The 57,671-nt window shown below is 56.7% G+C and carries 40 protein-coding genes and 1 tRNA gene; 19 read left to right on the forward strand and 22 right to left on the reverse strand.

Annotated features, from left to right (window positions below; genetic code table 11):
- Positions 1 to 678 precede the first annotated feature (678 nt).
- The 7 genes from ACTM82_RS05320 (at position 679) to ACTM82_RS05350 (ending at position 9,121) form a co-directional block, all read left to right on the forward strand.
- A complete protein-coding gene (locus ACTM82_RS05320) occupies positions 679 to 1,557 on the forward strand; it encodes a patatin-like phospholipase family protein (RefSeq protein WP_154517988.1) in 879 nt (292 codons plus the stop codon).
- Between the two features lie 157 nt (positions 1,558 to 1,714).
- Entirely contained in the window at positions 1,715 to 2,158 is a 444-nt protein-coding gene (gene rplM / locus ACTM82_RS05325; protein ID WP_370450665.1) for a 50S ribosomal protein L13, read from the forward strand.
- Between the two features lie 2 nt (positions 2,159 to 2,160).
- Entirely contained in the window at positions 2,161 to 2,556 is a 396-nt protein-coding gene (rpsI, locus tag ACTM82_RS05330; RefSeq protein ID WP_022094634.1) for a 30S ribosomal protein S9, read from the forward strand.
- Between the two features lie 122 nt (positions 2,557 to 2,678).
- The gene (gene glmM / locus ACTM82_RS05335; protein ID WP_441055166.1) at positions 2,679 to 4,016 is read left to right on the forward strand and encodes a phosphoglucosamine mutase; all 1,338 of its coding nucleotides are present in this window, start codon (positions 2,679 to 2,681) and stop codon (positions 4,014 to 4,016) included.
- Positions 4,017 to 4,116: 100 nt separating this feature from the next.
- The gene (locus ACTM82_RS05340) at positions 4,117 to 4,584 is read left to right on the forward strand and encodes a PTS sugar transporter subunit IIA (RefSeq protein WP_427719420.1); all 468 of its coding nucleotides are present in this window, start codon (positions 4,117 to 4,119) and stop codon (positions 4,582 to 4,584) included.
- 272 nt (positions 4,585 to 4,856) lie between these two features.
- Positions 4,857 to 5,585: a glucosamine-6-phosphate deaminase gene (gene nagB, locus ACTM82_RS05345; RefSeq protein WP_441016422.1), complete on the forward strand. Its 729-nt coding sequence runs from the start codon at positions 4,857 to 4,859 to the stop codon at positions 5,583 to 5,585.
- Between the two features lie 617 nt (positions 5,586 to 6,202).
- Positions 6,203 to 9,121, forward strand: coding sequence for an AfsR/SARP family transcriptional regulator (locus tag ACTM82_RS05350; RefSeq protein ID WP_441088519.1), 2,919 nt, complete (start codon positions 6,203 to 6,205; stop codon positions 9,119 to 9,121).
- 61 nt (positions 9,122 to 9,182) lie between these two features.
- On the opposite strand, the gene ACTM82_RS05355 is transcribed toward ACTM82_RS05350, so the two are convergent.
- From ACTM82_RS05355 to ACTM82_RS05380, 6 genes are all read right to left on the reverse strand, one after another.
- Entirely contained in the window at positions 9,183 to 9,482 is a 300-nt protein-coding gene (locus ACTM82_RS05355) for a YhbY family RNA-binding protein (protein ID WP_427795027.1), read from the reverse strand.
- A 157-nt stretch (positions 9,483 to 9,639) separates the two neighbouring features.
- On the reverse strand, positions 9,640 to 10,323 hold the full coding sequence (locus tag ACTM82_RS05360) for a hypothetical protein (RefSeq protein ID WP_441055168.1): 684 nt from the start codon (positions 10,321 to 10,323) through the stop codon (positions 9,640 to 9,642).
- Positions 10,324 to 10,844: 521 nt separating this feature from the next.
- A complete protein-coding gene (locus tag ACTM82_RS05365) occupies positions 10,845 to 12,209 on the reverse strand; it encodes a PFL family protein (RefSeq protein WP_427719427.1) in 1,365 nt (454 codons plus the stop codon).
- Between the two features lie 108 nt (positions 12,210 to 12,317).
- Complete coding sequence (locus ACTM82_RS05370; protein ID WP_441055162.1) at positions 12,318 to 14,867, reverse strand: homocysteine S-methyltransferase family protein; 2,550 nt, start codon at positions 14,865 to 14,867, stop codon at positions 12,318 to 12,320.
- A 9-nt stretch (positions 14,868 to 14,876) separates the two neighbouring features.
- Positions 14,877 to 15,665, reverse strand: coding sequence for a hypothetical protein (locus ACTM82_RS05375; RefSeq protein WP_441055160.1), 789 nt, complete (start codon positions 15,663 to 15,665; stop codon positions 14,877 to 14,879).
- Entirely contained in the window at positions 15,665 to 16,537 is an 873-nt protein-coding gene (locus ACTM82_RS05380; protein WP_441055158.1) for a methylenetetrahydrofolate reductase, read from the reverse strand. The genes ACTM82_RS05375 and ACTM82_RS05380 overlap by 1 nt, the downstream gene beginning before the upstream one ends.
- A gap of 495 nt (positions 16,538 to 17,032) precedes the next feature.
- On the opposite strand from ACTM82_RS05380, the gene ACTM82_RS05385 reads away from it, so the two are divergent.
- Positions 17,033 to 19,120: a glutamine synthetase III family protein gene (locus tag ACTM82_RS05385; protein WP_154517961.1), complete on the forward strand. Its 2,088-nt coding sequence runs from the start codon at positions 17,033 to 17,035 to the stop codon at positions 19,118 to 19,120.
- Positions 19,121 to 19,690: 570 nt separating this feature from the next.
- On the opposite strand, the gene ACTM82_RS05390 is transcribed toward ACTM82_RS05385, so the two are convergent.
- From ACTM82_RS05390 to ACTM82_RS05405, 4 genes are all read right to left on the reverse strand, one after another.
- A tRNA-Glu gene (locus ACTM82_RS05390) sits at positions 19,691 to 19,767 on the reverse strand.
- A gap of 299 nt (positions 19,768 to 20,066) precedes the next feature.
- Positions 20,067 to 22,244, reverse strand: a complete 2,178-nt coding sequence (locus ACTM82_RS05395; RefSeq protein ID WP_441055156.1) for a MurT ligase domain-containing protein — start codon at positions 22,242 to 22,244, stop codon at positions 20,067 to 20,069.
- Positions 22,245 to 22,289: 45 nt separating this feature from the next.
- Positions 22,290 to 23,333 carry a hypothetical protein gene (locus ACTM82_RS05400; protein WP_441055154.1) on the reverse strand — a complete coding sequence of 348 codons (1,044 nt, stop codon included), beginning with the start codon at positions 23,331 to 23,333 and terminating at the stop codon, positions 22,290 to 22,292.
- Positions 23,333 to 24,409: a hypothetical protein gene (locus ACTM82_RS05405; RefSeq protein WP_154517956.1), complete on the reverse strand. Its 1,077-nt coding sequence runs from the start codon at positions 24,407 to 24,409 to the stop codon at positions 23,333 to 23,335. The genes ACTM82_RS05400 and ACTM82_RS05405 overlap by 1 nt, the downstream gene beginning before the upstream one ends.
- Before the next feature lie 500 nt (positions 24,410 to 24,909).
- On the opposite strand from ACTM82_RS05405, the gene ACTM82_RS05410 reads away from it, so the two are divergent.
- The 5 genes from ACTM82_RS05410 to ACTM82_RS05430 all read left to right on the forward strand — a co-directional run bounded on the left by ACTM82_RS05410 (position 24,910) and on the right by ACTM82_RS05430 (position 30,335).
- Entirely contained in the window at positions 24,910 to 26,124 is a 1,215-nt protein-coding gene (locus ACTM82_RS05410; RefSeq protein WP_117794788.1) for an iron-containing alcohol dehydrogenase, read from the forward strand.
- A 152-nt stretch (positions 26,125 to 26,276) separates the two neighbouring features.
- On the forward strand, positions 26,277 to 27,344 hold the full coding sequence (locus ACTM82_RS05415; protein ID WP_441055152.1) for a glycerol dehydrogenase: 1,068 nt from the start codon (positions 26,277 to 26,279) through the stop codon (positions 27,342 to 27,344).
- A gap of 151 nt (positions 27,345 to 27,495) precedes the next feature.
- Positions 27,496 to 28,749, forward strand: coding sequence for a 4Fe-4S binding protein (locus tag ACTM82_RS05420; protein WP_154517950.1), 1,254 nt, complete (start codon positions 27,496 to 27,498; stop codon positions 28,747 to 28,749).
- A 114-nt stretch (positions 28,750 to 28,863) separates the two neighbouring features.
- Positions 28,864 to 29,940, forward strand: a complete 1,077-nt coding sequence (gene ychF, locus ACTM82_RS05425; protein WP_441055150.1) for a redox-regulated ATPase YchF — start codon at positions 28,864 to 28,866, stop codon at positions 29,938 to 29,940.
- A gap of 11 nt (positions 29,941 to 29,951) precedes the next feature.
- Positions 29,952 to 30,335, forward strand: a complete 384-nt coding sequence (locus ACTM82_RS05430; protein ID WP_427719441.1) for a DUF1648 domain-containing protein — start codon at positions 29,952 to 29,954, stop codon at positions 30,333 to 30,335.
- A 9-nt stretch (positions 30,336 to 30,344) separates the two neighbouring features.
- On the opposite strand, the gene ACTM82_RS05435 is transcribed toward ACTM82_RS05430, so the two are convergent.
- A complete protein-coding gene (locus ACTM82_RS05435; protein ID WP_441055148.1) occupies positions 30,345 to 30,734 on the reverse strand; it encodes a hypothetical protein in 390 nt (129 codons plus the stop codon).
- 76 nt (positions 30,735 to 30,810) lie between these two features.
- Here ACTM82_RS05435 and ACTM82_RS05440 point away from each other — a divergent pair, with 76 nt between their 5' ends.
- Entirely contained in the window at positions 30,811 to 31,029 is a 219-nt protein-coding gene (locus ACTM82_RS05440) for a helix-turn-helix domain-containing protein (RefSeq protein ID WP_427719445.1), read from the forward strand.
- 317 nt (positions 31,030 to 31,346) lie between these two features.
- Here ACTM82_RS05440 and ACTM82_RS05445 read toward each other — a convergent pair whose 3' ends face one another.
- Positions 31,347 to 32,360 (reverse strand): asparaginase, encoded by a 1,014-nt coding sequence (locus ACTM82_RS05445; protein ID WP_441055146.1) that lies wholly within the window; start codon positions 32,358 to 32,360, stop codon positions 31,347 to 31,349.
- 268 nt (positions 32,361 to 32,628) lie between these two features.
- On the opposite strand from ACTM82_RS05445, the gene guaA reads away from it, so the two are divergent.
- On the forward strand, positions 32,629 to 34,227 hold the full coding sequence (guaA, locus tag ACTM82_RS05450) for a glutamine-hydrolyzing GMP synthase (protein ID WP_441055144.1): 1,599 nt from the start codon (positions 32,629 to 32,631) through the stop codon (positions 34,225 to 34,227).
- A gap of 266 nt (positions 34,228 to 34,493) precedes the next feature.
- Positions 34,494 to 36,410, forward strand: coding sequence for a hypothetical protein (locus ACTM82_RS05455; protein WP_441055142.1), 1,917 nt, complete (start codon positions 34,494 to 34,496; stop codon positions 36,408 to 36,410).
- Here ACTM82_RS05455 and ACTM82_RS05460 read toward each other — a convergent pair.
- Genes ACTM82_RS05460 through ACTM82_RS05500 form a run of 9 tightly spaced genes read right to left on the reverse strand, consistent with a single transcriptional unit; the run spans position 36,407 to position 52,002 of the window.
- Positions 36,407 to 37,282 carry an MYG1 family protein gene (locus ACTM82_RS05460; protein ID WP_441055140.1) on the reverse strand — a complete coding sequence of 292 codons (876 nt, stop codon included), beginning with the start codon at positions 37,280 to 37,282 and terminating at the stop codon, positions 36,407 to 36,409. The two genes, ACTM82_RS05455 and ACTM82_RS05460, sit on opposite strands and share 4 nt — an antisense overlap.
- A 24-nt stretch (positions 37,283 to 37,306) precedes the next feature.
- Positions 37,307 to 40,606: a hypothetical protein gene (locus ACTM82_RS05465; protein WP_441055138.1), complete on the reverse strand. Its 3,300-nt coding sequence runs from the start codon at positions 40,604 to 40,606 to the stop codon at positions 37,307 to 37,309.
- A 15-nt stretch (positions 40,607 to 40,621) separates the two neighbouring features.
- Positions 40,622 to 43,033, reverse strand: coding sequence for a hypothetical protein (locus ACTM82_RS05470; RefSeq protein ID WP_441055136.1), 2,412 nt, complete (start codon positions 43,031 to 43,033; stop codon positions 40,622 to 40,624).
- Between the two features lie 11 nt (positions 43,034 to 43,044).
- Positions 43,045 to 44,985: a hypothetical protein gene (locus tag ACTM82_RS05475; RefSeq protein WP_441055134.1), complete on the reverse strand. Its 1,941-nt coding sequence runs from the start codon at positions 44,983 to 44,985 to the stop codon at positions 43,045 to 43,047.
- Positions 44,973 to 48,620 (reverse strand): DEAD/DEAH box helicase, encoded by a 3,648-nt coding sequence (locus ACTM82_RS05480; protein ID WP_441055132.1) that lies wholly within the window; start codon positions 48,618 to 48,620, stop codon positions 44,973 to 44,975. Before ACTM82_RS05480 ends, ACTM82_RS05475 begins: the two co-directional genes overlap by 13 nt.
- Positions 48,620 to 49,978, reverse strand: coding sequence for a protein kinase domain-containing protein (locus ACTM82_RS05485; RefSeq protein ID WP_441055130.1), 1,359 nt, complete (start codon positions 49,976 to 49,978; stop codon positions 48,620 to 48,622). The genes ACTM82_RS05480 and ACTM82_RS05485 overlap by 1 nt, the downstream gene beginning before the upstream one ends.
- Positions 49,971 to 50,711, reverse strand: coding sequence for a PP2C family serine/threonine-protein phosphatase (locus ACTM82_RS05490; protein ID WP_441055128.1), 741 nt, complete (start codon positions 50,709 to 50,711; stop codon positions 49,971 to 49,973). The genes ACTM82_RS05485 and ACTM82_RS05490 overlap by 8 nt, the downstream gene beginning before the upstream one ends.
- Positions 50,712 to 50,716: 5 nt before the next feature.
- The gene (locus ACTM82_RS05495; RefSeq protein ID WP_441055126.1) at positions 50,717 to 51,175 is read right to left on the reverse strand and encodes a hypothetical protein; all 459 of its coding nucleotides are present in this window, start codon (positions 51,173 to 51,175) and stop codon (positions 50,717 to 50,719) included.
- Complete coding sequence (locus ACTM82_RS05500; RefSeq protein ID WP_441055124.1) at positions 51,175 to 52,002, reverse strand: vWA domain-containing protein; 828 nt, start codon at positions 52,000 to 52,002, stop codon at positions 51,175 to 51,177. The genes ACTM82_RS05495 and ACTM82_RS05500 overlap by 1 nt, the downstream gene beginning before the upstream one ends.
- 279 nt (positions 52,003 to 52,281) lie before the next feature.
- Here ACTM82_RS05500 and ACTM82_RS05505 point away from each other — a divergent pair, with 279 nt between their 5' ends.
- From ACTM82_RS05505 to ACTM82_RS05515, 3 genes are read left to right on the forward strand one after another with little or no spacing between them, the layout of a single operon-like run.
- Positions 52,282 to 53,469 (forward strand): helix-turn-helix transcriptional regulator, encoded by a 1,188-nt coding sequence (locus ACTM82_RS05505; protein WP_441055122.1) that lies wholly within the window; start codon positions 52,282 to 52,284, stop codon positions 53,467 to 53,469.
- Positions 53,459 to 55,420: a hypothetical protein gene (locus ACTM82_RS05510; RefSeq protein WP_441055120.1), complete on the forward strand. Its 1,962-nt coding sequence runs from the start codon at positions 53,459 to 53,461 to the stop codon at positions 55,418 to 55,420. The genes ACTM82_RS05505 and ACTM82_RS05510 overlap by 11 nt, the downstream gene beginning before the upstream one ends.
- Before the next feature lie 48 nt (positions 55,421 to 55,468).
- Complete coding sequence (locus ACTM82_RS05515) at positions 55,469 to 55,888, forward strand: DUF6508 domain-containing protein (protein ID WP_441055118.1); 420 nt, start codon at positions 55,469 to 55,471, stop codon at positions 55,886 to 55,888.
- A 548-nt stretch (positions 55,889 to 56,436) separates the two neighbouring features.
- Here the strand turns inward: ACTM82_RS05515 and ACTM82_RS05520 are convergent.
- Entirely contained in the window at positions 56,437 to 57,648 is a 1,212-nt protein-coding gene (locus tag ACTM82_RS05520) for an InlB B-repeat-containing protein (RefSeq protein ID WP_441055116.1), read from the reverse strand.
- Between the last annotated feature and the right edge of the window lie 23 nt (positions 57,649 to 57,671).

The following is a 57,671-nucleotide window of genomic DNA, read 5'->3' on the forward strand; positions in this document are numbered from 1 at the left end:
GCGTAAAGAAAACGCGTAAGCGTTTTTAGCCCGCGGGCGAGGACGCCGGCAGGCGGCCGAAGCCGGTGCGGATTTGCGAAGCAAATACGCGGATTCTCCGCGCAAAGCCTCGACCCTATATAGATGCGATGCCGATCGGATGACAGCCGGCAACGCCCTGCGCCAGCGTCATCCCCGCACCGCGGAGAATCGAACTCTATGCAGGGCGCGGGCGTAAAGAAAACGCGTAAGCGTTTTTAGCCCGCGGGCGAGGACGCCGGCAGGCGGCCGAAGCCGGTGCGGATTTGCGAAGCAAATACGCGGATTCTCCGCGCAAAGCCTCTACAAGGTGGAGTAGTCAATTTGGGACGGGGCTATTTTAGCTACTCCTATAAGCCAGTCGATATTAGTTCCGGTCCCCAATAATTCGTCGACAGTCAAAGGGCAGCTAAAATAGCCCCGTCCCAAATTGACTGCTCACGTTGACGCCTCAAGCGGAAGTTGCATCCCAGAATCTACGCTCAGACTGGGACGTAGTTTCCGGATGGCGCCTCAAGCGGAAAGTCCATCCCGGAATCGCCCCCCAGAACGGGACGTGCTTTCCGCCAGCCGCCCCGTCCTACTCAACTCCAAAACCCATGCGCTCGCCATCTCAAAACTGGGTAGAAGAAGGCCAAAACGAAACAGTAGGAGGTCAACATGACGGCAGAAGATAAGGCAAAGAACGCCGGCAAGGTCGCGCTCGTTTTGGAGGGCGGCAGCTTCCGCGGGCAATTTACCGCGGGCGTGCTTGACGTCCTCATGGAAGCCGGCGTCGAGATTCCGGCAGTATATGGCGTATCGGCCGGCGCCCTCAACGGCGTGAACTACAAGTCGCACCAGATCGGCCGTGCCAACCGCATCAACCTGACTTTCTGCAACGACAACCGCTTCATGGGTGCCGCATCGTTTGCGTCCACGGGCTCCATCGTGGGTTACGACTTCATCTTCAACGATGTCCAGGACCGCTTGGATCCCTTTGATAACGAGGCATTCGACGCGAGCCCCATCGAGATGTACGCCGTCGCGACGGACATGCTCTTTGGAACCGCTGCATACCTGCCGGTCAAAAGCGCCGTGCTCGACCTCGATGCCGTGCGCGCCTCGACGTCGCTGCCGCTGGTGACGCCGCCGGTCGAGATCGACGGGCACAAATACGTCGACGGCGGCGTAGCCGATTCGGTCCCCATCGAGCACGTGCTGGAGGAGGCCGGCTTCGATCGCGCGGTTGTCATTGTCACGCAGGACCGCTCGTACGAGAAAAAGCCCTACGAGTTTATGCCTGCCGCACGCGCCCGCTATGCCGACTACCCCTATCTGCTCGAGGCTATTGAGACGCGCCACGACCGCTATAACATCCAGCGCATGCATCTGTGGAAGTATGAGCGCGAGGGCCGCGCGCTGGTCGTTGCCCCGCAAAAGCCTGTCGAGGTCGGTCACGTCGAGCACGATCCGGCAAAGCTTCTCGACCTGTATATTCAGGGTCGTCAGGAGGCAAAGCGTCTGCTGAGTGATATCGAGGCATTTGTCGAGCGCTAGCGTCGCGACATCATTACCGATGGACGACATGTGCAGAAAGTCTGGTCAGAGCCAAAATACCTGTTGACTCGGGCGACGGGCGGGGTAATATGGACGGGTTACTTGCAGAGCCCCGTGAATCTCTGTAACAACACGTACTGTACATGGAGGAGTCTAAGTGATTTCGAAATCGACTCACTACGCCAAGCAGGGCGAGGTCCAGCGCAACTGGGTTCTCGTCGACGCCGATGGTGCTGTCCTGGGCCGTCTTGCCACCCAAATCGCAATGATCCTGCGCGGTAAGAACAAGCCCCAGTTCACGCCCAACAGCGACTGCGGCGACTTCGTTGTCGTCATCAACGCCGATAAGGTCCAGCTTACCGGTAACAAGGCCGACACGAAGACCTATTATCGCCACAGCGGCTACAACGGCGGCCTCAAGGCTGAGAGCTTCCACCAGGCTATGGAGAAGCACCCGGAGAAGGTCATCGAGCGCGCCGTTCGCGGCATGCTGCCCAAGACCACCCTCGGCCGTGCCCAGATGACCAAGCTTAAGGTCTACGCTGGTGCCGAGCATCCGCATGCTGCCCAGAACCCCACGAAGATTGAGCTGGAGGCTTAAAGATGGCTGAGAACACCGTTGTCTACCAGGGTACCGGCCGTCGTAAGAACGCCGTCGCCCGCGTCCGTCTCGTCCCCGGCACCGGCAAGGTGACTATCAACAAGCGTGACGCCGAGCAGTATTTCGGCCGTCATCAGCTCGTTGAGAACGCCCTTGCTCCCTTCAAGGTGACCGATACCGCCGGTCAGTTCGACGTTATCGCTCTGTGCGATGGCGGCGGCATCTCCGGTCAGTCCGGCGCTCTGCGCCTGGGCATCGCTCGCGCTCTTCTGAACGCTGGCGACTACCGTGCTGACCTCAAGAAGGCCGGTTTCCTTACGCGCGATGCTCGCGTGGTCGAGCGCAAGAAGTACGGCCTCAAGAAGGCCCGCCGCGCTCCCCAGTTCTCCAAGCGTTAAGGTTTTTCTCCTTACGAGATACAATGTACAAGCGGGGCCTGCCGATTGCTCGGCGGGTCCCGCTTTTCTTTTTCGACTAGGGTGGGCGACTGCGTTTTGCCCACTTGGGAAGGAGCGATCCTATGCCCCAGAACATCTTCGGTACCGATGGCGTCCGTGGCGTCGCCAACGCCGACCTCTCGTGCGACCTCGCGTTTCGCCTTGGCCGTGCGGCGACCAAGTTCCTTGGTCCGGACATTTGCGTTGGCCGCGATACACGTCTTTCGGGCACCATGCTCGAGAGCGCTCTGACCGCTGGCATTATGGCCGAGGGCGGTCGCCCGCACTGCTGCGGCGTTATCCCTACGCCGGCCGTGGCGCTGCTCACCGTCCAAAACGACCTCGACGGCGGCATCGTCATCTCCGCTTCGCACAATCCGCCGGAGTTTAACGGCATCAAGTTCTTTAGCCGCAAGGGCATGAAGCTTCCCGATGCTGTTGAAGAAGAGATCAGCGCCTGGGTCATGTCCGAGGAGGCCATGGCTGCCGACACGCTGCCGACCGGCGCCGGTGTGGGCCACATCATCAAGATGAAGGACGCTCGCAAGGCATACGTCGACCACGCTATCAGCACCCTCGACGGCCTTAAGCTCGACGGCCTGGTCGTTGCCGTTGACTGCGGTCACGGTGCTTCCTGCCAGACCACGCCTGCCGCGCTTCAGCGTCTGGGCGCCACGGTCCACGCCATCAATACCGACTACTGTGGCACCGACATCAATGTCGAGTGCGGCTCCACTCATCTTGAGCCCCTGCGCGAGCTCGTGCTGCGCACCCACGCCGACATCGGCCTGGCCCACGACGGTGACGCCGATCGCGTGCTGTTCGTGGACAGCGAGGGCAACGAGATCGATGGTGATTACATCCTGGCCATCTGCGGCTCTGATCTCGCCGCTCGCGGCAAGCTCGCCAACTCCGAGATCGTCTCGACCGTTATGTGCAACTTGGGCTTTTCCATCGCTATGAAGGAACAGGGCTTTGAGATGGTGCAGACCGCCGTGGGCGACCGCTACGTGCTGGAGCGCATGCTCGCGGACGGCGCCGTTATCGGCGGAGAGCAGTCCGGCCACATCATCTTCCTGGAGCACAACACCACCGGCGATGGCCTGGTGACGGCGCTGCAGCTGCTGGCCGTGCTCAAGCGCACTGGCCGCACCCTCACCGACCTTGCCGGCATCATGAAGAAGTACCCGCAGGCGCTCGTCAACGTGCATTCCGACAACAAGGCCGGTCTGGACGATTGCCAGCCCATTTGGGACGCTGTCGCTGCCGCCGAGAAGGAGCTTAACGGTCGCGGCCGCATTCTGGTGCGCCCGAGCGGTACCGAGCCGCTGGTTCGCGTGATGGCCGAGGCCGAGACGCACGAGCTGACTCAGCGCGTCGTTGACGATATCGTCGAGGTTGTCAAGCGCGAACTTCCCTAATGGTCAAAAACCAATGCCAAGTGGTAAACTAGAAAACTGGTTTTGATTATTGGTATGTCCAAGGGGGAGCATGTTCACTAAAGTCCTAAGGTCTTTTGGTATGCGTGGTCGAGTCCTTACGCTGGATGCTCCCATCTCGGGCGATGTCATTCCGCTTTCCGAGGTTAACGACCAGACGTTTGCCACTGGCCTTTTGGGCCAAGGCGTTGCCATTCGGCCTACGGGCACGCGCGTGATTGCACCTGCGGATGCCAAGATCGAGGCGATTTTTCCAACGGGACACGCCGTTGCGCTCAACACGGTCGATGGCTTGGATGTTTTAATCCACGTTGGACTCGATACCGTTCAGCTCGAGGGCAAACACTTTACCGTGCATGCACAGGTGGGCGATATCGTCCATAAGGGCGATGTGCTTATCGAGTTTGAACGCGAGGCAATCGAGGCCGAGGGCTACGATGTGACGGTTCCCATTTTGGTGTGCAACTCTGTTGAGTTCTCGAGCATCAAGGGCTCCGTCGGCGAGCATGTCGAGGAGATGGATCAGCTCATCGTCGCTCGCGAGCGCTAACTCGTTCGCTTGCCCTTTGGCCTACAATTCAAACACGTTTACGGAGGGCGCCCTTGAAAGAGGGCGCCCTTCGTGGCAAGATGAAAAATGTCCGAGGCTAAAAGGCTTCGGGTCACCGTGGACGGGCAGGGGCCTCGACGCGGCTAGACACGAGATACATACATTACGCGACCTCGCCCTGGTGGCCGCACACGTTGGTTGCGGCCGACGCAGGCCGCGGGCAAGTGCTCGTAAGGGGAGCCTTGCCTCTCTTCTACGAGAAAGGATGCGTAATGAAGATCATTAAAGCTAAAGACTACGAGGATATGAGCCGCAAGGCCGCCAATATCATCTCGGCGCAGGTTATCCTTAAGCCCGATTGCGTGCTCGGTCTTGCCACCGGCTCCACTCCGATTGGCGCCTACAAGCAGCTCGCCGATTGGTACAAGAAGGGCGATATTGACTTCTCCGAGGTCAGCACCTATAACCTGGACGAGTATCGCGGCCTTTCGCACGATGATCCCCAGAGCTATCACTACTTCATGCGCGAGAACTTCTTCGATCACATCAACGTCGATCTGAATAACACGCACGTGCCCGATGGCTCCAACCCCGATGCCGCCGCTGCCTGCTCCGAGTACGATAAGCTCGTCGCTGCCGCCGGTTACCCGGATCTGCAGCTGCTCGGCATTGGTAATAACGGTCATATTGGCTTCAACGAGCCCGATGACCACTTCTCCAAGGGTACGCACTGCGTCGACCTCACCGAGAGCACCATTCAGGCCAACAGCCGCCTGTTCGATAGCATCGACGACGTTCCCCGCCAGGCTTACACCATGGGTACCCAGACCATCATGTATGCCCGCATGATCCTGGTCGTCGCCAACGGCGAGGCCAAGGCTCAGGCTGTTCACGATATGTGCTATGGCCCGGTTACGCCCGAGTGCCCGGCTTCGATCCTGCAGCTGCACACCAACTGCGTCGTCGTTGCCGACGAGGCTGCCCTTTCGCTCTGCGAGTAGTACAATCCGAGCGATTTGTTATTACTTTGTTACAGGCTCCCGTTCTGCGGGGGCCTTTTTTATTATGCATATGCGGGATGGCGGCTAGCTTATAGACTCATGGGCCCTTATGCTGCATCCGTCCGCAATATCTGCCAGCGGAATCAGAATGAGCGCGGGCTTTATGGTGTGCATAACATTAGCTTGCCAAAAGCTTGACGGTGGTGCCTCGTATAGTGTGATGCATTCTCTAGCATATTCTATTCAAATATGCTACTAATGAGTCGCAAACGGTAGCAGCGCGTAGGCGAGTTGCGCAACAAAATATTACAAGCCCCATTGCGTTACACTGCCAAATGAGTGGGACATGCTGGCAAGCGCATTGACCTGCGCAAAGACCGGTTGGTTGGGGGAAAAGTTTCAATCGGCGCTCGCTGAACAAAAACTTGCCAAATGCGAACCGAAAGACAACCTAAAACTCTGCGTCGTTCGATTTACGGGATGGCTTGGGCTGTCTTGCGATTACGGTGTCCATGTGGCCGAGGTAAGGAGCGAGCATGATGAACGGGCTGAACGATACGGACGATCTCGAATTGGCGCCATTGGGCACAGGTTATATGGTCCGACGTGATCGCCTGATGAGCGAGTTGATTGTCAAGGGCCGCAAGGCGGGCATTGTGTTGCTCTATGCACCAGATGGGTTTGGGAAAACATCGATATTGCTTCAGTACACTCAGGAAGTCAAAAGCGACCCGACGCGCGGTCTGGTACGAATCATCGAGGCTGACCGCGCGATTGCCCGCGAGGTGTTTATGCAGCTCGAAGTGGTCACAGATGAACTTGAGGACAAACCGCGATCGTTGATTGCGATTGATAACGTCCCCAACCTCGATCAGCAAGATACCGAGGAGCTTATCGATCGAATTCGAGGCCTGCGCACTATGGGGATCGGGGTCTTTGTCACCTGCCGCCCCTCAAATCGCCAGTTGATTCGCGGGCTGGGTGACTCGGTCAAGATCAATGCGCAGATGCTCAAGGTGCATGCCTATGAGTATTCGGCTTGGGCATCGGCGTTCTCGATTAGCACGTCGCTCGATTTTTACCAGCTCACACAGGGTGTTCCCGAGTTGGTTTCGGCTATGCAGACGGGGCTGTACGGAGAGGGCGACGTTGCCAGCTTGCTCGAAAACGAGATTGTCAACGTGTACGGTGCGGCACTTGCCGATATGGCATCAATCGATAACGGCGCCCTATTTAACGTGGCGTGCGTGATGGCCCTGATGGGCGAGGGCAAGATTGCGGAACTTGAGGCATGCGGTGTCAGGCTCTCCATGATCGATCAGTCCTATCTTGTTCGTGATTATCCGATTTTTGGTGTCGATCCGGTCGACCGAAGCTTTACGTGTATGGGCACCGAGGATAACGCGCGCCTGAGATTACGAAAAATGGTTGCGGAAATTCGTCCAGAGCTCGTTATGCGCGCGGCACGCATTCTGCTCAAGGCGGGCCGATGCGATGCTGCGATGGATTTGGCAGATGCCTTTTTGGATCGCGACGCCGTCCTTGAGCTTGCTGGACAGTATGGTGTCGATTTGGCTCTGACTGGGCATGGAGGGGATGTCTGTCGCGCGGTACTGAGGACGACGGATGCAGACAAGCCCGCGTTGGAGCCGACGCCCACCGAGGCACTTGGTGTCTATTTGGCGGCGGTAAGCGTTTCGAATACTAAACTGGCCCGGTATATGGCCTCGATTGTCGAACATGCGAGCGCACAGTCGGTCCGCGAGATTGATTTGGTTTCTTGGAAAGTCGCCCAGGTGCTTACGGTCGTCTGTTATGGAGATTGCGAGCTTGGGCTTCCAGCCAATCCTGCGCTTCCAAAAAATGAGGCATCTTGTACTGCGCTCGATATGCTGTCGGCGCATATCGAGGTTAAGAGCCGGCTGACCGAACAGGCGAAAGACGGCGCAGCACTTTCGGGACTCAAGGCGAACAAGGTATATGATTGCGAACTCGATATTGCAGAGATTCTCATACGGGCAGATCGGATGTTGGTGGAGCTCTTTGATGGGTCCTTTATGGGAATCGATGAGCGTGACGACGAGATGTCTCGAACACGGGAGGCACTCGATGCTCGTGGGCTTAAGGCACCGGCTGTCTGGGTGCGTATGGTGCTGGCGGCACGGCGTCTGCTTGCAGGCCTGCCAATGACTGACGATACGGCGTTTAATGAGCTCGATCGCTTTGCCGTGCGCGTGCGTGACAATCAAATCCAGCTGTTTGGCCTGCTACTCGAAGGCTGGCAGGCGCTCGCCGAGGGGCGCCCGGTCAACGCGAAGTTCCGCGCGGTCCAGGTGCTCAAGCTTGCTGACGAGTCGATCGCATACATGCGCGACAACGCGTTGCTGTTGGAGCGTGCATCAAGCCTTCGCAATACGTCGATGGTGTCGGTACGAGAAGAGGCAGAGCTGCTCGACCTAAGTCGGACACAAGTCGGCGGCGCGGAGGCTTGGGTCGTAGCGCTGCATTTGGCGTCTGCGGGCCGTGACAGCGATCTTGCCGCCTGGATGTCTATGAATCGTTCTGGGATTCTGGAGCCAGCGTATCGGCTGTTTGCACGCCTTGCGATGCATTGCCTGGGCGAGCCTGCTGCCAAGATTCGAAAGAAGCTCCCGGTGCGTGAGCTATCGCGATATTCGCTGCGCGACGATTTGGAGGGAGAGAGCGAGCGGCTGTTCCAGGTCGGCGAGGTCGAACCCGTCGACGCTATCGATCATATCGAGATTCGCATGTTTGGCGCGTTTCGTGCCGAGCGCGACGGATTTCCCATCACAGACAAGATGTGGCGTCGTAAGAAAGCGGCAACGCTTGCCGAGCGGCTTGCGTTGGGTATCGATTCGTTTGTCGATCGCGAGACCTTGGCTATGGAACTGTGGCCACATGCCGAGTACAGTAGCGCCCGTAACAACTTGTATTCGACTGTGTCACGCTTACGATCCGCTTTGGGACCCACGCCAGATGGCAAGTCGTGCGTCCTGATCCAAAACGACTGCCTTGGCCTCAACAGGGATTACGTTAAGACCGATGTGAAGCTATTTGAGCAGATAAGCCGCGAAATTTTGGGTAATCGCACAAGAGTGCGTGGGCCTCACCTGGTCGAGCTGTGTCTTAAGATCGAACAGCTCTATACCGGACCGCTGTATATCCCCAACGGTTGCAATCCGACGTACTTTTTGCGCATGCGCCGCATCATGCAGTCGAAGTTTATCGACTGCATGATTGTGGGAGCAAGCGCTGCCTTGGAAGAAAACGACCTGCAGTCGGCAATCTGGCTGGTAGAAGCGGGGCTACGTCAGGAGACCGCACGCGAGGACATGGTGCGATGCGCCATGCGCGTGTACGGAGCGGCGGGGAGACGCCGCGATATCGTCGAGCTCTATAGCGGGCATATCCATCATCTTAAGGAACAGGTCGCAGGCGTTCCCGAGCCCGAGACCAAGCGTCTCTACGAGCGTCTGGTCGAAAGCAGGGTCAACCGACCGTTCATTGAGCGATAAAAAACGGGCGCCCGCATCATTCGGACGCCCGCAGGCTTGCTCTGTGTGAACCGATCGGCCCTTAGACGAGCTTGATCTTCTCGATATCCTTGCGCGAGGACTCTCGATACAGCGAGAACTTGCGACCGATAACCTGAACGACGTCGGCGTGGCAGCGCTCGGCGAGTTCCTCGGCGGCCTCGCGGGCAGAAAGGCTGGAGCCGTCCAGCACGGAGCACTTAACGAGCTCGTGCTTTTCCAGGTAGGCGGCCGTCTGCTCGACGGTACCCTCGTTGACATCGGACTTACCGATGATGATGGCGGGGTTGAGGTGATGGGCCATGCTGCGAAGCTGCTTGACCTGGGCTCCTGTCAGTGCCATGGGATCTCGCTTTCTATGTATGGGGCGCCCCGCGATGGGGCCTTAATCTACGTGAGCTGTCCCACGATAGCGCAGGAACGGCGCGGTGTGGAGCGCGTTTGCCAGTTCGCAAAGAATGCGGATGCCGGGCGGGTAGACGATGCATGCTTTAGATGGGCTACGGTCGGGGCGCAGAGACCGGCTCCCAGGCGATAAACGCCCATCGGACCTTGCGGATGTGGTCGAGCATGTGACGTCCCTGCGGCACGCCCTTGGATCCCGGCTCGCCGGCATGGGGGTTCTCGATCATATGTTGGGCGATATAGTCGCGCAGACGATTGATTTTATCCTCGTTGCCATGCTCGAGCATACGGGAGAGGTCCGCCACGCCGGCCTCGAGGCTATCGAAGGTGTCACGACGGGACGATTCAAAATACGTGACCTGCGGTAGTGCACCCATCTGAATAAGGATGTTAAAGGCGTACACAAAACCATTGCTACGGGTAACCGAGGCGCCGATGGCATTCATCACGTGCAGGTCATAGTGCGGGCTGGAGTTGGCGACCATCGTGACAGCACAACGCCGCCGAGCCGTACGGTCGAGCTTGGCAAGCGCGCCTTTTAGGTCGTTCGTAGTAACCGAGCGACTCGCAAAGGCAACATCTACCGCTTTCGCGACCGGTCCAACCAAATCCCAGTCATCATTCCAAGCAAGCTCAAGCGGTGTAATGCGATCCTCGAGCCCATAGTACTCAATGCCAGCATCAAGCGTGCCCAACATAGCAGGGGAAAAATCAGCGGCAATCACGGGATGTCCAGCCTGAGCAAGCGGAATAGCAATCGACCCAGCCCCACACCCCATATCCAGCACGGATTCACCAGGCTTTAACGCCAACAGCTTCATAAAGTCCCGGGCATACGGAGCAGTCTCAAGCGGCCGAAAATGCCGAGCCCGCTTATCCCATTCAAAAGAATCATCAGCCCGCCGCCGACCAGCCTGCAAGCGCATCCATTCGCCATTCCAATCCGCAGAAAGAAGCTCAGAACGAGCATCCCCATCAGCCACGGGCCATCCCCCTTACAACAAAAAAGCGGCCCCTCCCAAAAGAAGAGCCGCAACAAGCATATATCAGAAAAAGAACCGTTCCAACGCCAAACCGCCGCACCAGCCAAGTGGTGCAGGAGCGAAGCAACTGCAACCGGGATAGAACCCAACTGAGGTCCCGTTGTGCGGGAGCCCCGGTGAGGGCAAATATATAAGGTCGCCTGCTCGGACAGTCCTGACTCGCACGGAGAGCACATTAAGTGCTCTCCGGCTCGTGCGGAACTCGCGATCGACCTTATATATTTGCCCTCACCGGGGCTCCCGCCCGAACCCTTCAGCTAGTTCTTGAGCGAGTTCAGCGGCGCCGGGAAGCGTCCACCGCGGTGGGCAAGCACGGTGCCGGCGTTGGGGTTCACCGGCATGATGGGCGCACGGCCAAACAGGCCGCCATACTCGACGCAGTCGCCCACGCCCTTGCCGATGGCGGGGATCACGCGCACGGCCGTGGTCTTATTGTTGATGACGCCGATGGCCATCTCGTCGGCGATAATGCCGGCGATGGTCTCGACCGGGGTGTCGCCGGGAATGGCGATCATGTCCAGGCCAACGGAGCACACGCAGGTCATGGCCTCGAGCTTCTCGAGCGAAAGCGCGCCGGCCTCGACGGCGGCGATCATGCCGGCGTCCTCGGACACGGGGATAAAGGCGCCCGAGAGGCCGCCCACGCTGGAGCTGGCCATGACGCCGCCTTTCTTGACGGCATCGTTGAGCATGGCGAGCGCGCAGGTCGTGCCGGGGCCACCGCAGGTGCCCACGCCGATGATCTCGAGGATGCGCGCGACGGAGTCGCCGACGGCAGGCGTAGGCGCCAGCGACAGGTCGACAATGCCCTTCTCGACACCTAGGCGACGGGCGGCCTCGCGACTCATGAGCTCGCCGGCACGGGTGATCTTAAAGGCGGTCTGCTTAATCTTTTCGGCGACTTCCATCATCGATGCGGAATCGGGCAGCTTCTCCAGGGCTGCGGCCATAACGCCGGGGCCCGAGACGCCTACGTTGATGACGGCGTCGGCCTCGCCACCGCCGTGAACGGCGCCTGCCATAAACGGGGAGTCCTCGACCATGTTGGCAAAGCAGACAAACTTGGAAGCACCGACGGAATCCTCATCTGCCGTAAGCTTGGCGGCATCGATGATGGTCTGAGCCGCCATGAGCACGGCGTCCATGTTGATGCCGGCGCGCAGGCTGGCGACGTTGACGCTGGAGCAGACGCGGCTGGTGGTAGCGAGCGCCTGGGGGATGGACTGGATGACGCGGCGGTCGGCGTCGCCGATGCCCTTCTGGACGAGTGCGGAGAAGCCGCCCAGGTAATCGATGCCGAGCGTCTCGGCCGCGCGGTCGAGGGCATGCGCGATGGGGGTGAGGTCCTCATCCTTGCAGCATGCGGCGATCTGCGCCACCGGGGTGACGGAAACGCGCTTGTTGACAATGGGGATACCGTACTCGCGCTCGAGGTTCTCGGCGGTCTCGACCAGATGCTCAGCCGTGTGCGTCACGTGGTCGTAGATCTTCGTGCACATGCGGTCGAGGTTCTCGTCGCCGCAACCCATGAGCGAAACACCCATGGTGATGGTCCTGATGTCGAGGTTCTGCTCCTCAACCATGCCGCGGGTTTCCGCGATTTCTGCGGGCGTGATCGCCATCCTTGCACTCCTATCTGCCAAAACGAGCATAGCCTTGTCTATTCTAACGTGCCGCACGTGCCAAGTGGCGCATGCGGCACGTTTTGGTGCTCGGTTGTTTCCGTTGTGTTACTGCCCAAAGACCTCTTCGGCGATACGAGCGCTTTCGGCGGCGTCCTTGGCGTAGTAGTCCGCGCCGATCTGCTTGGCGTATTCGGGGGTGAGTACGGCGCCGCCTACGATGATCTTGACGCCCGGCACCTCGGCATGAAGCAACTTGATGGTCTCCTCCATAGCGACGACCGTGGTGGTCATAAGCGCCGAGAGGCCGACGAGCTTGATGTCGCGCTCCCGTACGGTCTTGAGCACCTCCTGCGGGTCGACGTCGCGGCCTAGGTCAAAGACGGTATAGCCGTAGTTATCGAGCAGCATCTTGACGATGTTCTTACCGATGTCGTGGATGTCGCCTTTGACGGTGGCCACGCAGATTTTGCCCTTGTCGGCAATCTCGCCGGCGGGCATCAGGCGCTTGATGGTGTCAAAACCCACGCGCGCGGCCTCGGCCGAGGCCATGAGCTGCGGCAAGAAGAACTTTCCCTGGTCAAAGAGAACGCCAACCTCGTCGAGGGCGGGGATAAAGTGGTTGTTGATGAGGTCCATGGCGTCGTGGTCTGCCAGCAGACGCTCGGTCTCGGCCGCAATCTCGCCTTTGCGGCCCGAGACGACCATGCGACGAATCGGGTCGTCGTTGCCGGCGGTGCCAGCGGCGGGCACAGTGTCGGTCGATACTGTCTGAGCCGCCGCCGGGTTCGCGGCGATCTTGTACGGATCGGTCCAGCCGGCGTAGCGCTCGATGTATCCGGTTGAGCCCTCGTCCTCAACGCTCAAGACGCGATAGCTGTAGACGGTATCCATAAAGCGCTTGGAGCCCGGGTTCATAATGGGGGCGTCCAGACCCGCGCCAAAAGCGGCAGCCAAAAAGACCGAGCCCAGCAGCGGGCGGGCGGGCAGACCAAAGCTGATGTTCGACACGCCGAGTGCACATTTGACGCCCAGACGCTCCTTACACAGGGACATGGCGCGCAGGATCTGCTCGGCTTGGCGTTGATTGGTCGAGGCGGTCATGACCAGGCAGTCGATGAGGATGCGGTCCGGTCCGATGCCGTAGCGGGCGGCCTCGGCCACGATGCGCTCGGCGATGGCGAAGCGAGCCTCGGCGGTATCGGGAATGCCGCCTTCGTCGAGCGTGAGGCCGACGACGTTGGTGCCGTAATGGGCGACCAGCGGAAAGATATCATCCATGATCTGCTGTTTGCCATTGACCGAGTTGATGATGGGCTTGCCGGCGTAGCGGCGCACGGCAGCCTCGACGGCGGCGGGATCGGTGGAGTCGATCTGCAACGGCAGCAGCGTGGAACCCTGGAGCTGTTCGGTCGCCTGTTGGATGATCTTGACCTCGTCGATCTCGGGCAGGCCCACGTTGACGTCCAGGATGTCGGCGCCTTGCTCCTGCTGGCTGATGCCCTGGCTTACGACGTAGTCCAGGTCGCCGTCGCGTAGGGCCTGCTGCAGGCGCTTTTTGCCGGTGGGATTGATGCGCTCGCCGATGACGGCGATCTTGTGGCCGTCACAGGGAAGGTCAACCACGGTCTGGGCGCTCGTGACCGACATGCTGGGCTTGCGGTGGCGCGGGCTGGGCGTGTGGTTGTCGATAAGCGTGCGCAGCGCTGCCATGTGCGCCGGCGTGGTTCCGCAGCAACCGCCCACGACGCTCACGCCGTCGGCGATCATGCCGGCGACGGCCTTGGCGTATTCGGGGGCCTGGATGTCAAAGACGGTGTTACCGTCGTCGTCCACGTGGGGGAGTCCCGCGTTGGCCTGCACCATAACGGGCTTGTCGGTAACGGTGAGCATGCGTGCGGCGAGCCCTCGGAGCTCGGCCGGTCCCTGGCTGCAGTTGATGCCCAGGACGTCGGCGCCGATGGCGTCGAGCGTGATAGCGGCAACCTCGGGACTCGTGCCCAGGAAGGTGCGGCCGTCTTCCTCAAAGGTCATGGTGGCAAAGACGGGCAGCTCGGAGTTCTCGCGGCAGGCAAGGACCGCCGCCTTGATCTCGGCAAGATCTGTCATGGTCTCGATAATAAAGAGGTCCACACCCGCCTCGACGCCAGCGCGCACTTCCTCGGCAAAGAGGTCATAGGCCTCGTCGAAGCTGAGGGTACCCAAGGGGCGAAGCAGCGCACCGATGGGGCCGATATCGCCGGCGACGTAGCGGGCACCGGCCGCGCGGGCGCAGGCGACGGCGGCGGCAAAGACATCTGCCACGGTGGCGGCACCGTCGAGCTTGTGGGCGTTGGCGCCAAAGGTGTTGGCGGTGATCACATCGCAGCCGGCCTCGACATACTGACGCTGAATATCGGTAATGACCCGGGGCTCCTCAAAGTTGAGCAGCTCGGGCAGGGCGCCGGCCTTCATGCCGGCCGCCTGCAGCATGGTGCCCATGCCGCCGTCGAACAGCAGGTGCCCCGTGCCCTCGATGGCGGCGCGCAGGCGATCGTCCTTAATGCAAAGGTCGTCGATCGTGCGCGTCTTGTACGTGGCGCCCTTGCGGCGGGCAGCATCAACGGGCGCCGCCAGCGCGGCGCCGTCCAGATCATGAGTGATAAGCGGAGTAAACATCGGGGGCTCCTAATGGCTGGAATAGCAGGTGGTGTGGGCGGCGCGGAAGCGGCAGTGCTCGCGCATGCGGCAGATATTGCAGGTGGGGCGACTCTGGGCGTCGTGGACCTCGCCGTCAAACAGACCGATCACCGCGGTCACGCTCTTGGTGGGCATGAGCAGGCTGGTAGGTGTGACGGTAAGCCCGATGAGCCGCGTGGCGTTGAGTGCGGCCACGATTGAACGCTGAGCCGTAAGCGGGCAGTCGCCGTAGCCGGGACTGAAGCGCCAGTTACCGGCGAGTCCGTGTGCGGCGGCCGCAGCCTTGACCTGCTGGTCCATCTGCTCGACGGCGGCTTCCACATAGGCGGAGCACGCGGCATCGAGCACGGCTCCCTCTAGGGGCTGCTGGGCTCCCGTGGTGCGCAGACGACGCTCGGCGTCCATGCCGAGGGTGCATGCCATGAGCGCGGCAAAGCGGGCGTCTTTGAGATGTCGATAGATATCGCGACCGCGCAGCTCAACGTTGGTTCCAACCAGACGGATGCTGGGCTCTCCCTGCTCGTCCACGCCCATGGCATCGACGGCAAATACGCGGCGCACGCCACGGGGCTCAATGTCCAGTTCCAAACGTTCAACGACAAGCTCAATACGCTGCGACAGCTCGGGCTCAATCTGCTGGCCGCCGTAACCCAGATACCGCAGCATCTCGGCACGATCGACGCGGGGATGGTGGGCATCATCGATACGGTAGAGCGCCGGCGACGCAAGGTCGGCCGGCACTTCACCAAAAGCTGTATCGATGTGCGGTTTTTCCATTACCCCAGGCGCTCCATAATGGTTGCGGCGATCGCAGGACGATTCATAGTGTACAGGTGCAGGCCGTCGGCGCCGTGCTCCTTAAGGTCGCAAAGCTGACGGGCTGCATAATCTACACCGGCTGCCTGCAGGCTCTCGGGATCATTCTCGTACTTGGCGAGAATCTTTATGACGGGGGAGGGCAGCGACGCGCCGCACATAAAGACCATGCGGCTGATCTGCGACTTGCCCATAAACGGCATGATGCCTGCGGTAATGGGCACAGTGATACCGGCCTTGTCGGCAAGCTCGCGAAAACGGTAGAAGCACTCGTTATCAAAAAAGAGCTGGGTCACAAAGAAGCTCGCGCCGGCGTCCTGCTTTTGCTTGAGATATTCGACCGAGAGGTTGAGATTCTCACAGGCAATGTGGCCTTCGGGGTAGGCTGCGGCGCCCACGCAAAAGCCGGCGTCGACGAGCTCGGGGATGAGGTCGCGGGCGTAGGCGTAGTCCGAGGCGGGCTTGTTATCCTCGCTCGCGCCGGCGGGAAGATCGCCACGCAGGGCCAGCACATTTTCTACGCCGGCGGAGCGGTATTCGTCGATCTTGGCAGCGATATCGGCATGCGTGCGGCCAACGCAGGTGAGGTGCGCCACCGAGGGCGTATCGAATTCGCTCGTAATCATATGCGCGATGGGGGCGGTGGCGGAGCCGTTGCCCGAGCCGCCGGCCGAGCAGGTGACCGAGACAAAGCTCGGCGAAAGCTTGCACAGATTGCCAGCCACCTCGCGAGCCGTGTCGAGGGTAAGCTCGCCCTTGGGCGGGAACATCTCAAACGAAACGGGCGTGGTGCCCTGGGATGCTGCCTGCTTAAAAACCTCGTCGACGCGCATATCGTGCTCCTTTAGATACATTAGCGTGATGTGTTGTAAGGATTCTACAGCACCGCTGCGCTACGGTGGAGTTTTACTCGCTATTTGGAAATATCAATCGAAGATGTTTCGCTATCGGCATTCCCTATAACAGCGTAGCTAATTTGGAGCTTTTTTACCCCATCAACCAGGTACGCAGGGTAGTCTTTTTGGGACGGGGCTTTTTTAGCTACCCAATCTGGCGCCTCCAAAGCTTGAGACCATATTTAAATAGGGCAGCTAAAAAAGCCCCGTCCCAAAAAGACTACCCGTAAACCATGCGGAGAGGTCTGCAATTTATACAGTTGATTGACTGTTGAGGGTGGCAACATCGCCGCGATGCGGTAACCTCATTGATTAGTTTCGCGACGGCAACATAACGGTAATGTCGCGGAAACACGTCGAGTCTAAGCTATGACTCGTTCGTTAGTAATCAACACCGCTTCTCACGCGGTGCCGATACGAAGGGAGTTCCGTATGGCCGAACTTACTGACCGCTTCGGGACCATGGTGTTCTCTGAGGAAGTCATGAAGGACTACCTCCCCAAGGACATTTGGAAACGCCTTGCTGCAACCCTCGAGGACGGTGAGCCGCTCGACCTGGATGTGGCCAACGCCGTTGCCCATGCCATGAAGGTTTGGGCCATCTCCAAGGGCGCGACGCACTACGCGCACTGGTTCCAGCCGCTTTCGGGCATTACTTCCGAGAAGCACGACAGCTTCCTCGAACCCAACCACGACGGCACCGCTATTACCAAGTTTACGGGAAAGAACCTCATCCAGGGCGAGCCGGACGCCTCCAGCTTCCCCAACGGCGGCCTGCGTGCCACCTTCGAGGCCCGCGGCTATACCGCTTGGGATCCCACCAGCCCCGCCTTTATCAAGGACGATGTCCTGTGCATCCCCACGGCTTTCTGCTCCTACACGGGCGAGGCCCTGGACAAGAAGACCCCGTTGCTGCGCTCCATGACCGCGCTCTCGCGTGAGTCCAAGCGCGTTTTGGCGCTGTTTGGTAAGACCCCCAAGAAGGTCGTTCCTTCCGTGGGCGATGAGCAGGAGTACTTCCTGATCAAGAAGGACGCTTACCGCAAGCGCAGGGACCTGGTCATCACCGGCCGCACCCTCTTTGGTGCTGCTCCCTGCAAGGGCCAGGAGCTCGAGGAGCACTACTTTGGCGCTATCCGCCCCACCGTCTCGGCCTATATGAAGGACCTGGACGATGAGCTGTGGGCGCTTGGCATTCCCGCCAAGACCAAACACAACGAGGTCGCTCCCTGCCAGCATGAGCTCGCCCCCGTCTATGGCGAGGTCAACGAGGCCATCGACCAGAATCTGGTCATGATGGAGAAGATGAAGCTCATCGCCTCCCGCCACGATTTGGTCTGCCTGCTGCACGAGAAGCCCTTCGAGGGCATCAACGGTTCGGGCAAGCACAATAACTGGTCGCTTGGCACCGAGTCCGAGAATCTGCTCGATCCGGGCGACACCCCGCTCGACAACCTGCAGTTCATCGTCTTCCTCACCGCGGTGATCGAGGCCGTCGATAACTACCAGGAGCTCCTGCGTGCCTCCGTTGCCTCGGCCGGCAACGACCATCGTCTGGGCGCCAACGAGGCTCCTCCGGCGATTATGTCCATCTTCCTGGGCGACCAGCTTACCGAGGTCGTCGAGAAGATCATCGATGGCAAGGCTTCCGTCCATGCCACGCGCGGCGTGCTCGACCTGGGCGCCGATACCCTGCCCAAGCTGATGCAGGACAACACCGACCGCAACCGCACCTCTCCGTTCGCCTTCACCGGCAACAAGTTCGAGTTCCGTGCCTGCGGCTCCGAGCAGAACGTCTCCGACTCCAACCTGGTGCTCGATGCCGCCGTGGCCAAGTCGCTCAAGTCCTTCGCCGACGCACTCGAGGGTACGCCCGAGGATAAGTTCCAGGACGCCGCGCTCGAGTACTGTAAGAAGGTGCTGACCGATCACCAGCGCATCCTGTTCTCCGGCGACGGTTACTCCGACGAGTGGCCCATCGAGGCCGAGAAGCGCGGCCTTGCCAACAACAAGACCACGGCCGACGCTCTTCCCGCCTTTGTTTCCGATAAGGCTATCGCGCTCTTTGAGGAGACGGGCGTTCTGACCAAGGCCGAGGCTCAGTGCCGCTACGACTGCAAGCTCGAGAAGTACAACAAGCTCATGAACATCGAGGCTACCACGATGATTCGCGAGGCACGTCGTACCTATCGTCCGGTCATTACCGCCTATGCCACCAAGGTCGCTAAGGGCCTTGAGACAATTCGTGCCGCCGGTGCTGAGGCCGCCATGCAGTGCGAGCAGAACACGCTCAACAAGCTCTGCAACGGTATCACCGCCATCAACGACTCCATCAAGGCGCTCGACGCCGTGCATCAGAAGGCCGAGGCTCTCGATGGCCAGGAGCAGGCCAATGTGTATGCACACGAGGTCGTTCCCGCTATGGATACGCTGCGTGCCTCCGTGGATGCCATGGAGGAGATCGTGGCCGCCGACTACTGGCCGGTCCCGACCTACGACGACATCCTGTTCTACGTGTAGGGCATAGCCAACATATCGTCACGGTATTAAGCCGGGGTCCGCATCGCGCGGGCCCTGGCTTTTTGATTGCGAAGGACGCTTTGGAGTCCGTTTTGCCGCCGATTTGCCGGGGTCCGCACCCTGTCGGGTTCGAATCCCGGCGTTGGGGTAGAAAAAAGCCCGTCACCGCGGGGGTAACGGGCTTCTCGTTTCAAATGGTGCCCCCAGCGGGATATCCGCGTGCGGCTGGCGCCGCCCGCCTTCGCTGCGTCGCTCCGCTCCTTGCGTGCTGCGCTGGAAAACGCTTCGCGTTTCCTCAGCTCCGCACCCTGTCGGGTTCGAATCCCGGCGTTGGGTAGAAAAAAGCCCGTCACCGCGGGGGTAACGGGCTTCTCGTTTCAAATGGTGCCCCCAGCGGGATGTCCGCGTGCGGCTGGCGCCGCCCGCCTTCGCTGCGTCGCTTCGCTCCTTGCGTGCTGCGCTGGAAAACGCTTCGCGTTTCCTCAGCTCCGCACCCTGTCGGGTTCGAATCCCGGCGTTGGGGTAGAAAAAAGCCCGTCACCGCGAGGGTAACGGGCTTCTCGTTTTAAATGGTGCCCCCAGCGGGATTCGAACCCGCGATATCCACCTTGAAAGGGTGGCGTCCTTGGCCGCTAGACGATGGGGACAGCGGGAAAGAGTATAGCAGACTTTTTTATCCGTTCACATATCGTTGGCAAACTGAAAAACCACCACACAGGAGCTGGCCCTCTCCCCCCGATCTTCAAAAATCTCAATCTATAACATCTGGGCGGGTAAATCGGCCTTATCTGTTACAGATTGAGACAAAATGCAGGCGTCGGGACGAACGTCTCAATCTGTAACAGTAAGACGACCTTTGGTGGTCTAGATGTTACAGATTGAGACAAACCGATGGGACGGGTCAAAACCACCACAAAGATGCCTGTCCCTTTGTGGTGGCGGGGCGTTAGGGGAGGAGCTTCATCGCGGCGTCGTGGGCGGCGTGCTCGTAGGTGTCGTCGAGGGGCTTGAGCGGCAGCAGGGCGGCGGCCTGTGCATCGCCACGGCGCTCGAGGGCATGGGCGATGAGCCAGTCGGCGAGCTCGGGGTTCTTGGGCAGTGCCGGTCCGTGTAGGTACGTGCCGATGACGCCCTTGTAGATGAGGCCCTCAAAGCCATCGTCGCCGTTGTTGCCGGTGCCCGTGACGACAGATGTTCCGAGCGGCGTGGCCTCTGCATCGAGCAGGGTGCGGCCGCCGTGGTTCTCGAACCCCACAAAGGGCTCGGGTGCCAGGTCGGTCTTGACGGCGACGTTGCCTATCAGGCGGTCGGAGCCGCGCACGGTCTCGGCGGCGATGACACCTAGACCCTCGATGCGATTCTCGCCCATATAGTACGAACGACCGAGCAGCTGATAGCTGCCGCAGATAGCGAGCAACGAGCCGCCGTCCTCAACATATGTCGCAACCTTGTCCTTTTGAGCGAGCAGCTCGTGTGCCACAGCCAACTGATCGCGGTCGGCACCGCCGCCCATCATGACGATGTCGGCGTCGGTAAGATCGAGCGTCTCGCCCATGCGGACCTCGTCCACGCGCGCGGGAATGCCGCGCCAGGCGCAGCGGCGCTCGAGGGCGATGACGTTGCCGCCGTCGCCATAGAGGTTGAGGGCATCGGGATACAGATAGACGATACGCAGCGGGCGCGGAAGCTCGACCGGCGCAATATCGGTGGGGACGGCGCTGCCATCGGTGCGTGTTACGGCGCAGGAGGCAACCGAGCTCGCATCGGCTTCTTTAAGTCCGTCGAGCTCTTTGACCAGCGGCGGGAATGCCGTGTAATTGGCGACGGCATAGAAGGTGTCATCGGCTGCCTCATCTGCCACGGCGCCGATCGCCTGCTCGATATTCGAGATGATGGCGGCGTCGATGCCGGCGTACTTCAGGCGCACCTGCATGTCGTGCGCGCGCGTACCCCCGGCAAAGGCGATAAGCCCTGGGGTATCGGCGATGCGCTCGAAGTCGACGTCGTAGATCCACGAGACATCGTGGCCGTCGGCGTCGTTGTCATTCAGGAAGAAGGCGCAGAGTCTGCCGCCTGCCGTTTTAATGGACTGGATCTGGCGATCGAAGCCCACGGGATTTTTGGCCAGGTTTGCCTCGACGGTACGGCCGGCAATCTCCCAGCGGCCCATGCGTCCGCCGGCGGGGACGTAGGCATCGAGCGTGGGCTGCAGATGCACTGCGTCCACGCCCAACTCGCGCGCCGCAAAGAAGGCGGCGGCAACGTTGTAGACCATGTACAGGCCGTTGTAGCGCGTGGCGATGTGCGTTGCGGGCGCTTTTGCCTCGGGTCCAAAGGTCAGGTCAAAGCCGTAGCCGTCGCAGCCGAGCTCAACGCCTGTCACGCGACGGACCAGCGCGGGGCGACTCCAACCGCACGAAGGACAATGATAGGCGCCGAGCTGGCCGTACTGCACATAGTCGTACTCCAGCGGCGCGTTGCATTGCGAGCAAAAACGCGAGTCGCTAATGCGATCGGACTCCGTGCCCGTGGCGCCGTCGATGCCAAAGGCGATGCTCACATTGGGGACGCGTGCGGCGATCGAGGCGCACAGCGGATCGTCGGCGTTATAGATGAGCGTCGTTGCCGGCGAAAGCTCCAGCGCGTGGGCGATGACGTCCTGGGTGTGGTCGATCTCGCCGTAGCGGTCCAGCTGGTCGCGGAACAGGTTGAGCAGCACAAAGTAGGTCGGCTTGAGCTTGGGCAAGACGCGCACCGTGTAGAGCTCGTCGCACTCAAAGACGCCTGCGCGCTTGCTGCTGGCGGCACGCTTAAGATCGCTGCGGCCCTCGAGCAGGGCACCCACCACGCCCGGCTCCATGTTGTTGCCGGCGCGGTTGCATACCACGGTGGCGCCGCTGGCGGCAACGGCGTCGGCGATGAGGTTGGAGGTGGTGGTCTTACCGTTGGTGCCGGTGACCACCACGCTGCGGTCGACAAGGCTCGCGAGGTCGCTTAGCAGCTCGGGGTCGATCTTCATGGCGATGCGGCCGGGGAGTACGCCGCCCTGGCGCTTAAGGATGGAGCGCAGCCCCCAGCGGGCGATATCGCTCGAAGTGCAGGCGAGAGATGAGCGGAAGTTCATGAAGCCGTTCCTAACGTGAATGACATGGTCGTGGCGATCGTGCCGTTAAAAGCCATAACGGCGCGCAAATTCCTGGGCAAGCTGCGATACGTCTTCGCAAGCGTTGGCCCAGGGGGCAAAGTCGGGAGTATCCGAGATGATACCGTCGGCCTCCCAAACTGCCTGGTGCGAAAGGTCCCAGGGGTCGTGCGGCTCGGGCCGGCAGGGAAGGTACGGCGTCTGATACATGGGGTTCAGCAAAAAGAACGCGCCGCCCTCGCAGCGGTTGGCAAACTCACGCAGGGCGCGTGTCGCCGGGCGCATCTTGTTTGTTTTGAACAGCAGGATCGTGCGGGCGAGTAGGTACCAGGGGGAGTTCTCGAGGGCATCGGCCCCCATCTGCTCCTCGAGCTGGTGGGCCAGGGCAAAAAAGCCGTCCTCGTCTTCCAGACGAGCGAGGGCGAGTAGCACGGTGCCGGCAGCTCGGGTGGGATAGCCTTCCGCCTTAAGAACACGGCGAGAATAGTTGACGGCAGCACGGTAGCGAGCGCTCGCCATGCACAGCTGCGAGATGGCCTCGAGCGTGTGGAGCCACCCGATAAGCGCCGGCTCGCTCACGGTGAGATCGGCCGCCGTCACGCCGTCTGCCAGCACCTTGTTGGCCCAGTAGTGCGGAGCCTCCATGTCGAATCCGGGCACGCTTTGCCGTAGGTAATCGGCTGTGGTCGCCTCGAGCTTCATCAGGTCGCCCAGGCAGGCGTCGACGGGCGTGTCCGCCAAAATGATGGCAAGCAGCTGGGCATCGACTGCCAGCGCATCGACGCGGACGATCTTGAGCAGCTCATCGCGCATATCGTCGAACAGGCGGTTGCGCGTCTGCTCAAACTCCTCATCGCTGCCCATATCCTCGATACGATGGAGCTCGTCGAGCAGGTGGCGGTGAACACCGGCATAGGAAAGCAGTGCCTGGGCATGCTCGGTCTGCGCATACTTATGGGGGTTGACGCTTACGTCGTTATGGACAAGATCGCGTGCTGCATCGGTGAGTTCGGGGTGCGACGCAACGTAGGCGCGCTCCAGGTAGGCGGGGATGTAGACGCTCGGATCCATTAGAGGTCTCCTCCCTTAAACGGCAAGCCCTGCTCGGCCGCCCGCAGGATGCGCTCGTCAATCTGGGAACGCACGATATCGTTGGTGGCGACCCAGGCAGCAAAGCTGGCGTTGTCGGGGGCGCCCAAGCCCTCCTGCAGTACCGGCGTCGCTTCGGACAGCGCAAGGACAAGCTCGTCGGTGGAGCCCACGCCCACGTTGACGCGGGCATAGACGCCATCGGGAAACTCGGTTTGAAAGTAAAGCGCCTCGGCTGCGTGCGGGCACGAGCGCGCAAGGATGCGCAAGTAGTGTTCGGCGCCCTCGTAGTCCAGCTCGCGCCAGGCAGCGCTCATCAGCGCGATGAGCGTCCACGGGTCTAAGTCGCGCTCCGCGTCCTTGGGACGACGGCGCAGCGGCGTGTTGGCAAGATAGGGGACGGAGTGGGCAGAGCGAAAGCGTTTGAGCTCCTCGGCGGGGTATTCGAGTTTTGCCATGGCGAGCATCGCAGTGTGGCGGACACCGGCCGGATCGTTGGGGGCAAAGTCCAGGCTGCGGTTTGCGGTTTCGAGCGACAGGCGGTAACGGCCGCTAATGAGGGCGCGCGACGCAAGGGCGGCAAGCCAGCGCAGGTAGGGGCGGCGTGTAAGGTCGCCTGCGGCCTCGCGCTCGTAGGGGTCCTGCGCCGAGGCGATCTTGAGTGCCAGGTCGTGCTCGACTTCATCGCGCTTGGATACCAAGTACTGTACGTACTCCTCGTTGGAGTTAGCGGTGAGGGCGGTCAACATGCGCTGAGCGTCCCAGTTGGTCGGGTCGAGTGCGGCTGCCTCGCGAAGCATGTTTTCGGCAGCGGTCTCTTCTTGCTCTGCCTGGGTATCGTCAGGGATAAAGGGAATGCGGTAGTCGACAGCCTCGACTACCTTGGCAATCAGATGTCCGGCGCGGTCGCGGTCGTGCACGATGAGCGGCGCGGGGTTGCGGGTGAATTGTTCCATCAGACGCTCTACGGCAGGGCCGTCGGTGAGCGGGATATTGTCGCGGCGCAAGGCCTCAAGAACGAGGCGATGGCAATCTTCTTGAATGGGATCGAATGCCATGGGGCCTCCTTTGCTGCGGTTAGGGTTCAAATGTCTCTATATAAGGTTCTAGTTTACCCGCATGAGGCACATTGGGAGTGCCGCACTTGGACATGCACCTTTGCACCACGAAGACGGATGTCGCACAAATGTCGGCACCTTGGACGACCGAGTGGTATCACGGTGCCGCAAACGGTCGATTTTTGGCGGCGAACGGTGTGTCTTTTGGAGGGGCACAGTCCTGCCCTGGATATGTGGTCAACCTTGATAAAACGTTTGCCCAGCTTGGGAGTATGAATGCCGCATAAGGGTCTTCAGGGATAGAAAAAACGTTTCATCATTGTCGACTTTCGGTAAATAACTGACCAACCAGAACGGTAAAATACTATTTGTCTGAGCGTTGAGACGTTTAGACATCGCGCATTGTCATCGCCGGCAACGCGCAAAACGGTCCTAACGGAGCCAATCGGGTGCTCCGTTATATACGCAAGTCTAAGAGGGGCTTGTTTAGGAGGCACAGTATGGGACGTTTTACCAATCCTCGCGATCTGTACTTTGGTGAGGGCGCTCGCCACGAGGTGAAGAACCTCAAGGGCAGCAAGGCCATCATCGTGACCGGCGGCGGCTCCATGCGCCGCGGCGGTTTTTTGCAGGACGTCGAGGCCGACCTCAAGGAGGCCGGTTTCGAGGTCAAGCTGTTCGAGGGCGTCGAGTCCGATCCGTCCGTCGAGACGGTCATGAAGGGCGCCGAGGCCATGACCGAGTTCCAGCCCGACTGGATTATCGCCATTGGCGGTGGCTCGCCCATCGATGCCGCTAAGGCTATGTGGCTGTTCTACGAGTATCCCGAGGAGACCTTCGAGGAGGCAGTCGTCCCGTTCTCCTTCCCGGAGCTCCGTCAGAAGGCTCACTTCTGCGCCATCTCCTCTACCTCCGGCACCGCTACCGAGGTCACCGCGTTCTCCGTCATCACCGACTACGCCAAGGGCATCAAGTACCCGCTGGCCGACTTCAACATCACCCCTGATGTCGCCATCGTCGACCCCGAGCTCACCTACACCATGCCCGCCAAGCTGTGCGCTCACACCGGTATGGACGCTCTGACTCACGCCATCGAGGCCTACGTCTCCACCGCTGGCTCCATGTACACCGACGCCAACGCCCTGCATGCTATCCGCGAGATCGTCGAGTGGCTGCCCAAGTCCTATCAGGGCGATCATGAGGCCCGTCAGCACATGCACGACGCCCAGTGCATCGCCGGCATCGCCTTCTCCTCGGGTCTGCTGGGCATTGTCCACTCCATGGCTCACAAGACCGGTGCCGCCTTTGAGGGCGACCACATCATCCACGGTTGCGCCAACGCCATGTACCTGGGCAAGGTCATCCAGTTCAACGCCAAGGACGCTCGCGCCAAGAGCCGCTACGCCTTCATCGCCAAGGAGATCCTGCACCTCGCCGGCGAGACCGAGGACGAGCTGGTCGAGGCTCTGGTCCAGGAGATTCGCGACCTCAACGACAAGCTCGACATCCCGCAGGGCATCAAGAACTACGGTGCCAAGGGCGTGAAGGCCGACGAGTCCATCATCGATTACGATGAGTTCGAGGCTAAGAAGCACGACGTTGCCGCCAACGCCATCCTCGACGCCTGCACGGGCTCCAACCCGCGCCAGCCGTCTCAGGAGGAGATGGAGCAGCTGCTCGAGTGCGTCTACACCGACACCCCGGTCACGTTCTAATCGGCACACATTGTACTGGTAAGGGTCTCGCGCTCTGTGCGCGGGACCCTTTTTGCTATGGCGCAATCTAACCTGTCCTCAATGCGCCAAGTTGCCACAAGGGGACAGGTGGCTTTGCACCAATCGTTGTTTGATGAAGGGCGGATTCTCGTATGGCGCTTCCTATGGTTTATGGCGGTCCCGGCCGGTATGTTCAGGGGCCGGGCGAACTTTCGCGTCAGGGCAGATATTTGTCATGGTTGGGCTGCGCTGCCTATGTCTTGTTTGACCAGGGCACCGAGGATCGGCTGTGCAGGCAGATCGTCGATGGATTTCTGGACGAAGATCTAAGCGAGCCGTTCTTTAAGATTTATGACGGTCCGTGTACGGAAGATGCCGTTGTCGAAATGGCCAAGGAAGCCCAGGCCGAGTGTTGCGACATGGTGGTCGGCATCGGTGGTGGCAAGATGCTCGACATCGCCAAGGCCGTTGCGTTTTATGCTGAACTGCCGTTGTGCGTATGCCCCACGGCGGCTTCGATGGACGGCCCGTGCAGCGCGATTTCGGTGCTGTATCACGAGGATGGGTCGTTCGACCGCTATCTGATGCTCGAGAAGAATCCAGACCTGGTCGTGGTCGATACCAACGTGGTCGCGGCAGCTCCGCTGCGTATGACGGTCGCTGGTATGGGCGACGCGCTGGCAACGTACTTCGAGGCGCGTTCGTGCGCCGCGGCGCACGGTACCAACGAGCACGGTGGCGCGTCGGGACACTTGGCCTTGGTTGTGGCTCGTGCCTGCTATGACACACTCATGGAGTGCGGCGTCGCTGCCAAGCGCGATCTTAAAAAGGGTCGTATATCGCCGGCGGTTGAGCGCCTGATCGAGTGCAATATCCTACTCTCGGGCGTCGGCTTTGAGAGCGGTGGCTTGGCGTTGGCGCATGCCATTGCCAACGGCCTGACGATTCTGCCCGAGTGCAAGGCCATGCACGGTGAGGCCGTGGCATTTGGCCTGGTGGTGCAGCTTCGTTTGGAGCGCGCGCCCGAGCTTGATCAGGTGCTCGAGTTTTGCCAGCGCGTGGGTCTGCCGACGACACTCGAGGAGCTGGGCCTTGGTGAGATTTCCGATGCCGACCTGCTGAGCGTTGCGGACGCAACTTTTAAGAACGAGCGCAATATGGCTAACGAACAGGCCAAGGTGACCAAACAAAAGCTCGTGCAGCTCATGTGCGAGGCATAGCTTGGCGCTTGATTGACCTTGTGCAATCGAGGCGGCGATAGGCCGTAGGCTATTTGTCTCAAAGATGCGCCGCATGTAATTTGCCCGAGGCGTGGGTCGATGGCGTATCATTATCTCTTGCTTGTTTGCACTGCTCAGGGAGGGGCCGCGCATGGCGCAGGAACACGATCTGTTTGATGACATTATCGAGATTAGCAAGGGTTTCGACTTTCTTAAAAACCCGCTTGGCGGTGTGACCGATGCGCTCGATCCGTCGGCGCCGCAGTGGAATCCTGCCGACTACAAGGAGCGTCCGCGCGGCAACACCATTCCGTGCCTGACCTGCAAAAACGAAAAGAGTGGCTGCTCCGCGTGCATGGATGTGTGCCCGGTCAACGCTATCGAGGTCGAGGAAGACTCCATCGAGATTCTCGACTCCTGCCGCAAGTGCGGCCTGTGCGCCGCTGCCTGTCCGACCGAGGCAATCATCTCGCCGCGCCTGGCGCCCAAAAACCTGTATGACGACATTGTCTCGGCGGCAACGAGCCACGAGACCGCCTACGTCACCTGCACACGCGCCCTCAAGCGCATGCCGCGCGAGAACGAGGTCGTCGTTGCCTGCGTGGGAGATATTACGGCCGAGACCTGGTTCTCGGTACTGGCGGACTATCCCAACGTGAGTGTGTACCTGCCCCTGGGCGTGTGCGATAAATGCCGCAACACCGGCGGCGAGGATATCCTGGGCGAAGCGATTGCGAAGGCTGAGGAGTGGTCTGGCACGGGTATGGGCCTGGAGGTCGACCCCAAGAGCCTCAAGTGCCATAAGCTTCGCGAGTACGAGCGCAAGGAGTACATGGAAAAGATTGCCCGCACGACGGGTCTGACGGTGACCAAGCTCAACCCGGCGACGGCGGCTCTGGCCTCGGTGACGCAGAAGTTGAAGGCCCATCGCCATCAGATTACCCAGCTGGAGCGCACGCTCAACACCATGTGCGGCACCACGACGGCAAAGCGTCGCCGTTCGCTCACGCATGGGCGGCAGCTGGTGCTTTCGACACTGCAGAACCATCCCGAGCTTGCCCAGAACATGCAGGTGAGCACGCCGGAGTGCGATTTTGACAAGTGCACGTCGTGTGGCGAGTGCGTCAATGTATGCCCCACGTTCGCCTGCGATTTGGTGGGAAGCGGCCGCTTCGCGTTGGAGTCCACGTATTGCTTGGGCTGCGGCGCCTGTGTCAAGGTTTGTCCCGAACATGCGCTCAAGCTGGTCGAACACGATGCGTCCAACTTGGTTGTCGTCGACCCCGAAGCCGAGGAAAAGGCCGCTCAGAAGGCCAAAGCCCACGAAGAGGCCCAAAAGGTAAAAGCCGAGGCGAAGGCCAAGCTCGACAAGATGCTCGACCAGGTGGAGAAGCTCGCGGACTAGCCAGCTACCCCAATCTTTGCTTCATTTGCGCCGCCGCGGTGTCCGGATTCGCCCGGATGCTGCGGCGGCGCTATACTTATGCAGTTTGAAGTACCAGTACCAAAAGGAGCTGTCGTGTCCCTTTCCATCGGTATCGTGGGCCTGCCCAACGTGGGCAAGTCGACGCTGTTCACCGCGCTTACCAAAAAGACCGGCCTTGCCGCCAACTACCCGTTCGCCACAATCGACCCCAACGTGGGTATCGTCGATGTGCCCGATAGCCGCCTGCAAAAGCTCGCCGACATCGTCAAGCCTGGCCGCATTGTGCCGGCTACGGTCGAGTTTGTCGACATCGCGGGCCTGGTGAAGGGTGCCAACGAGGGCGAGGGCCTGGGCAACCAGTTCTTGGCAAACATTCGCGAGACCGACGCTATCTGCGAGGTCGTGCGCTATTTTAAGGATCCCAACGTCATGCGTGAGGTGGGTCGCACGGGCGAGTTCGTCGATCCCGCCGGCGATGCCGACACCATCATGACCGAGCTTATCCTGGCCGACATGGGCACGCTCGAGAAGCAGCTGCCTAAGCTCGAGAAGGAGGCCAAGCGCGACAAGGAGCTCATGCCCAAGTTTGAGGTCGCCAAGCGCCTGCTCGCCTGGCTCAACGAGGGCAAGCGCGCCGCGTCCATGGAGATGACCGACGAGGAGCGCGCCGCTGCCAAGGGCCTGTTCCTACTCACCATGAAGCCCATCTTGTATGTGGCCAACGTGGACGAGGACATGCTCAACGAGGACCTGGCGCCCATCGATGGCGTCAAGCCGCTGCCGATCTGCGCCAAGATCGAGGCCGAGCTTTCCGAGCTCGATCCCGAGGATGCGGCCGACTACCTGGAGAGCCTGGGCCTGGAGCAGCCCGGCCTGGACGTGCTCGCGCAGGCAGCCTACAAGCTGCTCGGTCTGCAGTCGTTCTTTACGGCTGGCGAGATGGAGGTCAAGGCCTGGACGGTGCGTCAGGGCGCGACCGCCCCGCAGGCCGCCGGTGTCATCCATACCGACTTTGAGCGCGGCTTTATTAAGGCCGAGGTCATTGGCTATGACGACTACATCGAGCTCGGTGGCGAGCAAGGCGCCAAGGCTGCAGGCAAGCTGCGCATCGAGGGCAAAGAGTATGTCATGGCCGATGGCGACGTCGTGCACTTCCGCTTTAACGTGTAAGGACGGCGAGCATGTTTAAATATGGAAAAAAAGCTGGCTACATGGGCATCGCGCTGCTGGTGCTTGCAGTGCTTCCGCTGGTGGTCGCAGCGTTTGTAATCCCCAACATTGGTCCCGAGGTGGCAACAAAGTTTAACGCAGCCGGTGAGGTGACGCGCTGGGGCAAGAGCTACGAGCTGCTGGCATTGCCGGTACTCAACCTGCTGCTGAGCGTGGCGACGTACTTTACGGCGGGACGCCAGGCCAAGAACAATGAGGACTCCGCCGCCATGGCGCGCATCGTGTGCGAGCGCTACCTGCGAAACGGCTGCATCACGGGCGTATTCCTCAACGTAATTAACGTCTACTTTATGTATTCGGCGATTACCGGCACAGGCTTTGGCCTGGGCTTTTAGCTTGCGCCTTTAGGCAACGAGCCTGCAAGCATATTCGATGGCTGCTGCGAGGCCGCCGCTCGATCGTGGTTGAAAGACCACATCGGCGGCGGCCTCGTTTTCGTATCCGGCACCGTGAAGGCAGAGCGCGATACCGGCTTCCAAGAGAAGGGGCAGGCCACACTGGCTGGTTGCGATTACGGCAGCCTGATTGAGTGAGCAGCCGTGCGCTTGGCATTGGATGGCAAGTTCACCTTGCGCCGGGCAAGGGACCAAAACGGCGGCGACGCGACTTGATAGCAATGCAAATGCTGTGCGCTCATCGGGAGAAAGGCATTCTGCTTCAACGACGACGAGCTTGGGCGGTGCGCTGTTTGTGCGAAGCGTGGCTCGGTACATGCGGACCGAAGAACCCGACATAGAAAACTCCTGTATATTGGGCAAAACGTAAACTATAGTTTACGTTTTTGTTTTGCTCCATTTCAAACTCGTCTGCATGAACGAACATGCGAAACAGATTCTTGGCGAGCGAGTCGAGCGGACGCGCAAGGCCCTTGGTATCTCCAAGGTCGATTTTTGCGTGGCGGTTGGTATCAGCCGACCTTATCTCGATCAAATCGAAAGCGGAACGGCAAACAGCACGCTCGAGATTTTATTTAAACTTGCGCCCGCGCTTGGCATGACGGTGTCAGAGCTTCTCGAGGGCATTGAGTAGGCGTTTTTGCTAGATTTGTCGTTTGCTGAACGGGTCCCCCCGACGGCGGCGTGCAAAAACCCGAGTATTCAGCATCCCTCAATAAATTGGCAGCAACCGAAGGCGCAAATACGATGCTTGCTGTTTTGGATTATCCACAAAATTCATTATTATGAGGAATAATAGACGCGTGGGACGAGCCTATCGAACCGAAAAGCGATTTACAGCTAGCGGTTTTAACGTTTCCGGAAGGGGCGGGTGCTGAAAACTCCGCTTTTTGCACGTTCCGAGAGGTACCACGTGCCCTACAAGGCCCAAAGAGGCGGATTTTGTTTTAGCTACACCATCGGGATGCGGTCATGGTTGACTTGGCTGTAGAACAGGCGCTGAATTTCGGCCGCATCACGTGACTGGCCGAGCGCCCACATGGTCTTGGCCACGAGCGTTTCGGTGGTCATATCGTCGCCGCGCAAAATACCCGGATGGTCGGCGTAGGCACGGCCGACCTCATAAACACCCAGATCGAGGCCCTCTTCGGGGACCTGTGTGGTCATAACGACGGTGCGACCCGAATCGACCCAGCGGAAAATTGCTTCTTGGAACGACTCGCCCGACTCACCAAACTCGGGAATACCGCCAATGCCAAAGGTCTCCAGAATTACGGCGTCGTAGCTATCGGTCAGGGCGTCCAATATGCCTGGATTCACGCCGGGCGTGAGCTTAAGGACAAACACGCGCGGGTCGATACGGTCGTAGAAACGAACCGGGCTCTCATTCTGGTGGGTGCCGTGGAGCCCGTTGCGTACGATGCGGTCGTTGCGGATGTAGACAATGGGCGGATAGTTGACGCTGATGAACGCGTTAAAGCTCATGGTGCGCTGCTTGCGGGCGCGCGTGCCGGCGATGGCCACGCCGCCAAACACGATTGAGACGTCGTGCGAATGCTCGTCGAGCGCATAGAGCAGGCTCTGGTACAGATTGAGTTTGGCATCGGTAAAGGGGTTGCCCATGGGCTTTTGCGAGCCGGTGAGCACGATGGGCTTGGGGCTGTCCTGAATCAGGTAAGAAAGCGCCGCCGCGGTGTAGCTCATGGTGTCGGTGCCGTGCAGAATCACGAAGCCGTCGTGGTCAGCATAACCCTCGACGATGACGTCGCGGATCCGCATCCAGTCACTGGGACGCATATTGGTGCTGTCGATGTTCATGGGCTGCACGACGTCGAGCTCGCAGAGGCCCGAGATCTCGGGGACGCTCTGGGCGAGCTCCTCACCGGTCAGGGCGGGGGAGAGGCCGTTGCCGTCCTCGGTCGATGCGATGGTGCCGCCCGTGGCGATGAGAAGGATGCGCTTCATGTTGGTGTTCCTATCGTATTTGCCGCCCCAGAGGCGGAGTCGTTCGGCAGTATTGTGGCACAGGGCGTCCAATGTTCAAACGTATTACATCATCTGTAACGTTTGGTAACACTTCAATTGCCGTCAAATAGGGGCCCTGGTCGTGCGTTTGCCGTGCGCTGATGGCTGCGAGGGGCGAGAAACCCCATATAACGTGTACACTATGGAGGTTATTTTCGTTTATTCGCGCGGGTGGGCATCGGCTCCCCGCCAACAAGAGGGGGAAACCATGGATCAAAAGGCTTCCGCAAAGGTCCTCGTACTCGACTTTGGTGCGCAGTACGGTCAGCTCATTGCCCGTCGCGTCCGCGACCTCAACGTGTATTCCGAGATTGTTCCCTGCGACATCTCGGCCGATGAGATTCGCGAGATGAACGCCTCTGCGCTCATCCTTTCCGGCGGCCCGGCCTCCGTGTATGCCGAGGACGCTCCGTCCATCGATCCTGCCATCTTTGACCTGGGCCTTCCCGTCCTGGGCTTCTGCTACGGCCATCAGATCACGGCCGTGACGCTCGGCGGCAAGGTCGGCCACTCAGAGGTGGGCGAGTACGGCCGCGCCACTATTACGCGCACTGCCGGCGCCAAGCTCTTTAACTCCACGCCCATGCAGCAAACCGTGTGGATGAGCCACCGCGACGCCGTGTCCGAGGCGCCCGAGGGCTTTACCGTTACCGCCAGCACCGACGTGTGCCCGGTTGCCGCCATGGAGTGCCCCGAGCGCAAGATTTTCACCACGCAGTTCCACCCCGAGGTCAAGCACTCCGAGTACGGTCAGCAGCTGCTGAGCAACTTCCTGTTTGAGATCTGCGGTCTGGAGCCCAACTGGAGCATGGACAACCTGGTCGAGACCATGACGGCCGAGTTCCGCGAGAAGGTCGGCGACGACCGCGTGATTCTGGCCCTGTCCGGTGGCGTCGACTCCTCCGTCGTGGCTGCGCTGGGCGCTCGCGCCGTGGGCAAGCAGATGACCTGTGTGTTCATCAACCACGGCCTGCTGCGCAAGGGCGAGCCCGAGCAGGTGGAGGAGGTCTTCACCAAGCAGTTCGATGTCGACTTTATCCACGTTCACGCCGAGGACCGTTATGCCGAGCTTCTGGCCGGCGTGACCGAGCCCGAGGAGAAGCGCCGCATCATCGGTACTCAGTTCTGGAAAGAGTTCTTCGCCGTGGCGCAGCAGCTCGAGACCGATGGCAAGCCGGTCAAGTATCTGGCTCAGGGCACCATCTACCCCGACATCATCGAGTCCGGCGCTCGCAAGACGGGCGGCAAGACGGCCACCATCAAGAGCCATCACAACCTGATCCCGTTCCCCGAGGGCGTACACTTCGACCTCATTGAGCCGCTTGATCACTTCTTTAAGGACGAGGTCCGCGCGCTTGGTCTGGCACTGGGCCTGCCGGGTCATATCGTGTTCCGTCAGCCTTTCCCGGGCCCGGGTCTGGCCATCCGCATCATCGGTGCGGTCGACAAGGAGAAGCTCGAGATCCTCAAAAACGCCGATGCCATCGTGCGCGAGGAGCTCGACGCCTACAACCAGCGCCTGTTTGAGCAGACCGGCGAGCGCAACTCCGAGCACAGCTGCTGGCAGTATTTCGCGGTCCTGCCCGACATCAAGTCCGTTGGCGTTATGGGCGACGAGCGCACCTATCAGCGCCCGATCATCCTGCGTGCCGTCGAATCCAGTGATGCCATGACCGCCGACTGGGCCAAGCTGCCCTACGATGTGCTGGCCCGCATTTCCGGCCGCATCGTTGCCGAGGTCCCCGGCGCCAACCGCGTGTGCTATGACATCACGTCCAAGCCGCCCGCGACCATTGAGTGGGAATAGCCGACCCCAGTTTTTGTCGGACAAAGCCATCCGCGGCGTATCGTAGAGTGTCGCAGCGTACGGGAGAAACGCAAAGCCCCTAGCAACTTGGGGGAATAAATTGAAGGAGATACCCCCGATTTCCACCTGGAATCGGGGGTATCTTTTACCCTTTTGACCTGCTCCAGTTATGCAAACCCAGCTGAAATATAATTTATCTGATAGTGCTGAGCTTGGTTTTGGAGTCTAAATTGAAGAGCAATGTGATTCTCTGCGTTCTAAATCGAATGTTCCCCGTCAAGAACGACGACGGGAGCTACTCGCTGCCCAAAGAAGAAGGCTACTACTCCCAAGATCAGAAAAAGACTTTTGCAGGCATCCAGGCAAATGAGGCTCCCGTAAAAAGCCTCATCCAGAAAGCTCACGATAAAGGTTGCGAGATTAGCGAGATCATATATCTCTGCTCTAATAAGTGCTTTGACGCCACCGTGCCTGCAAGCGCACTGGAAGGGATTAAAACCTTTGACAACAACACGGATGAGCGGATTTCGGCAGAGTCGTTCTTCGTTGAGCGCATAGCGGAATTCTGTCGCGAAAACAACATCCCGCTCCCCGCATTCAATCCCGTGCCTTACATCCCTTCTCGCCCGGCGGACTCCCTTCCCACGCTGAATGAGTATCTTGACGGTACTTACGAGGTATCCATCGATATTACCGGTGGTCGCCGCGATGCCGTCATCTTGCAGACTCTTGCGATTCAGCTGCTCGAAATGCAATCTTCGAGCAACACAACCGGAGACGTGGTTTACGCCAATTACGAGGACAGGCAGATCGTCAGCCAGAACTCGACCTTCGGCCTTGTCGACCTCATCAATGCAGTCGATTCCTTCACGAGTTACGGTCGCGCGGATCAGCTATGCGCGTTCTTTGAAAACAAAAAGTTTGTTTCAAATGAGACGCTCGACCTCTGCAAGAAGATGGAGGCATTCTCCGATGCGCTCGCCGTCTGTCAGGTTGACGATATCGACGTCCGCGTAAAGGCCGTGCAGAAGGCCATGTCTACCGTTGACACCGCTCTGAACGAACGCAAGAAGAACTTTGAGCTCGTCTCCGATGCAATTAACGCCCTTGACGACCCCGACGGATGGATCAGTGAATGGACTCTGGATGAGGCCCTGGATAACATCCGTGAAGCAGGGCTTCCCATTGACCTGTGCACCAACAACCTTGAAGAGCTGAGGGAAGGCCTCGAAAAAGCACGCTTGAGCTATACGATTATTCGTGGAGAGCTTTTGCTTCATAGCCTTATTCCCACGATGCAGAAGAAGTTCATCCCCGAAACCGATGACAACGACAGGCTTATCACCAACGCAATCATTTGGTGCGTTAACCACCAAATGATTCAGCAGGCAATGTGCATTTATAGAGAGAAGATTTCCGAATGCTTGCTCCACTTCGGCTTCTTTACTCCAACGGGCTATTTCAATAATCTCGGCCCTGAAAAGCAGCATGAGATTGCCGTGGACCTTGGTACCAAATGCAGTGTTGGCAACAGCAGCAAGTACCCATATAAGACGCTCTATTTCTTTGAGAAGCCGAAGTATGGCCCCGACTACAACGATTACTTCACAATCAACGAACAGAAGGCCGGCCAGCTCCACACAATTATGACTTGGTACAAATACCTGCATGGCACCCGTAACAAGATTATGCATGTCGACTCAACGCAAGATTCTCTGCCCTACAAGTTCTCCTGCGTTTATCTTGGCAAGGAGATTGGTGGCAGAATCGACATCCATCAGCTCAAATCAGACATCCTAACTGCGCTGAAATGCATCAAGGAGCCTAGCCCATACGATCAAATTGCATGGAACTCCGCCTATGAAAAGGCGAAGACAGCAGATTCGGGCAAGCCGGCATCTGCCCCCAAGGCAGCTTATTCGACCAAATCGGATGATAGTTCAGGAGCTGTTGCCAGTGTAATGGAACTACAACTCCTGCTCATGAAGTTTGCCGGAAGCGCACGTGAGGTTGTGTTTAGCGAATTCAACCAGTGGTGCAATCAGGAAGAGAAGAAGCAGCTTAGCAAAGAAGCACTGGGGCTTGATAAGACAAAGCCCTTCTACCAAGGCCTATGCGACAAGTTCGGCAATAAATTCTCCTGGCGAAAAGACGGAGAAACGCTCTATCTAAAATTCCGCTAACGATCACTCGCGATCGCGATGGCGCCCTCGAGGGATTCGGCGCTTCCCGTAAAGCCGGTCCTATGGCAGAAAATGGCGTCAGACACGCCCGTCGCATCTTGCAGTTCTTTTCCGGACAAGCCCCACCACTTCGATGGAGCGTTAACCCTTTGCGTAAGGCTACCAGGTCTTTCCTGCACCGCCTGCCAGCAGTACCCTCCTCGATCGCTGGGATAAACCACAAAAAGAATCTCCGATGCTTTCACGTTCCTAGACGTAAACAGTGCATCCTTCCATGGAAGGGGCTTGCATAGCTGCATGATGCCGTCGCTTGAAGTTTTGATCGCCTCTTCAACAAGCTGTCTCGAGCTCAACAGAGCAATGCCATGTTTGAAAACGTTGTCGAAAACTTGTCGGGCGAATTCGACGGCCATAAGAAAAGCGTCATCCGACGATTCGGTACTGTTCCACTCTGGATTGAAGCCAGCAATCATTTTGCTAAACGTATAGGCCTTGCTCATATCGCCGACGAAGGCAACAGTGCCGTTATCCCAAGCGTCAACACCTTGGACAAGCGTTTCATCAACGTAGTTCCAAAGCCATTCAGGGTCAGATGATTGCCCAACAATACCAGGGCCAAAATGCTTCCATAGCAAGCCAGCGGATGCATATGGAATTCCGTTATCGCGTGCGCCGTTGCCCCCAGGTTGATGGTGGTCGAACTCGCCGTATCCGATATCAAAAACGACGGCGTCATCCTTGCAGTTCTTCGAGACTTCATTGACTCTCGCGATGCGAACATCCCCAAGAGCCCGTTCAAGAATGACGCTCCCCAACACCTCATCAGCATGAAACACGCCTGCGTGCGTTATCGCATCACAAGAAAAATGCATATCATGTTCAATCAGAACAACTACTTACTCATCGTCCTCTGCAACACCGGTGACACGGATTGCACTAGCCGCCATATCACCTTCAAGATACACCCTCAGTGCATACAGAAGGTCTGGCGTTCTGTCATCGCTGGCCCTTGTGGAAATATCGAGTTTGAGTCTTGAAAAATAGTCATCGCCTCTGCTAACCGCATCAGCAATCAATAGGTTTACGGACTCGGAGAACTTGACAGTGCGGTCTTGTCCAGGTTGCAACAGCATTCTGATGCTTTCATCGCTGGATTCTCTGGTCCTGAGCAAGCCCATTAGGAGTTCTAGATAGCGAGTCATATGCGCCACATTCCTCTTGCGCTTGTTGGGATCTTTGTCTGCGCATAGCTCCTCTGTGTTTTTCCAAACCTTTGCCATTAGACAATCAAGGATTTCCTGGAGTTCTCCATACGAAAAGACGTGAACAAAGCCCTCGCTTCTCCAAATTGCATGCGCAAACGTTCTTAACGTAAAACCATTGTTCTGCGCAATGACTGCTTTAAATAGCTCTTTCTGCCAACCTTCGGAAAGATTTCCTAAAGCAAAACCCAGAGATTGTTCATCAAGTTTCTTGCTGTTTGCCATGCTAATAACGTAGCGGTTTACAATGGTAGGCATATCCTTACCCATGCAGCACATTAGAAAAACGACATCGCGCTTAAGCCAATCAGAGACATTGCTTGTCATGGTCAAGTTGTAGAGCCTAGTGATGACGTCTCCAATTTCGTTTCTGAACAGTGTCGGGCATTCGGAGTCGATGCAAGAGCGCCCATCGGCCCAGATGCGAATGAAAGGTACATACATGGCTGAGTGAATATATTTGGACGCATTCTGAGAGACGTTAAACGCAACATCCTCTCTTGACCATTCTTCTCTTGGGGCAACGTGCTTAGTGACGACTTTATCACCCTTCTTCTCCGTAAAGAAATAAAGGGTATCTCCTTCAGAAATCTTCGATGAGTCAACGCCATGCGCCAAACTGTTCTCGTGAATGAAATAGTCCTTCCCGTTTGGATTAGTCACAAAAGTAAATTGCTTACCATTCTTATCGCGTTTCCATCCGATTTTTACCGGGCCGCTCACAATGGAGGCGTTTATGGGAGAAACGATATCTAGCAATTTCCTTGTCGAGCTCAAAGCCCACTCGGTCAAATCGCTGTATTCCTGTCTCACTGGGTTGTAGTGTCGCAGAATTCCGGGCCATCCCTCAGATTCAGGATAGCCTGGTGCAGGGGCATCGTCGATTACGACGTCCTCCTTGAGCTGCCAGATTACATTTACCTTGCGATAGCGTTTGTCCCTAGGCTCGAACACGAGCTTGTATGGATCATCGGCACCATAGGTATATGTCATGATCAGGCGGCATTTAACATCCTCGGAATATGGGAAATCCTTAGATACAAGCTTAGCTTCGTATTCCAGCGCTTCTTCGTTAGCGCCCTGCAGCAAAGGCAAACGATATGCTTTCTTTCCCATAGGCAACGTGAACTCCTGAGGTACAGGAATCCTCACGGCTTTTCCTCGAACGGGCTGGACCGTGACATCCTTGCCAACAAAATAGAATGGCTGATAGAAGCCATTCATCATGACCTTGGTCATGAGTTCAGGGATTCTGTATCGCCACAGAGGAATATCTTTTACCTGGCGCTGAAGCTGATAAAGTTTGATGCCACCAGATACAGGCCTTCCATTGAGCCAAATAGCGCAATCGAAGCCATCAAGAGACAGGATTTGGTCGCGATCATCTTTGTGCGCAACGCCATAAGGGTTGCAATTTCTCGTCCACTCGCCACTTCTTCCAAGCATATAAATGCCCATATTGACGGAGTCAACCTCAACGTCACTGCTAATCAGTTCTGAAAAGCCCTTTTCCCAGATATAGCCATGAGTCTCAGGAAGTTCTTTTCTCAAATCAGCATCGTAACGAGCGACCATTTCGGTGAGGAAAGCCTTGCCGTTAATGCGTTCCACGACGGCAACCCTGTATCCATCGCGGCTGATCTTTGAATAGTCAATGTGCTTGACTACAGCAGCAACGGCGCACGGAAGCGGCTCAGCCTGCGAGAAACCAGAATTGATATTCCTTCGAACAAGATCCAGTTCGAAGTCGTTCATTGAGTCTGGCGTGAGCCAAATTAGTTTTCCGTTTCGGAAATGCTCCCTTAGTCTGAGGCTGAATGATCGAGACGCTTGGTTTAGCACCTCAGGAATCTGCTTTCCCCTATAGAAGAACATATCGCTGCATGTGACGGTGACAGAGCCCTCGCCTGCGTAAACGGCATCAGAATCAAAAAGCTCAAGATCAACGGCTTCGTCACCGTTATTCCATCGCTGCCAGAAGAAGCTGTCGGTAAGCTTGCCTTCCTGGGATGGCGTTGCATACACAGGATGAAGCTGTGTAAGGTCGAGGCAAACCGGTTCGTTAGTTTCAAAGAATTCCTTATCATGCGAGATACCGGCTGCCTGAATACATGGGAGAGTTTCGTCCCAAGGCACGATATCGAAGGCATTAAAGTCAACGAAAAGCGGCATGTCGGCATAAACGGTGTTGCCGCTTGCATAGCGCTTAGCCAGACCATCCCACTTCGTGCGAAGATCCCTGCGTTTCTGCAAATTCGCAAAATCGTTTTCAATGTCTTCTTCAATTGACTGCAACCAACGCCACGAATTCCACACACGGCGATAGTCACGATGCGATAGGAGTGTGTTGTTCGGCGCCAGGTTCTCCCAGCGGGCAATCTCCCTGATTCCGTCCTCGTTGAGCCAACGATAGATGGTTTGGAGTAGGTCCTCCGTTTGCCTGTCCTTCAAATACTTTTTTCTTAGCTCCAGCGCATCTGCAAGGGTCATCAAGTAGGTCTTCAGGAGCCTGTTTTCTGGTACGTCGATAGACTGGAAGTGTCTAACTGCCTGCATGTATGGTTTGTCAGCAAGCTTTTCCCTGATGTTTCTTCCAGGACGACGAGAAAGCGCAATAAAGCTTGCGGTATCAAGCTCGCGCACATCTCGAATCGGCAAATATGCGGATTCTCGTCTGGGTTCTTCGCTCAGGGCTTTCATGAGTCTTCGCGCGGCTTGCTCGCTATGGTCGGTAAGAAGCCAGAGGCGATCCTTCAGCACCTTTGACGGTTGCCTGTTCGCAATGCGATTAAGCGCCTTATTCAAGGACATGGGCAACGTCTCGCCGGTCTTCGGGTCGAAGTCGGCAAAGGACGCAAACCAATGGGACTGAAGCAGCAGCTCCTTGCTGTCCTTGTTTGTGCTAAACGATTTGTACAGTTCCTCTAGATTCATCAACAGTCCTTGATGTTAGGCGGTTTCAATGTTGTCGTCGTCTTCCTTGAGGTAGTTTGCAGAAGACCAAATAAACTGACCGTAGCCGAGCTCGCATGCCTGGTCGAAGTCCTCAATCAGGTCAAAGCCCTCGCCGTCTGCGCCGGTAATAAGTTGTTCGCGGATCCTGTCCAGGCACTCGGTCTTGCTCTTACCGCGGGTATCGATGCCTCGCAGCTTTGGCATGACCTTTTGGACAAGTTGGTCCTCGAAGGCGATATGCATTGCCTTAGCTTTGGCCGCGTTGTCAGCCGCAGCAAGAACCTCGGGATAGTTGGACATGTAGTACTCAACGGACTGCCACACACGATGACCTATGGCTCGGCCGGCGACGCCGAGAGACGCATTCATCTCTTCGACGAATTCCTTATACGGACGAATCTCTTCATCCGTGAAAGTCGATTTCATCTGACACCAGCTGCCCCACGTACGTTTGCTGAGAATGGCGCCACGATTGCTCTCGTCGAGGGGCCTCAAAACTTGGCGACGCTTAAGCTCGGTCGGACGCGGGAAGTTCATAACGATGGAACGGTCAAGAACCTTGTCAGAGAGGGACTTCGTCGTCTCATCCTGGTTCATGGTGCCAACCCAGAGAACATTTCTGCCCAGAGGAAGCTTATAAGGCTTCATGCCTGATCCGATTTTCACATCAAGTTGAGGCAAGTTCTGCCTGGTTCCACGACGAAGCTCAAGCTTACTGAGGAACTCTGCAAAATAGAGTTCAGGATGGGCTAGGTTCATCTCGTCAAGCAGCACCAAGCTCATCGCATCCCTAAGGCCAGGGTAGCCATCCGCCTCGGGCTCCCAATCCTTCTGAGTCTGGGCGAGGAAGTTCAAGACGGGCTGAGCATCGAAACGATTGTCGATTGAGTTGAAGAAGCCGAGCATCGACTCCTGGCTGTCCCAGTTGGGCTGGACTGAAACCGGTGCGAAGTACAGGCCGCCGAAGTGGGAGTACAGGCGCGGCAGTTCAGACTTGCCGGTGCCGGAAACACCTGCAAGGACAGTTAGGGGTGCCCATTCCGCAGTCTTGAGGGACGTGTGGAATGCGGTGAGGAGGCGCTTATTGAAGTGGAGGCCGTAATCCTCGCATGCCTGATAAATGCCATTAAGCCACTCGAGCTCGTTGACGTCGGGAGCGGTTTCAGCAGGCCTTGCGTTTGCACGCAGGATGTAAGGCATCTCAATCTCTTCCCTGCGCTCGTCCTCGCCGGCAGGAGTTCCGTAGAGGCGATCGAAGTCAGCTTGGAGCTTCTCAAGCTCGGCGGTCGCCAGCTTGGCTGAGGTTTCGCGAATGCGAGCAAGGCGTTCGCTGGCGGCGCTTTGCTCCTTTGCTTCTTGAATCTGCCTCTTGAGGTCAGCTACGGCAGCGGTTGCCTGCGCCGCAGCCTCAACCTTGCGCTGCAAATCTTCAATGACGGCGTCTTTCGACTGCATCGCCCTAGCAATGGTCTCGTAACGATCACGAAGCTCGTCAGTGGGCCTCGAAGCAAGCTCTTCCCTCAGAGTGCGAATTTCCTCCGTCTTGCTATTCAGATCCGAAAGGACCTTCTCGGGCGTCTGGCCGCCGAGCCTGACTTCGAGCTCTTTGTAAGCAGACAGAAGGTCTTCTTGAGTCTTCAGGCTTGCTCGAAGACGAGCGTTTTCATCAGCCATTGCCGCCTTCTCGGAATCCACAGTTGCTCGATATTCCGCCGCAAGCTCTTCAGCCTCCTGGTCCAGGCGTTCGCTACGTTTCTTTGCACGAGCGCGCATACGCTCTTCCATGTCTTCCAAATCGCGCTCTCGGTCTTGGAACTCTGAATTTCGGCGGTTGATCTCGTCCATCTGAGCAGAAAGAACGCCGCGAAGCTTCTCGATCTCTTCGCGCTCGGCGGCAAGCTGATCGCTCTTCTTCGAGCGTTCGTCATCCCAATTCTCACGCTCCTTCGCGATGCTTTCGCGAATTCGGGTACGCTCAGACTCTTCAGCCTCTTCGATTTCTTTTAGACGCTTCGAACGAAAATCGGAGAGCTCCTTCTCCAACGCGGCAAGCGCGGAGCTCTTCTTTTCAGAGATATCAGCCATAGCGGCCTGCTTTCTCTGGAAGATCTCACTATCTGCTTCCTGCGTTTTGCGAGCGGCTTCAGCCTCGACTTCCGCCTTTCGATCGGAAATCTCTGCCTCCATCTGCTTTTCAGCCAAAGCCATCTGCCTTTCACGGGCGTCAAGCTCTGCTGCCTTCTTGGCGAGCTCGAGCTCTCGAGCTTCAATCTCGCTAAGCTTCCTGGAATCTTCCTGCTCCGCAACGCGCAGCGCAGCCTGTTCCGATGGCTCGCGGGTCTCGGTGGAGGAATCCATCAAAGACTGTTGCACAACCGGATTTTCCATCTTCAAATCTTCGCTCATCGTTCCTCCATCTATTCTTCCATCATTGCGTTGATCGTTTTATATGCGAGCTCTCTGTACTCGTCGACTTCTTCCTTGCTGAAAGCGCGGGCTTCATTTAGATGGCCGCGCGCAGCGATGACTTTGCCGACGTCAGAGAAGAAGGACCTGTCGTTTTCAAGAATTCGCTTCATGTCTTCGTCTTTCGCGGATAGCAAGTAGGCAACCACCAGTCCGCCGAGGGTTGTTTCGCTATTGCCCTGAAGTGCTTTTCTGATGTTGTTCGGCCTCACAGTGCTCAGGGAATCAGGTAAAGGGCTGATTCGCAACTGCTTGGCTCTTCCGTCAATTGCCGCCATAAGCTCCCTGTCGTCGGTCACCCTAATCGAAGCGATTTCCACTTTTCGAGAGAATTCGCTTTGAAGAGCCGCATAGAGATCGCCGACAAACGAGAGAGCATTTTCCCCATCACGGAAGGCAGCCCAGAAGCTCTCCGCATCCACGAGACGATCCTGCGTCAGCGGGCTAAGCTTCGTGTTGAATGCGGCGTAGCCAAACCTCGAAAGAAGGCTCGAACGAGCCTCGAAACGGGAATCGACATACTCATCAACTTTCCGCGTATCGCTCGTTGCCTCATCCGAGAACACGATCTCCGGAATCAGTGCGCTAACGAACTCTTTCACGAAAAGTTCATTCTTTCCATTTGGCCCATCTTGCGAGCCGCGTCCTTTACCGTGCGACTTGATGTCACGCTCTTTCTTGAGCTGGTACAGCTGGACTGCTGCATCTGGATGAGCCTCAGCAATCTTCCTGAGGGGATGCTCGCTTTGATTTTTTGCCGTCAATATCGTAATCGCAAGCGCCGTTGGCATTTCTGGCACTTCGTCTTGGTATCTGTCGATATTCTGCTCTTGAACGCGGAGATACCCCCTGACAGGAGTTTCCAAACCAATCTCTTCAGCAGCAGCTTTGATAAGCAAAGGCGTATCAGACGGTTTAGTAAGTTTGAGCAAATTGATAGCATGTCTAGAAGAGACGCGTTCGTTTGCATAGAACAAAGCCCACTCAACCGCAGAGTAAAGCTCCTCGATTGTCCTGATTCCGTTCCTATTCGGCCGCAGAGAAGCCACAAGGCTCGGATAAAGCTTTCGGTTCCTTGCGGTGTCGAAGGGCTCGGTTGCACTTTCTTCAACAATCTCGCGTTCCCTGCCCAGACTCTCGCGCCAAGAGCTAATCCAATTCTCAAGGTTGGAGTCCTCTTCGAGCCTCCTCATGAAGATGCCTTCAAGCACAAGAGAATAGCCCTTTCCGAACGGGTTACCGATACGGAACTCTCCATCGGAAGATCTCATTCCTATCGGGCATTCGAGATGATAGTACTCTCTTCCGTCAACTACCCTGATTGAGCTTGCCAAGGGAAGCGCGGACCTGTCACCATAAGCGCGATCATGTCGCTTTTGTTCCTTAATTGCTTTGACGACGTCTTCCGCAGAGATAGGAGAGGGGTCGTATTCGCCCTTTTGCATTTGCCAGCAATACAATCCCGTGCTTCCGTCCTTTTGCGCAGGCTTCTTGTCGTAAAAAACGTACGGAAGGACCTCTCCCTCCACCTGCTCCTGGAAAACCATTGCGGACTTGAAAGGAACTATTTTTTCGCTGCCGCTCGATGATTTGCGCAAATTGTTCCAATCGTCAATGTAGCCCTTATCTTGAAGCCTCAGCAGAACTCCCTTTAGGAAGTCTTCCGGTATGCAGGTCTCATCTGAGAGTTGACCATCCGAAATCGGCCCCTCAATCTCCAGAAGCTTAAGCACCAGGCGTTCAAAAGAGTTCAGTTCATCTATGGAAGAGGAAGAGACGTCCGGAAGTGTCACGCGGTATGCCTTTACGGGCCAGGCGATCTTCCGTGAGCGCGCCATGTGGCCATCAACAGGAAGCTTGGCACCGAAGTCAAGCAACTTTATTGCTGGCATTGGAGAATCACCCCTTCCTTTTCGCAGGTTTCGTAAAAGTCGACAAGTCCGGGAATGAACTTATCGGCTAGATCAATGCTAAGAAGAGCGGAATCACCCGCGACGACGAGCAGCCTCTTCTGGCGGCTCATAGACACGTTGAGTCGGTTATAAAGGCAAAGATGGCCAAATAGACGCTGTGCAGCCTTCTGCTCTTCTGGATCGATTCCCACAGGGGTTTTGCGTTTTTCCTTTTCAAGGAATGGCAGCATCGCGGCACCAAGGTCGATACCTGCAGCCGTTTCCTCGGCTCGACGCGTTTCCTTCTGGATGCTCCCAAACAAAGCGTCTCGAATGTTTCTGAAAAGAGATTTTCTAGCGGGCTTGGCCTGATCGCCAGGTTCCGTTGTCGTTCGTATGGGTTTTGCGCTGAATGAAGGAGCAGGGTCCTTGGCCTTCCTGTTGCGAGAAGTTGCAGTCCCCTTGTATCCAAGCGGCAGAGTACGAACCATGGACAAAAACACGACATCAAACTCCATGCCCTGGAAAGAGTCGACCGTTCCGACTCTGAGCCTGCTTTCGTCTGCGCCCAGCCTCTTTAGGGTTTTGCTGATCTGAATTGCCTGAGCCTTGTAGAAGGAGATTACGCCGAAGGACAGGTTCTTGCCTTCTTCAGAGTTCATCCATTCGAACAGCTGATCAGCGATAGCGTCAATCTCGGCTTGCCTTATCCAGCTGGTGCCCATTCGCGTATGAGCGCCCATAGAAGCAGGGACATCCAACCATGCGACGGCCTTATTGTTGGTTTTTGGCAGGTTGTGAACGAACATGGACGCAGGAAGCCCGGAAGAGACTTTCTCATCTGGATCGAACCTCTCGTAGAAATTCCTGCTGATAAAATCGCCGATTAGCGGGTGCATGCGGAACTGCTTGTCGAGAGTGACCCTTCGCTTGATGCCGTCCTGCATCTCGAGTGCCTTGAGTCGCTCTGTAAAGAGATACTCAAACATGGACTTTTTCAGCCATTCGGTCTCATTGACGGCGGCGCCGTCGTCTTCCATTTGTTGAGCGACTTCCTCATCGATGATATGTGGCAGCTGACGGTGGTCGCCGACAAGGATAATTCTCTTTCCTTGTGCCATCGGAACCATGAGGTCGCGCGGCGATACGCGCGCGGCTTCGTCAACAATCACGTAGTCATAGACGAGTCCCGATGAGTCGTCCGATCTGCTCAATCCCTTAAGATTCTGCATTTTCTGACCGGCGCTCTGCTGGCAAGTTGCGGCAAAAGCGAAGCTGTATTCGGAAACAGCATCAGATACCGCCACGCCGTCGTTTTCGAGCTCTGCAACGAATTCAGCAAGAGCGGCAAGCCTCTTGTCTTTGTTGGAGGCGGATGCGGCGGTGACTCTCTTCTTGTATTCGATGAGAAGGTCAAGGACCTCCTGGTTCTCCTTCTCAACACGGAATACAGGAGGAGCCGAATAGCGAATCAGGAGCGCTTTCTTTAAGCGCTTTAAATCGCCCATAAAGGGAGGGATTCCCTTGGAAGTGTTCCACATGCTTGCATCGCGCAGCAGCTTTCGCTCCTTAGGGCTCAGCTGCTCGTCGAGGATATCAAGAGCGTCGTCTGCCCTATCGGGTCCGTCGTCGAGGAATCCTGCGTCTGAAGTCCTGAGGAGTCGCACCGCCCTAGCATACTTCGACCCGCCCTCGCCAACGACTGAGCTGCGTACCGAAAGCTTCAGAGCAAGTTTTCCAGCCTCAGCCACAAGCTCGGATCCGATGACTGCTGCCGGAACCTCGGAAACCATCTTCATCAATGTTGCGGCAAGAGCTTGCGTGGGCGCCATCGCATATTGAGCGGCCAGAATATCTATATCTTTGTACTGGTCAGCCTGATCCAGTTCGGGGTACTTTTCGCGGATTGCATTGACGATTGATTCACACCATGCGTCCAGACTGCGTTCGAACGCAGTGATGTCATCCTCAGTCTGACCAGACCTCTTTCCGATTTTTGGAACAGGAATGGAATTCAGGGAGATCCTGTCAATCATGTTTTCAACGGCATCATGCTGAAAAGCCGTGAGCAGGACCTGGCCCTTTGCCTCAGTGCCCTTCTTGGTGGACTCCTGATTGAGACGCTCAACGATAGCGGCGATAACAGTCGTCTTGCCCGTACCGGGAGGTCCTTGGATCAACGCGATGTCAGGCGTGTTGAGTGCGACCTCGATCGCTTTCTCCTGCATGTAGGTCGGATCATTCTTGAATACCTTTTTGCGGACAAACGCGGTCAGAGGCTTAACCTTTTTCGGGAGCCTGAGCGAGGTAATCTGTCCGTTTTCCTCAAGCAGAAGGCCGAGTTGCGGGTTCGCAGACCTGCCCTCAAGGATGGCGCGACGGGCGCTGTTTCGACGACGAATCTGAGTAATATCACCCTGAAGGGAGAGGATGAACTTTCCTGTCTGGGGAAGATTCTCAACATCAAGCGTAATCTGGCGAGAAGTCTCGTCGTAATCGAGAACCTTGCAGTACTTCGGCTGTCTCCAAGTGGACTTGGAGATCATCCTTGAGAAGTCGCTGAATGCCAGTTCCTTGTTGACGACATAGCTTGGATCATGCTCGACAAATTCCAGGCCTTCTACTCCACCGGAAGCCAGCTCCTCGGCTGCCGTGCGCGAGCAATCGGCAATGGTTATGCTGCACGTGCCATCGCGGTTCTCCATGGAATTGTTGTAATAGATGACGCCAAAATCTCTTGCTTCACGAAGCAGGATTTCGCCCTCGATGCTTCCAAAATCATCCCATGTCTTCAGATAGCTGGAGTTTTCTTGAACGATGTCTGCAAGTTGAGACTTTGCGAGAATCTGAACCTGGCCTGCGGCAGTCCAATCCACAAAGCTCAGTTTGCCATGGGCTAAACGAATGGCCTTATCAGACGCACCTTTGCGTTTGTGCATTTTGGTTGCTACATAAATCGATCCTCCGCGCGAAACAGGTTTCTCTGTTGCCACAAAGGATGCGTTTTCCGACACTACGCAGAAGGAACTCTCCCTGCTGAAACTCAGCATCTTATGCTCTTCAGGAGTATCATCGGCTAGATCGTCGCCCATGGAATCTTCTGCAGGGTTGCCCTCATCGTCGAGATAAGGCGCAAGCACTGAACCCTGGTCAAGTTCATCATCGATCGACGAGCCGGCAAGCATGAAGAAATAGTAGTCGTCGCCTTGACGGTATAGGAATTCATCTTCCAACCTACTCAAGAAGCGACCATCAACGGAAGCGCCTCTCCAGCCCCAGATTTTCCCCATCTGCTCAGCAACGTATTCATCGACACCGATATCCTGGCTGCCAAACTCCAGCGTGTCTTTAGCAAAGAAGACAACCTCGAGCGAGAAGCCGTTGTTCGCGTCGATATCCGTTATGCGCGCAAGGTAAGATTGGCCGGATGCAAACTCTCGATCAAGATCCGCAGCCTGTCGCTTGTCCACAGGAGTTGCGAGGATTAAGTCGCGTCCTGCGAATATCTCGTATTCTCCAGGGTTTGTGACGCTGAGGGCAACGCTGCTGACGGGCCTTTCCTTGATGCTGGCGCCACCATACAACTGGACCATCCTCAGGGAAAAAACCTCTGCGGGAATATCGTTGAATTTCATTAGCAACCCTCCTCTACAAAACGGAAGGTGATGTCGTCTGGGAACTTCTCCGTTCCACGCACGGGCTCGATTCTCTTCACAGAGAAATCAACAAGCGCCGAATATGCAGCGTCATCGCTGTGCTCAAGAGAGAATGCGTTAAAGAGCCTATGAGGAAGAGCCAGTTCATACGGAGCCCCTTTGTCTTCGATCACCATGGACCATTCGGGCGTTTTGGCGATAGCGTAAGCAGGATGGGGCCTTCCGCAGAAGGGGCATTCTTTATTGCTGTTGAAATAGCTCATATGGCAATCGGGACAAACGAGCATGCTGTCGTGAGCCTGGGCAAAGCCCAAGGACCATAGCATTAGCGAAGATCTGCGCCAGTATTTTTCGCGGCCTACGCCAAGAGTTTCCTGGAACAATTTGCGCAAAAACGGCGTCATCATGAGATCGCGAGGCAAGCCGGTCATGCCTTCATTCGAATCGTCAAGCTCGTCATCAACAAAGGGGAGGTAGCCCATATAGGCTTGGTCGTCCAAATCGGCAGGTTTGTCGTCATCTGAAGGCTCGGCATCCCAGTCGTCGCAATCCCAGCCGCCTTCGTCCCCGTCGGGATCAAGCACAGCGCGGCCAATGAACGGATGCTCGAGTGCAAGCATCTCAAATGCCATAACGCTAAAGGCCCAGATATCAGAATACGGCCTGGAACTGTCTATTCCTCGAACAATTTCTGGCGCACCATAGTGAGGGCTGTATACCGATTGACCACCAGTCATCCTTTCGAAGCGAAGATTGTCGGCATCGATGAGCCAAACCTCACAAGGTTCACCATCGGCAATGAATGCATTATTGGGAGACACGTCACCATAGACGAGACCAGCGGCATGCAACCGCGCCAACAGAGAGGCGCATTTATACAGAGCGTAATGCCTGCGCTTTGACGAGCCTGTTTTGGCATAAAACATCAGAGGCGCGGCCGCATCGCGCGAAGGCATCCCCTTAAGCCAATCAGGCAAAGGCTCTCTATCCAGCATTTCGCGGTCTTCGCCATTGAGGTAGAACGATCCAAATGATTTCATCTCGTTCAGCAGGGTCATAACGTAACCCGGCTCGCTTTTAAGAATAGAAACCGGCAGAGAGATGGGCAGACCCTGAGGAAGAGGTAGGCAACGAATTCTGGCAAAGTCGTCCTGAAGATTGGAACTCTTGTCGGGCCGTCCATCGGGACCCAAAGGTTGCTTCACTGCCAAATCGGCATCGCTCGTCCTATAGACAACGCCTTGTCCTCCGCGAGCAAGCTCCTCGGTTATCTCAAATCTATTGCCGTACTGGTCAACCACATAACGACCACTTGATTTGAATGTGTTGTCACTCATTTGAATACTCCCTCTTAAAGAGGCAGGCTATGGTTTTGTCGTCGCTGTGCTTTGGGGTAGGCCAATCAACAAGCATGTCGGCCGCTTGGGAAGAAGCGGTAATAACCGGCAGCTTGCAAAATGCGTCGACAAGGCCACAGGCAAATCCTTCGGCATCAACAAGATCGTCAGAAACACCATCCGTGCAAAGCAGAATCGCTTTGCATCGGTTTTCGGGGATCCCCGTCAATTTCCAGTCGCTGGCCAAAGTGCGTTCAGAGAGCGATTGGGTCATGTTGGAGAAGCTCTCTGACTTCACGTCTTCCAGCAATCGCGCGCTGCCATCGTTGAGGATTGCGACGGCAAGGCCATCGCCCAACATGCCAACCCACACCATGCCGTCTCCCGCACGGAAGCCAAATAAGCAAGTCGCAGATGCGTTATGAGAAGTAAGGGGAACGATACCTTCTAGCCAAATGTCTTTGATATTGTTCAGGAACTCTTCCCTGAGAGAGGGCTCCCTGAGATTAGGGGCGTCGGAGGATAGCAGGGCTCTGCATACAGCCTGGTCAACAGCACGGCATGCCATTGCACTTCCAAACTCGGAGAAGTCTTTTGATCCCATTCCGTCGGAAACAACCAAAATGTCGCAGTTTCCATGGTGAAATGCAGCCCAGGAGTCCTGATTTGGCTTTCCTGTAGTTATGTGCGCAGGGCCAATCTCACTAGCCCCAAAGCTAACCCAACGCTGCATTTAAATCACGCAATCCATCCCTTTAGGGCCGCAAGGAGATCTTCGGCTGAGAAAACGCTCGGCCCCTTCAAGCGAGGATCAGCGTCCTCGCCAATCTTGATAATTCGAAAATGGTTATCTGGTAGCCCTCGACTCCATGAACCAATTTGTTTTCTTGCGGAGGGAGACCAATACCCGTCGCTCATAAGCATGAAATAGCCGTCCTGGAATGGAGCCAGCTTTTCAACAAGAGCTTCTCCGGAAGCGCTACCCGAGCAGGCGAGAATCGCCTCGGGGACTTCTTGACCTGGCTGCCATTTGGCAACAATGGCCTCGTCAGCCCATGCAACGAGCTTGATTTCGGGCAGCTCTCTCTGGAGCCTATAGTATTGGTCAACGGTTCTAATCAGGTTTCGAACGATAAAGCGCTTGCCGCTCTCTACCATGCTTCCCGACAGGTCGCATACAAGAAAAAGCGTCGCCATTAGAACCAGAAGTCGTCTTCGTCATCGAGGTTGATGCCACCACTTACGGGAGCGGGTTCGACGGTCTCCACTTCAACGACAACAGGCTCTGCGGTTTCGGGAGTCTCGTAAGTTGCAACCGGCTCTTCAGCGGTGTCTTCAACCAGGGAAGGAGCAGGCAAAGGCTTAACTTCCCTGTCGTTAGGAACCTGGTTGGGGTTCTGGGAGCGAGTACGAGTCACAACGGACATGGTTACGAACTTGAAGAACTTCACGATGCCGTCAGCCTGATCGGTGGTGAACACCTCATGGCCAGTGCCAGCGACAAAGCGGTTGAGCATGCTCATGTCGGTGTCGCCGCCCACAGCGAGAGCCATGCGGTCACACTTGGCGGAACGACCGTACTCAACGAAATCAACGAAAGGCTGCTCCCAGCTATCGTTGGGATAACCGTCAGTAACAAGAACAACGAGAGGACGATATGCGCGAGAAGGGGTTTGCTCCTTGTCCTCAATGATGCCCTTAGCAAGTTTGAGGGCGCCACCAAGAGGGGTCATGCCGTTAGCGGACACACCGCCGAACTCGATCTGGGTTGCGGAAGTAGGAGAGTTGATAATCCTGGCTCCGGTACCATCGCCGTTGTCTCGGCCACCGAAACCGATGATGGAAACGAGAAACTCGGAAGCCTGGGTTTCCTCCCTTTTGAAGGAGCCAAGCATCTTGCGAACAGCCTCGTTAAGCTTGTTGATTTTGTCTCCATACATGCTGCCGGACTCGTCAAGCAGCAGAATAATAGGAAGGGGCTTTGCCTTGGAGGAGGCAAACTGGGTTACATCAAAACCTGCCATAGTGATCTCTCTCCTCAATATTCTATGCCCGCTTGTCTACGCAGCAGAACGGGCATTCTATAACTTATAAATTTTACCCTTAATCCCTCGCACATTTTTGGAATAGACACTTTCAGAAATATGCGGCGGAAATTATTTTCAATGTGGTCATTATCTCATTAAGCAAGTCGATCGCATTTGCCCAAAAGCCTGCATGACAAACGAATTTTTTGGTCATTCACTTTTTTCCCGATATCAAACACTTGGACTCCCTAAGATAATTGCTTTTGGGAGGTAGCGATGAAAGAAATGTTTACACCGGAAGAATACGCAGCAATGCTGCCGGGTAACGTCGGATTTGATGACGATGCAAGGTCACGCTTACTTTGCGTGTTCGAGATACTTAAATCATTTACCGACAGAGAGCACGGTCTCACCTCTGCCCAAATAAGAGAGATCCTCGAAGCGCGCAGCACCAGCGGCAAGAAGCCTTCCGAACCTTCTGTTCTCAGCGACATCAAAGCGATTTCGGAAAACAGTTATCCCGCCATCGAAGTCGAAACGCCTTCACGTGGCAAGAACGGTGGCTTCAAGTGCAGCAAAGTGTTGATTTCCAGTGCGCAGGCTCGCTTGCTTATCAACATTGTCAGGACATGCAAGTTCATCACCGATGAGGAATGCGAGAGCCTCTGCGAGGCGCTTGAAAGCATGGTCTCAATCTACGAGCAGGATAAAATCGTCGAAGAGGTTTACATCGACGAGCGCTCAAGGCCTCAAGGGCAGGATGTATATAAAGCGGCAGAAGTGGTCTCCGAAGCAATGAAACTCGGAAAAAAGATTTCGTTTGAGTATTGCTATTACGGATTGGATGGCAAAGAGCATCTCGTAGAGAAGGCGGACGGAAGCACTGTGTTTACGGAGACTCCGATTTCTCTTGTCTTCAGCTACGGAAACTACTATCTGGAAACCTGGCCAGAAGAGCAGACCGACGAAGAACATCGCTTTCACTTCGACAGGCGACTCGACCGCATGAGAAATTCAAGAGTCTCAAAAGAAAAGGCCGATTCAAGCAAAGAGATTCATCACCTGAAGAAAACGACATCCCGAAGGATGAAGCAGACCGTCGACATGTTCGGCGACGGCAAAACGCGCAATATCATCCTCGAGGTAGACTCCCTGGCAACCAATGCCGTTTTTGCGCGGTTTGGTTACGACGCCGAGTTCGAGCACATTAGCTTGGGGCCTAATGGAAGGCAAAAAGGATATCTATGGGTCCAAGTCCAGCTTTCGCCGACGTTTTTCCGATGGCTGTTTGGCATGGGCGAAAAAGTTAGGATCGCAAAACCGAAGGGACCGCTATGGGCTACAAGCGGTTCTTGGAAAAGATTCTCCGATGTAAACTACTCCGACCTCCTGTGGGATTACAACGATGCGAAAAAGCAGTACATAGAAAGCCTCAGAAGCATTGCCAACTTCTATGAGAATTAGAGCAAAAGAATGGCGACGCAGTTCTTTCGAACAGCGTCGCCGTTTCATCTACAGGTTCTCACACCATCCTACTGTTCTCGGCCTCTTATTCTCCATCCTCGGCCAATTTACGGGCACGGGATACGGCACCGACACGGACGGCAACTTCATCAAGCTGCTGTTCCCCGAAAACGCCCTTGTAGGGAAGAACGTCCCCGAGAAGATCGCCATCGGTACGTTCAGTTGGCTGTTCCACCTTGTCAGCGACATAGACGGGTCGAACCAAAAGGCCGGCAAGGGAACCGGCATCCCTGGGCCCATTCTGTCCATGCTGAAAGAGCTTTCTTCCACGCCGCTGTTCAAGAACGTCAAAGTCAACTACAAGGAAAGCGAGATCTCGTTCTCGAAATGGGTCTCCAAGCTGTTCAATGGCACCTACTTCAAGGATTCGGAAGGAAAGCCTGTCCGCTTCAACTTCAGGACGGAGATGGGCTTGGCCACGCAATTGCTGGAGCAGTCCCTTTTCGTTCTTGCAAACGAAGTCGTCGTCCGCGTTTTCTACACCATCTCGAGACTTGCTTCGGAGATAAAAACGAAGCATATAGCTTCGTTTGCGGAGCTTAACCAATTGGATCCAAAGAGCTTCTTGCCAATCAACAACAGAGCCCTTACGAGAATGTGCACCGTTTCCAGCGGCACGTTCCTGGCAGTCAATTCTGCAGGGAGCGCCATAAAGGCCGGAATAGCGTCCAAGGGAAGCAAGGCTGCATTCGCCAAGGCCTTTTTCCTGAACATAAACTACCCCGGCATCGGAAGATTCGCTGTCGCTTGCTTCTTTGACGCCAAATACATCAAGGAAGACGTCGCAACTGTGTACAAGAAAGCGATGACCGAACACGAGAGACAGAAGCAACTAAGGGAACAAGAGCTTCAGAGGCTTTCCGCAAAATACAGATTCTTGACGCTCAACTCCGACCAAACCAGGCTCCTGTACTCCTTCCAGTCGATGATGGTGGCCTTTGACATCCTGAACACGAAAAAGGCGGATCTGGCGCTGACGAAATCAAAATGGAAGGACGAATGGGAGGCCAGCGTCTGCGAATCCCTGGATGTAACCAGAGATGAATTCTTCATCCGCAGCGGAAGACAGGCATTCGACTTAATGGAAGAAATCTCCAATGACGTCGAAGACCGTTCCTGGATTGACCTCCTGGTTCTCGAGTTGTCCAGATTCGCGCCTTACTACCAACTCGGTCTCGAAGAGAACAAGTCTTATAAGAAGCTCAAGGTCAAGACCGACTACCTTGGCGACGTTTTCTGCAAGGGTCAGAACTACATTGGCAACACCGATGTGAAGGCTATTCAAAAGGCATACACGTATGCGGTCGGAACGATAACCGGCAATCGAAAAAGGGTAGCTGCTGCAGCGGTAGCGACGCTTGCGGTCACTGCGGCGACTGCAGGAGGCGCATTATTCTTCGCTCCTGAAATTGCAGTGCTTATCGCGGGCGATGCGGTGGTAGGGCTTTCAGGCGCAGCGTTAACTAGTGCCAGCCTGGCTTTCGTCGGAGGAGGCTCGCTTGCAGTTGGCGGCATGGGCATGGCTGGCGGAACTGCGATTCTTACGGGAGGTGGCGCACTACTTGGCCTAGCAGGATCAGGTGTAACCACGGCGGCGACCGTTGCCGTGCAATCGTCTGAGTCTTTCGTGCAAAGCGAATGTTCCAAGCTTCTCGCGTTCTGCTCCGAAATCGCCGTCAAGAAATACGGACGCTACGACATCGCCTCTCTAGCGCAACAAGGAATGCAGAGCTGCGCAGAGGAGCTGCGCGCCGAAATCGAGAAGTTGTCGAATGCGGATAACGGACCTGACAAAAAGCTTATCTCCCAAATGAAGAAAAGCTTGAAGTGCATGGAGCGCTGCGAGAAGGCCCTCGAGAAGCTGCAGGGTTCAAGAAGGCTGCTGGACTAGCTCGACTGGGACAAACTGCCCCAGTGACTCTGAGATAGGAGGGACCCCATGAAGAAGTTCGAGAAGATAACCGCCATTATCCCCCTGCTCGAATCCGAGAATCGCCACGGCGAGTGGATTGTCGACACCGAGAGTAAGGGCACACCGGAAGATCCAATCCAGTTCCCCTTTGTGGGCTACAGCGCAGCTGCACACCGGCTAATCGAAGCAGTGCATGAATGCGTGGATGATCTTCGTGACGAGATGAACGTCTTCAACTACATGGGCGTGCTGGAGAGCTATGGCCTCAACGGCGAGAAAGACGTCCTTGCGGCAGACGTCTCCTCTTGCGATGCGAAATGCACACTGGCGATGATTCTCACGATCATCCGCCAGGACAGGTTCTGTGAAGGCTTGCTTCTCAGCTATCTCGAAAACGGGAAGATGCTCGAATGGATGAAGCGCCTGAAGGAAATCGACAACCAATAGCGCTGGGGACAAATTGTCCCAATAAGGACATTTGCAACCCACATCCGATTAGCACCAAGCCACTTGCGATTATTCCAAACGAATAATGTCCAAATCATTCTGCAAACATGCAGGAGGGCGGCATCACGTGCAAGCCACTTGCGTCAACTGCTTTGCAATTGTTGCTGGTGGCTTGCATGCGATATCGCACCAAACCACACAAAAGGGGAGGATTTGGCTGCTCTACCCTGCCCCATTTCTCTACTGGGACAAAAACGAAACTCAACACCCCCGAGTTTCATTTGAGTTTCGGTTATTAGAACAGTTTTGTCTCACTTTTGTGCCGTCATGTGTCGCAATGTATCGCCACATCCGTTTTCCGTATAAAGTACAAGACGACATGGAAATGCCCAGATATTCGATTTATTGAGTGGGAATAGGAGAAAACTGGGAATAGAATTCCCAATTTTAGTAGGAACAGCGTAATTAGGTACGCGAATGGGAAGGGGAGTCCCGCGGGACTCCCCTCTGTTTAGATCGAGAATTAGAACGGTAACGTCACGTATGCTTTATGCGTGCTTGCGTTTGCGATACGCGATTAAAGCGATGCTGACTGCGATCAGGGCTGCTGCACTGAAGCAAAGGGATGCCAGGAGTGCCATCTGGTTGTCACCGGTCCGGGGGATTGTTGAGTTGGTGGGAGCGGAGTCGGCATTCTTCTCCCACTGGGCGTACAGGGTAGTGTCCTGGTCTGCGTTCTTTTTGGCGTCGAAGGCCTGCTTGCCTTCCTTGTCGTAGGTCCAGCCCTTGAAGGTGTAGCCTTCAGCGGTGGGATCATCGATAAGGGTGATGGGCTTGCCCTTCTCGGTCTGCTTGGTCACACTGTCGCCGTGGCCGTTCATGTCGAAGGTGACATCGACCATTTCGATGGTGGGAGTTTCCCAGACAGCCGTGAAAGTGATGTTTTCTTTAGCGGTGTATTCGCCTTTAAGGGGATCGGTGCCTTCGGAGCCCTTAGGAATCCAGCCAACGAATGTGTAGTCGCCGTCAGTGCCTAGATTGGGGAGTTCGACGATCTCACCCTTGTTCACGGTTTTGGCCTCAGGCGCGGTCCCGAATTCGGATTCGAAGGAAACGGTGACCTTTTCCTTTTTGGTCCATTTGGCGTAGACGGTCATGCTTGTAGCGGCGGTGCCGTTGAACGAGGTGGTGAGGCTCTCATCGGTGAACCAGCCGCCAAAGTCATAATCTGGGTCGGTGGGCTCGGGCAGGGTGACGGACGTCCCCTTCTTGACCTTAATGGGGTCAATCTGGGCTCCGTGGCTGTTCATATTGAAGGTCACGGTGACGGTTTCGTAAAGCTCTGCTTTAGTGAATCGGGTATTGGCATCCGAGCCTTCAATGGAAGATGCTCCGGTTTGGCCGCCATTAGGAATAGGGTCTGTAAATTTGGCGATTAATGTTTGTCCATCATTCGTTGTCAACTCAAGGACAGATGGGGGAATTGTATCTCCGCCGTTATTCGTGATATGGGCCTCCAGGTAATCGCTCGAGCTAGCTCGAGCGATTGAAAGCGAAAGATTCAATCCATTATCGTCAGGAAAAGAATAACTTTCCGGCGTTAGGTCTCTATTCCAAGTGGCAATGGGTCCTTCGCCTTCAGCCCAGGCGTAATTCTGGGTGCCGGAGAAGGTGAAGGCGCAAACGCCGACTATGGCTGCGAGCGTGAGGAAGAAAACCGTCCGGCGCCTGGCCAAGGTCTCTTTAACCTGTATCTTCATCGTATCCTCCAATTCAAGCGTGC

It is taken from the genome of Collinsella sp. HCP3S3_E5, from assembly GCF_052067635.1.
In the GTDB taxonomy this organism is placed as follows: domain Bacteria; phylum Actinomycetota; class Coriobacteriia; order Coriobacteriales; family Coriobacteriaceae; genus Collinsella.

What these genes read in the sequence shown, in the direction of transcription:
- ACTM82_RS05320 (WP_154517988.1), top strand. Translation starts at nt 679, where the DNA reads ATGACGGCAGAAGATAAGGCAAAGAACGCCGGCAAGGTCGCGCTCGTT.
- rpsI (WP_022094634.1), top strand. Translation starts at nt 2,161, where the DNA reads ATGGCTGAGAACACCGTTGTCTACCAGGGTACCGGCCGTCGTAAGAAC.
- glmM (WP_441055166.1), top strand. Translation starts at nt 2,679, where the DNA reads ATGCCCCAGAACATCTTCGGTACCGATGGCGTCCGTGGCGTCGCCAAC.
- ACTM82_RS05340 (WP_427719420.1), top strand. Translation starts at nt 4,117, where the DNA reads ATGCGTGGTCGAGTCCTTACGCTGGATGCTCCCATCTCGGGCGATGTC.
- nagB (WP_441016422.1), top strand. Translation starts at nt 4,857, where the DNA reads ATGAAGATCATTAAAGCTAAAGACTACGAGGATATGAGCCGCAAGGCC.
- ACTM82_RS05350 (WP_441088519.1), top strand. Translation starts at nt 6,203, where the DNA reads ATGAGCGAGTTGATTGTCAAGGGCCGCAAGGCGGGCATTGTGTTGCTC.
- ACTM82_RS05355 (WP_427795027.1), bottom strand. Translation starts at nt 9,482, where the DNA reads ATGGCACTGACAGGAGCCCAGGTCAAGCAGCTTCGCAGCATGGCCCAT.
- ACTM82_RS05360 (WP_441055168.1), bottom strand. Translation starts at nt 10,323, where the DNA reads ATGGGGTGTGGGGCTGGGTCGATTGCTATTCCGCTTGCTCAGGCTGGA.
- ACTM82_RS05365 (WP_427719427.1), bottom strand. Translation starts at nt 12,209, where the DNA reads ATGGCGATCACGCCCGCAGAAATCGCGGAAACCCGCGGCATGGTTGAG.
- ACTM82_RS05370 (WP_441055162.1), bottom strand. Translation starts at nt 14,867, where the DNA reads ATGTTTACTCCGCTTATCACTCATGATCTGGACGGCGCCGCGCTGGCG.
- ACTM82_RS05375 (WP_441055160.1), bottom strand. Translation starts at nt 15,665, where the DNA reads ATGGAAAAACCGCACATCGATACAGCTTTTGGTGAAGTGCCGGCCGAC.
- ACTM82_RS05380 (WP_441055158.1), bottom strand. Translation starts at nt 16,537, where the DNA reads ATGCGCGTCGACGAGGTTTTTAAGCAGGCAGCATCCCAGGGCACCACG.
- ACTM82_RS05385 (WP_154517961.1), top strand. Translation starts at nt 17,033, where the DNA reads ATGGCCGAACTTACTGACCGCTTCGGGACCATGGTGTTCTCTGAGGAA.
- ACTM82_RS05395 (WP_441055156.1), bottom strand. Translation starts at nt 22,244, where the DNA reads ATGAACTTCCGCTCATCTCTCGCCTGCACTTCGAGCGATATCGCCCGC.
- ACTM82_RS05400 (WP_441055154.1), bottom strand. Translation starts at nt 23,333, where the DNA reads ATGGATCCGAGCGTCTACATCCCCGCCTACCTGGAGCGCGCCTACGTT.
- ACTM82_RS05405 (WP_154517956.1), bottom strand. Translation starts at nt 24,409, where the DNA reads ATGGCATTCGATCCCATTCAAGAAGATTGCCATCGCCTCGTTCTTGAG.
- ACTM82_RS05410 (WP_117794788.1), top strand. Translation starts at nt 24,910, where the DNA reads ATGGGACGTTTTACCAATCCTCGCGATCTGTACTTTGGTGAGGGCGCT.
- ACTM82_RS05415 (WP_441055152.1), top strand. Translation starts at nt 26,277, where the DNA reads ATGGCGCTTCCTATGGTTTATGGCGGTCCCGGCCGGTATGTTCAGGGG.
- ACTM82_RS05420 (WP_154517950.1), top strand. Translation starts at nt 27,496, where the DNA reads ATGGCGCAGGAACACGATCTGTTTGATGACATTATCGAGATTAGCAAG.
- ACTM82_RS05430 (WP_427719441.1), top strand. Translation starts at nt 29,952, where the DNA reads ATGTTTAAATATGGAAAAAAAGCTGGCTACATGGGCATCGCGCTGCTG.
- ACTM82_RS05435 (WP_441055148.1), bottom strand. Translation starts at nt 30,734, where the DNA reads ATGTCGGGTTCTTCGGTCCGCATGTACCGAGCCACGCTTCGCACAAAC.
- ACTM82_RS05440 (WP_427719445.1), top strand. Translation starts at nt 30,811, where the DNA reads ATGAACGAACATGCGAAACAGATTCTTGGCGAGCGAGTCGAGCGGACG.
- ACTM82_RS05445 (WP_441055146.1), bottom strand. Translation starts at nt 32,360, where the DNA reads ATGAAGCGCATCCTTCTCATCGCCACGGGCGGCACCATCGCATCGACC.
- guaA (WP_441055144.1), top strand. Translation starts at nt 32,629, where the DNA reads ATGGATCAAAAGGCTTCCGCAAAGGTCCTCGTACTCGACTTTGGTGCG.
- ACTM82_RS05455 (WP_441055142.1), top strand. Translation starts at nt 34,494, where the DNA reads ATGTTCCCCGTCAAGAACGACGACGGGAGCTACTCGCTGCCCAAAGAA.
- ACTM82_RS05460 (WP_441055140.1), bottom strand. Translation starts at nt 37,282, where the DNA reads ATGCATTTTTCTTGTGATGCGATAACGCACGCAGGCGTGTTTCATGCT.
- ACTM82_RS05465 (WP_441055138.1), bottom strand. Translation starts at nt 40,606, where the DNA reads ATGAATCTAGAGGAACTGTACAAATCGTTTAGCACAAACAAGGACAGC.
- ACTM82_RS05470 (WP_441055136.1), bottom strand. Translation starts at nt 43,033, where the DNA reads ATGAGCGAAGATTTGAAGATGGAAAATCCGGTTGTGCAACAGTCTTTG.
- ACTM82_RS05475 (WP_441055134.1), bottom strand. Translation starts at nt 44,985, where the DNA reads ATGCCAGCAATAAAGTTGCTTGACTTCGGTGCCAAGCTTCCTGTTGAT.
- ACTM82_RS05480 (WP_441055132.1), bottom strand. Translation starts at nt 48,620, where the DNA reads ATGAAATTCAACGATATTCCCGCAGAGGTTTTTTCCCTGAGGATGGTC.
- ACTM82_RS05485 (WP_441055130.1), bottom strand. Translation starts at nt 49,978, where the DNA reads ATGAGTGACAACACATTCAAATCAAGTGGTCGTTATGTGGTTGACCAG.
- ACTM82_RS05490 (WP_441055128.1), bottom strand. Translation starts at nt 50,711, where the DNA reads ATGCAGCGTTGGGTTAGCTTTGGGGCTAGTGAGATTGGCCCTGCGCAC.
- ACTM82_RS05495 (WP_441055126.1), bottom strand. Translation starts at nt 51,175, where the DNA reads ATGGCGACGCTTTTTCTTGTATGCGACCTGTCGGGAAGCATGGTAGAG.
- ACTM82_RS05500 (WP_441055124.1), bottom strand. Translation starts at nt 52,002, where the DNA reads ATGGCAGGTTTTGATGTAACCCAGTTTGCCTCCTCCAAGGCAAAGCCC.
- ACTM82_RS05505 (WP_441055122.1), top strand. Translation starts at nt 52,282, where the DNA reads ATGAAAGAAATGTTTACACCGGAAGAATACGCAGCAATGCTGCCGGGT.
- ACTM82_RS05510 (WP_441055120.1), top strand. Translation starts at nt 53,459, where the DNA reads ATGAGAATTAGAGCAAAAGAATGGCGACGCAGTTCTTTCGAACAGCGT.
- ACTM82_RS05515 (WP_441055118.1), top strand. Translation starts at nt 55,469, where the DNA reads ATGAAGAAGTTCGAGAAGATAACCGCCATTATCCCCCTGCTCGAATCC.
- ACTM82_RS05520 (WP_441055116.1), bottom strand. Translation starts at nt 57,648, where the DNA reads ATGAAGATACAGGTTAAAGAGACCTTGGCCAGGCGCCGGACGGTTTTC.